Here is a 57,671-nt window from a genome sequence, read left to right on the forward strand (position 1 = left end):
GTCGGGCTGCTGCGGGCGCGTGCACTCGTACCGACACAGAACAACCTCGCACACGAGATCTGCCGGTTTTGTGCGAATGCTTCGGTCTGCTGCGGGCGCTTGCACGTGTACCGGCGTGGGACACGCCGCAAGTACGTCCATGTAGGCTCTGGCGCGGCATCCATGCCGCTCAAGGTCCCACACCGGCACCCGCGCAAGCACCACCACTTGCTATCGGTTGCGGAAAGAAATGCAGAGGGCATGTTGAGCTGGAGGTCCTTGGAGCGTCCATCCTGGCGACGTGAGCAGATAGATGGCTTGCCGATCTCATCGGCTGGGAAGTCTGCAGGCATCAACACGTGCTTGAAGCATTGCTTGCCGATCAGCGATAGCAATGTTGGAAGCGTGGTGTCGCTTCCGGGGGCGGGACCGTGTGGCGGCATGGATGCCGCCACCGAGCCTCCACGGACGGATTCACGGCGTGTCCCGACACTGGATGCGGCGCCGCGCTGCCGACCAACTTCGCACCGATCAATCTTGCGCACAGCATCTAGAATTTCCATGCGAGTGCTTCGCTTGACTGATGTGATCACACATGGAGAGCCACCAAACGAAAGTGGCTATCGCCCGAAGAACGATAGCCACCAGCACAGCTACAACGCGTCGGAAGCCGGCGCTTTACAGCGCGGCCACCACTGCATCGCCCATCGCCACGGTGCCGACCTTGGTAGTGCCTTCCGACCAGATATCGGCGGTGCGCAGACCTTGGTCGAGTACCTTGCCGACCGCTTGCTCGATCGCATCAGCTGCTGCGGATTGCGCGAAGGTGTAGCGCAACATCATTGCCACCGACAGGATGGTTGCCAGCGGGTTGGCGATACCCTTGCCTGCGATGTCCGGCGCCGAGCCGTGGCAGGGCTCATACATGCCCTTGCTGTTGGCATCCAGTGAGGCCGACGGCAGCATGCCGATCGAGCCGGTGAGCATGGATGCCTGGTCGGACAGGATGTCGCCGAACATGTTATCGGTCACGATCACGTCGAACTGTTTGGGCGCACGCACCAATTGCATGGCCGCGTTGTCCACGTACATATGCGACAGCGCAATGTCCGGGTAGTCCTTGGCGACTTCTTCGACCACGGCACGCCACAGCTGGCTCGATGCCAGCACGTTGGCCTTGTCGACCGAGCACAGCTTCTTGCCACGCAAGCGCGCCATCTCGAAGCCGGCCTTGGCGATGCGGCGGATCTCGCTTTCGCTGTACGGCAAGGTGTCGTAGGCCTGACGCTCGCCGTTATCCATCGTGCGCGTGCCGCGCGGCTGACCGAAATAGATGCCGCCGGTGAGCTCGCGCAGGATCAACAGATCCAGCCCGGACACCACCTCCGGCTTGAGCGTGGACGCATCGGCCAATTGCGGATACAGCAACGCCGGGCGCAGGTTGGCGAACAGGCCCAGCTGCGAGCGGATCTTGAGCAGGCCGCGCTCCGGCCGCAGCGACGGGTCGATGGTGTCCCACTGCGGGCCACCGACGGCGCCCAGCAGCACCGCATCGGCAGCGCGCGCACGCTCCAGCGTTTCATCGGCCAGCGGGCTGCCGTACTTGTCGTAGGCCGCGCCACCCAGTTCGTCGTACACCAGGGTGAAGCCCAAGCCGTGTTGCGCATCGATGCGCGTCAGCACCTTGACCGCTTCGGCCATGATTTCCGGGCCGATGCCGTCGCCGGGAAGAATCAGAATCTGCTTGCTCATGCAATCCTCGTGGAAGGGCGCTACCGCACCCGTTTTTCATTGTGCTGCGGCGTTCACGACGCAAGCATTACTGCAACGCGCCGAACAACCACGGTTGGCGTGCGCGATGCCCTTGCTCGAAACGACCGATTGCATCGGCGTCTTGCAGGGTCAGGCCGATGTCGTCCAGCCCGTTGAGCAGGCAGTGCTTGCGGAAGGCGTCGATGTCGAAACTGTATTCCACGCCATCGGGACGGCGCACACGTTGTGCGGCCAGATCCACGGTGAGCTGATAGCCCTCGGTGGCCAGGCATTGCTCGAACAAGGCATCCACTTCCGCTTCCGCCAGCACGATCGGCAGCAGGCCGTTCTTGAAGCTGTTGTTGAAGAAGATGTCGGCGAAGCTGGGCGCGATCACGGCGCGAAAACCGTACTCGTCCAGTGCCCACGGCGCATGCTCGCGCGAGGAGCCGCAGCCGAAGTTCTCGCGTGCCAGCAGCACGCTGGCGCCCTGATAGCGCGGGAAATTGAGCACGAACTCCGGATTGAGCGGGCGCTGGCTGTTGTCGCGGCCGGGCTCGCCGATATCCAGATACCGCCATTCGTCGAACAGGTTCGGCCCGAAGCCGGTGCGCTTGATCGACTTGAGGAACTGCTTGGGAATGATCTGGTCGGTGTCGACGTTGGCGCGATCCAGCGGCGCGACCAGTCCGGTGTGTTGGGTGAAAGGAGTCATTGGGAGGGGCCGGGATTTGGGATTGGGGGATTGGGGATTCGAAAAGGCAGAGGATGGCGAAGCGCTTTTTTACGAATCCCGAATCCCCAATGCCGAATCCCCGAGTTCACGCACATCGACAAAGTGTCCGCTCACCGCCGCGGCAGCGGCCATCGCCGGGCTGACCAGATGCGTGCGTCCACCGGCGCCCTGGCGGCCTTCGAAGTTGCGGTTGGAGGTGGAGGCGCAATGTTCGCCGCTGCCGAGCTTGTCCGGGTTCATGGCCAGGCACATCGAGCAGCCTGGCTCGCGCCATTCGAAACCGGCCTCCAGAAATACCTTGTCCAGGCCTTCTGCTTCGGCCTGTGCCTTGACCAGGCCCGAGCCCGGCACCACCAACGCCTGCTTGATCGTGGAAGCGACCTTGCGGCCCTTGGCCACTGCGGCGGCGGCGCGCAGGTCTTCGATGCGCGAGTTGGTGCACGAGCCGATGAACACGCGATCCAGGCGGATCTCGGTGATCGGTTGATTGGCCTTCAGGCCCATGTATTTCAGCGCACGCTCGATCGAGTCGCGCCTGGTCGGGTCCTGCTCGGCGGCCGGGTCCGGCACCTGCTGATCCACCGCCAGCACCATTTCCGGCGAGGTGCCCCAGCTGACCTGCGGCTTGATGTCGTCGGCGCGCAGTTCCACCACGGTGTCGAAGTGCGCGTCCGGATCGGAGACCAGCGTGCTCCATAACGCGACAGCCCCATCCCAATCGGCGCCCTTGGGCGCGAACGGGCGGCCCTTGACGTAGGCAATGGTTTTTTCGTCCACCGCCACCATGCCCACGCGCGCGCCGGCTTCGATGGACATGTTGCAGATGGTCATGCGCCCTTCCATCGACAGGTCGCGGATCGCGCTGCCGGCAAATTCCAGCGCGTGGCCGTTACCGCCGGCGGTACCGATCTTGCCGATCACCGCCAGCACGATGTCCTTGGCGGTCACGCCGAACGGCAGCGTGCCTTCCACGCGCACCTGCATGTTCTTCATCTTCTTGGCGATCAGGCACTGCGTGGCCAGCACATGCTCGACCTCGGAGGTGCCGATACCGTGCGCCAGCGCGCCGAATGCGCCATGCGTGGAGGTGTGCGAATCGCCGCAGACCACGGTCATGCCCGGCAGCGTGGCGCCCTGCTCCGGGCCGACCACGTGCACGATGCCCTGGCGCGCATCGTTCATCTTGAACTCGAGGATGCCGAAGTCGTCGCAGTTCTCGTCCAGCGTCTGCACCTGCAGGCGCGAGACTTCATCGGAAATCGACTCCAGCCCGCCCTGGCGCTCGGCACGTGTGGTCGGCACGTTGTGGTCGGGCGTGGCGATGTTGGCGTCGATGCGCCATGGCGTGCGCCCGGCCAGACGCAGGCCTTCGAAGGCCTGCGGCGAGGTCACCTCGTGCAGGATGTGGCGGTCGATGTAGATCAGCGAGGAGCCGTCGTCACGACGGGCGACCTCATGCAGTTCCCACAGCTTGTCGTACAGCGTCTTGGCAGTCATCGCGGCAATCCGGGTGGCGAATGGTGGGTGCGCCCACCTGGCTGAGATCGATGCTAGGAGCTTGTTTTGGATAACGCAAATTCATATTGTTTATTCAACAAATGAATTTCAGGAATGCCAGTGGATCTCGCAAGCCTCAACGCATTCGTGGCCATTGCCCAGAGCGGCAGCTTCTCGGCGGCCGGCGAGGCGCTGCACCTCACCCAACCGGCGGTGAGCAAGCGCATCGCCTTGCTGGAGGGCCAGTTGTCGGCGCGGTTGTTCGATCGCCTGGGCCGCCAGGTGGTGCTGACCGAGGCCGGGCAGGCCCTGTTGCCGCGCGCGCAACGCATACTTGCCGAACTGGAGGACACCCGCCGCGTGCTCGAACACCTCGGGGCCTCGGTTGGCGGGCGCCTGAGCCTGGCCACCAGCCACCACGTGGGCCTGCACCGCCTGCCGGCGTTGCTGCGTCGCTTCGCTGCGCAGCACCCGCAGGCCGCGCTGGACATCCAGTTTCTGGATTCGGAACTGGCATATGCGGCGGTGCTACGCGGCGAGGTCGAACTGGCTGTGACCACCCTGGCACCGGACACGCGGGCGCCGCTGCGCGCGCGGCCGGTCTGGCACGACCGTCTGCAGTTCGTAGTGGCGCCCGACCATCCATTGGCCGCCCTGCGGGAGGTGACGCTGGAACACGTGGTCGCGCATCCGGCAGTGCTACCGGACCCCGGCACATTCACCCATCGCATCGTCGCCGGGCTGTTTGCCGAGCGGGGCCTGGCGCCACACCTGCGCATGACCACCAATTATCTGGAGACGATCAAGATGCTGGTGTCGGTCGGGCTGGCCTGGAGCGTGTTGCCCGAACGCATGATCGACCATCAGATCGTCGCGCTGCCGCTGGCCGATGTGACGCTGTCGCGCGAGCTGGGCTGCGTGACGCACGGCGGGCGTACCTTGTCACGTGCGGCGCAGGCGTTTGTGGCGTTGTTGAACGCACAGGCAGACCAGACGTGATGCGGTCCCTGGAGTGCATGGTGCACGACATGCTCCGCACGCATCCGCACCCACATGCCAGCACTGCTGCGCCGCTGGTCCGCACAGTGTCACAAGGATAAAGACATTAGCTGAGCGCTCACGCATCGCACGCAAAACAGGCGCACCCAGCCACCGCTGTTCTGCGCTGCTACACCCGGCAGACAACGTAATACGCCAGCACGAGGTCAGTGGTCGACCAGCCGATCGCGCCCCTGCCGCTTGGCCTGGTACAGGCGACGGTCTGCCAATGCCAGCAGTTCGCGCCGGGTCGGCGCTTCGTGGCTCATCGCCATGCCCATGCTCGCGGTGCACTGCACGCTGGTGCCGTGCGCATCCACTTCGATCGCCGCCAGGCGTTGCCGCATGCGCTCGAACAGCGCGCGTGCCTGCACCGCGTCCAGCCCGGTGGCGGCCAGAAGGAACTCTTCGCCGCCATGGCGCGCGGCGAAACACTGCGCCTGATCCTGGGCGCTCAAGGCATCGCCCAGCGCGCTCAACACCGCGTCACCGACGTCATGGCCGTACGCGTCGTTGATGTGCTTGAAGTGGTCGATGTCCATCAGCGCCAGCGCCAGTGCCGGGCCACCGCTGCGTGCAGCGTCGAACCACTGCTGCAGCACACGCTCGGCTTCGCGCCGGTTGGGCAATGCAGTGAGCACGTCATGGCTGGCGCGATATTCCAGTTGCTGCATCAGGGCTTCACGCTCCGCGCTGGCCTGCTGCAGCGCCAGATTCTTCTCGCGCAGTTCGCGTGTGCGCCGGTCGATCACGGTATTGAGCTGGCGCTGGCTTCGCCGGTAGCTGGCCGTACGCCACAGGTAAAACCCGTAAATCAGGCTGGCCAGCGCAAGGACGCCCAGCGCGATCACCTCGCCACGGCGCCACCACGGCGGGGCCAGTGCGATGACCAGACTGGATTCGCCAAGGAGCGCGGTCTGTCGCCAGTCCACCGGCAGCGACATCGCCTGCACACGGAAACGGAAGCGGCCCGGCGGCAGGTTGGTGTACACCGCCTCGGTGGCCGTGTCGGCGTCCACCCATTCCGGGTCGAAGCCTTCCAGGCGATAGCGGTAACGCACCTTGTCGGGCCCGCGGAAATTCAGCCCGGCATAGCCGATAGCGATGCGCCGCGTCTCGGCGCCAAAGCGATGCGGGCCGCTCACCGGCTGCACCATGCCATCGACCAGCAAGCGCTCGAACACGATGGGCACGCGGTGACCTTGCAAGGTGCCGACGCGTGCCGGATCGATCACGCCCAGGCCGGCGGCGGTGGGAAACAGCAATTGCCCGGACAAGGTCAGCCAACCGGCCGGTGCACTGCTGCCGTTGCCCTGGTTCCCGGGCATGCCGTCGCTGCGGTCCACCACCTCCACACTCAACTGCTCGCGGGTACCCGCATCGATCTGGTCAAAGTCGCTGCGCGCGATGCGGAACACGCCGTGATTGCTGGACAGCCACAGGTAGCCGCGGCCATCGTCGATTACGCGGAACACCTTGTCGCGCGGCAGGCCTACGCGGTGGTCGTAGACGCGGAACTGCTCGCCATGCAAGCGCAGCAGGCCGCGGTCACTGGCGATCCACAGATCGCCGCCAGCGTCACGCAGGAAGTCGAAGGCGTTCTGCCCAGGGAAATCCTGCTCGCCCAGCCACGCACGCGTGCTGCCACCCGGCGACAGACCGGTCATGCCGCGATCGGTCCCGATCCAGATGATGCCCTGCGCATCGCCGTACAGCGCCTGCACCGAACCGTCAGGCACCCCGTCGGCCGCGGTGTAACGACGCGCCTTGCCATGCCGCCAGCGCACCAGTCCGCCGGTGGTGCCGATCCACAGATCCTCGCCATCGGGCAATACCGCCCGCACCGACAGCGAGGGCAACCCATCGTCCGCACCGATGCGCACCAAGACCCTGCCCTGCGCGTCCAGCCGCAGCACGCCCTGGCTGTAGGTGCCGGCCCAGACCCCACCGTCGCCGGCATCGGCCAGCGACAGCACCGATTGCTCCAGGATCCGGCCACCTTCAGACGGCAACAGCGACACCCGGCTGATCTGATCGTTGCGCCAGCGATCCAGGCCGACCGCACTGCCGACCCACACGGTGCCATCGCGGGTCTGCAACACCGTGCGCACGTAGTCCGAGGCCAGCCCGTCGTCCTGGGTGACGCCGTGCGCGGCGCCTTCGGCAATCCGGAACAGGCCATGGGTGCTGCCGACCCAGATCAGGCCCTCGGCATCTTCCAGCAATGCCGGGCTGGCGACACCGGAGATCTGCACCTGCTCGTCGGGCACCCCGGCGCTACGATGCACCAGTAGCGTGCCGCTGGGCATGCTCATCCACAGATGCCCGCGCCGATCCAGCAACAGCGCATCCACCCGCTGGCCCTGGCGAAACCGTTGCAGCCCGCCGGCGCGGCCCCACCACCACACGCCATCGTCGCCGGCGACCAGCAGGCCACCCTGGCGATCGCTGGCCAGCCGTCGGACCGGTACGGCCTGCATGCCATGCGCCTTGCCCCAGGCTTCTGCTGCACCGCCGGTGCGCGGCAGCCGGTACAAGCCGACTTCGGTACCCACCCACAGCTCGCCGGTGTCGTCGGCCGACAGCGCGGTGATGCGCGCATGTGGCAACCCGGCCTGGCGGCCGACATCGACCAGGCGCCCATCCGGCTCGATCCGGTACAGGGTCTGCGGCGTGCCCACCCATAACGCGCCATCGGCACGACGCAGCAACGCGCTGACCGCCAGATGGCGCGCCGAGGCATCGCCCAATTGCTGCCACTTGCCATCCTGGTACCGGTAGACCCCGTCGAAGGCGGTCCCGAACAACATGCCGCCGGTGCTGTCGCGCAACACCACGAACACGCCCCCCAGTTCCACGCCCGGGGTGTTCTGGCGGTCGTAGACGGTGAAGTCGCGACCGTTGAACCGCGCCACGCCTTCCCAGGTGCCGAGCCAGATCAGTCCGTCCTCGCCCTGGGCTACCGCATGCACCAGGTTGTGCGGCAGGCCGTCGTCCATGTTCCAGCGCGTGACGGTGTGATAGGCGGTGTGGTCGAGCTCCTGCGCGCCAGCCAGCGGCAACCCGAGCGTCGCGCAGCACAGCACGATCCACAGCCACAGCAGCGCCGCCCGCAGCACACCTGTGCTGCGAACGCAGCCTGCATGCGTCTGCGCCCCGACCCTGTCCACGCTTCCGTCCCCTCGTCCGTGCCTGCTGGCCCCGCCTGCCGGTATGCACTGACAGGCCTGCGGCAAATCTATCACCGGGGTTTTCGGCCCGCCCTAGGTGGATTCCCCACAGCTGCCGGGACCACCATGACACCGGGAGGCATTCAGCCGAGACGGTAATGGCCCATCACTATTTCAGCGGCAACGGGCGCGCGGGGTGTGGGCATCTGCCGCCCGCTCCCACGCGGTGCAGACCTGTGGTTTGCGACGCGCGCGCTGATGCATTCAGGCCGCCGAGTATAAATATAGAACCCGATGGTCTAGTATTGGCGGCATGTCCAGCTCGCCCCCCCTCAAGTCCAAGGCCAAGAGCAACGGCCCTGGGCGTCCCAAGGATCTTGGGAAACGCGCCGCCATCCTGGGCGCTGCGCGCACCATGTTCATGGAGCAAGGCTATGCCGGGGTCAGCATGGATGGGATCGCCGCACAGGCCGGCGTCTCCAAGCTGACCGTCTACAGCCATTTTGGCGACAAGGAGAGCCTGTTTTCCGAGGCGATCCGCGCGCAATGCCAGCACATGATGCCGGACGACCTGTTCGACCATGCCCCCGAGGGTGCATTGCGCGACCAGTTGATCGAGATCGCGCATGCGTTCTTCGCCATGGTCAGTACCGACTCGGCCATTTCCACCCACCGCATGATGATGGCGCCCGGCACCGGCGACGTGCATGTGCGCGAGATGTTCTGGGACGCCGGCCCCAAGCGGACCCAGCAGGCGCTGGCGGATTTCCTGTCCGCACGGGTGGCCGATGGCCAGCTGGAGATCACTGACCTGGCCCGCGCGGCGTCGCAGTTCTTCTGCCTGCTCAAGGGCGAGTTGTACGCGTTGATGATGTGCGGCCTGCACGGCCAGCCCACCCGTGCGCAGGTGGACGAGCACATCGAATCCAGCGTGGACTTCTTTTTGAGGGCGTATGCACCCCGCTGACCGCCCCCGGCCTTTGGTGGCGATGACTTCCGGCACTGCGCCGGTGGTCCATGCGCGGCGATGCTAGATGCGCCAGTTGCCCCGCGCACCGGTAAAATGTCCGCCCCACCGCGTTGGATAACCGCACCATGACGATCGATTTCACCCAGGCCCGCGAAAAGATGGTCGAGCAGCAGATCCGGCCGTGGGACGTGCTGGACCTGCGCGTGCTCGACGTGCTGGCGCGCATGCCGCGCGAGGCCTTCGTGCCGGAGGCTTACAAGACCCTGGCCTATGTCGATGTGGAGATTCCGCTGTCGGCCGGCCACAAGATGATGAAGCCGGTGGTCGAAGGCCGCATGTTGCAGGCGCTGGATCTGCAGCCGGGCGAAGACGTGCTGGAAGTGGGCACCGGTAGCGGCTTTGCCACCGCCTGCCTGGCTGCGCTCGCGCGCGAAGTCGTCAGCCTGGAAATCGACCCCGCGCTGGCCAGCGCCGCGCGCGCCAATCTGGACGCAACCGGCCTGGGCAGCAATGTCCGGATCGACACCGCCGATGTGTTCGGCTGGCAGAGCGAGCGCCGTTTCGATGCCATCTGCGTGACCGGCGCAGTCGACACGCTCCCCGTGCAGTGGCTGCAGTGGTTGCGCCCGAATGGCCGGCTGTTTGTCGTGCGCGGTCACGAACCGGTGATGGAAGCGGTCCTGGTCCGTGGCGATGTCAACGCCCCGCGCATCGAATCGTTGTTCGAAACCGACCTCGCCTATCTCCAGGGCGCCGCACCCACGCCCCGATTCCAATTCTGATTCCCAAGGAAGCTTCCCCGATGATTCGCCGATCCCTCGTTCTGGCCCTGGCCGCCGCCCTGTCTCCCATGGCTGCGCACGCCACCGACCTGCTGCAGGTCTACGAAATGGCCCGCAACGGCGATCCGCAGCTGGCCGTGGCCGAGTCCACGCGCCTGGTCAATCGGGAAGGCCAGGTGCAGGCGCGCGCGGCGTTGTTGCCGCAGCTGGATGGCACTGCCGGATTCACCCAGGCGCATCGCGAATTGGAAGGGGTTGACGGTCGTTCGACGACCAAGCAGCGGCAGTACGCGATCCAGGGCAGCCAGACCATCTTCAACTGGGCCCAGTTCGCCAACCTGCGCGCCCAGCGCGAAATCGCCAAGGCAGCCGATTTCACGCTGGCGTCGGCGAACAACGATTTGATCACCCGTACGTCGGCAGCGTACTTCCAGGTGCTGGTGGGCATCGAATCGCTCGCGGCAGCAGAGACCAACGAGGCAGCCGCCAAGAAGCAGTTCGATTACGCGGACAAGCGTCTGGAGGTTGGCCTGGCGCCGATCACCGACGTGCACGAAGCCCGTGCCCAGTACGACCAGGCGCGCGCGGACACCATCAACGCACGCAATACGCTGAAGGATTACTACCAGGCGCTGACCGAACTCACCGGCCAGCCGGTGGTGGGCTTGCGTGCGCTGCCGGAAGACTTCCGCCCGGAAGTCCCGGCGGCCTACAGCAATGTCGATCAACTGGTATCCACCGCCATTGCCGATAACCCTGCATTGAAGGCACAGCAGCTGCAGGTCAGCGCGGCCGAAGCGCAGGTCAACGCCGCGCGTGCCGGGCATTACCCGACCCTGAATCTCGGCGCCAATATCGGCCGCAGCAACAGTTGGGGTGGCCAAGGAACGGTGGATCAGGCAGCTGGCAACTTCACCACCAACGGCCGCGACATTGATACCGATTCGATCGGCGTGACCTTGTCGATCCCGATCTTCGCTGGCGGCGCAACCCAGTCGGCCGTACGCCAGGCGCTGTCACGTCGTGACATCCAGCAGGACACCTACGAGCAGCAGAAGCGCGCGCTGGACCGCAATACGCGCAACGCCTATCAAACCGTGGTTGCCGGTATCAGCGAAGTGGAAGCGCGCCGCCTGGCCGTGGTCTCCGCACAGGCGGCCTATGACGCCTCGCAGGTCGGTCTGGAAGTCGGCACCCGTACAGTGCTGGACGTGGTGCAGAACCAGCGCACGCTGTTCCAGGCACAGCTGAACTACGCGCAGTCGCGCTACACCTTCCTGCAGAACCGGCTGTTGCTGGGCCAGGCCATCGGCAAGCTCGATATCACCGATCTGCAGGACGTCAACCGTCTGTTGTCGCAGGATGCCGAGTCCAGGCTGCAGGGCAGTGGCTCGCTGCAGTAAGACGAACCACAGGTAACGCGAAAGGCGGGCCCAGGCCCGCCTTTTTTGTACGCGCCAGGCAATTGCATGTGCGCTTTTCGTGGCGGCTGCTGCAAGTACGATTAGTGCGGTAAAGCGGTCGTTACGACGCTCGATGCGATGCGTTGGATAAAACCAGGCCCGCGTCAGTCACCGTTGCACGCTCTCACTGGTGAACGCAACGACCGCTGCAATCTGGCAGCTGGCGTCGGCAGGACCGCGGCACGTGGTGCACGCAGGCACATGCGGATCAACAAGCCTCACGCAGCAGCGCCGTCGTTCACCACCGGCGGCAGATCCGGCGCAATGTGCAGCAGCGTGCGCGCGACGGCGCCCTTGCCATTGGCGACCAAGGCCAGGCCAGCGGCGGCCATTGCGTCACGCTGTGCAGGATCGCCCAACAAGCGGGCAAGGTCGTTGTACACGCACTCGGCGTCCTCGCAGATGGCCACCGCATCGGCTTCGCGCATGCGCCGCGAGATTTCGGAAAAATTATGCAGATGCGGGCCGGTGACCGCGGGCGTGCCAACTGCCGCCGGCTCCAGCAGGTTGTGCCCGCCGATCGGCTGCAGGCTGCCGCCGACGAAGGCCACCTGCGCGCAGGCATAAAAACTCATCAACTCGCCCAGGGTATCGATGACAAACACCTTGTCGCGCGCGTGTGGCCATTGCTGGGTCTTGCGCGTGGACACGGCCCAGCCCCGCTCGCGCGCCAGCGCCTCGACCTTGGGAAACCGTTCCGGATGGCGCGGCGCCCACAGCAGCAACAGGTCGGGCCATTGCAGCAGCAGCCGCGCATGGATATCGGCCACCGCTGCCTCTTCGCCTTCGTGGGTACTGGCGGCAATCCACACCGGGCGGGTGGCCGGCACATGCGCGCGAAACTGCGCGACCAGCGGCTGCAACTGCGCCGGCGCAGCGATATCGAACTTGAGATTGCCCAATGCCACCACCTGGTCCGGACGCGCGCCAAGGGTGATGAAACGCTCCGCATCGTCCTGCGACTGTGCCGCCACGCAGGTCACCGTGCGCAGCGCGCGGCTGATCAACGGGGCCAGCACGCGATAACCGCGCAACGACCGCGCCGAGAGCCGCGCATTGAGGATGTACAACGGAATCTTGCGGTCGCGACAGCCGAACAGCATGTTCGGCCACAACTCGGTTTCCAGGATCAGCGCCAGCCGTGGCCGGAAATGCTCCAGAAACCGGCCCACGCTACCGGGCACGTCGTAAGGCAGATACACATGATCGACCGCATCGCCCCACACGGCACGCACGCGCTCGGAGCCGGTGGGCGTGATGGTGGTGATGACCCAGCGGATGTCCGGCCGCTGCGCACGCAAGGCATTGACCAGTGGCGCAGCGGCGTTGACCTCGCCCACCGACACCGCATGCACCCAGACCCGTGGACGGCCACAGGCATGCGTGTACGAGGCATAGCGCTCGTTCCAGCGGTTGAAATACTCGCGCACGCGAAAGCCGCGCCACACCAGGTGGTACACCGTGACCGGCAACAACAGGTAGAGCAGCGCCGAGTACAGCCCGCGCAACAGCCATTCGATCGGGTCTTTCCGCATGCGTGCAGGATACGGGAGCGTCCGCAGGTGCGCATGTGCACGATCCCTTAGAATTGCCGCATGTCAGAACCCGCCAACGTCGCCGTCCGCCCGTCCCTGCGCAATCCCAGGCACTGGCCCATGTATCTGGGCCTGGCCCTCATGGTGCTGGCCGGGCGCCTGCCCTGGACGCTGCAACGCGCGTTGGGCCGCGGCGTGGGCTGGATCGCGATGCGCGCGGCGGGCACGCGGCGACGCGCTGCCGAGGTGAACCTCAAGCTGTGTTTCCCCGAGCAGGACGATGCCTGGCGGGCACGACTGCTGCGCGATAGCTTCGATGCGCTGGGCGTGGGCCTGTTCGAGTTCGCGCGCGCCTGGTGGGGCAGCATCGACGCCATCCGCCCGGGAGTGCAGATCGACGGCCTGGAACATCTGCAGCGGCTGCAGGAGCAGAAGCGTGGCGTACTGCTGGTGTCCGGGCATTTCATGACGCTGGAGATGTGCGGGCGTCTGTTGTGCGACCACGTGCCGCTGGCCGGCATGTACCGCAGGCACCGCAATCCGGTGTTCGAGTGGGCGGTCAAGCGCGGGCGGTTGCGCTATGCCACGCACATGTTCGCCAACGAGGACCTGCGCGCCACCATCAAGCATCTCAAGCGCGGCGGTTTTCTGTGGTACGCGCCGGACCAGGACATGCGCGGCAAGGACACCGTGTTCGTGCCGTTTTTCGGGCACCCGGCCTCCACCATCACCGCCACCCATCAGCTGGCGCGGCTGACCGGTTGCGCAGTGGTGCCCTACTTCCATCGCCGCGAAGGCGGCCGCTACATCCTCAAGATCGCACCGCCGCTGGCAGGCATCCCGTCCGAGGACGTGATCGCCGATACCACGCAGGTCAATGCGGCGATCGAGGACATGGTGCGCGAGGCGCCGGACCAATACCTGTGGATCCATCGCCGCTTCAAGCGCCAACCGGGCGGCCGCAGCGCGTTCTACCAGTGACGCCCGCGGCCCTGTAGCGTGCTGCAGGTGCAGGTGATCGATCGGCCGGCGTCGCTAGCGCGGCGGTGCCAGCTCCGCGTCGTCGTTGAGCAGCGCACCCGCATACAGGCCCGCCAGCATCAGGCTCAGCCCGCCCCAGAAGCTGGAATAGAACGCCAGGTGGGTATTGAGCGGGAACACGGTGGCCACCAGCGCAATCATCGCCGGCCGGGCCTGCTCACGCGCGCCCACGCTCGAATAGCGCCACGCACGCCACGCCTGCGCCGCCCCGGCCAGCCACAGCAGCAGCCCGATCACCCCGGTTTCGGCCAGGATTTCCAGCACGATCTGGTGCGCATGGAAGGCCGGGCCATCGCCCCAGGCCGGTGGCTGCGACGGCGCCGGATTACAGGCCGGATACGCCTGCCGGAACCCGCGCGCGCCGACGCCGTTGAAGGGATGCTCGCGAATCATGCACAGCGCGGCGCCCCAGATCTGGCCACGCCCGGACAACGCGTGGTCCACGCCCTGCTCGCCGTTGCCGAATGCCAGTGCCGTGCGCTGCAGCCGCTCGCGTGCCTGCGGCGCCACCGCCACCACGGCCCCGCCCAGCAGCACACCGGCCACGGCCACCACCACCAGACGGCGGCCGCCCAGCAATTGCCAGCCCGAGAGCAGGACGATCACGCCGTAGGTGATCCACGACGCGCGCGAACCCGCCAGCACCAGCACCACGCCGACGGCTGCCGCCGCGCCCGCCCAGGCCCAGCGATTGCCCCGCCCCAGCGCCAGCAACAGGAACGGCGACAGGCTGGCCAGGGTCTGCCCGAACTTGAGATTGCACGGCCCCAGCACGCCGCTGAGGCGGTCCACCAGCGCCAGCTCCTGCGGCGTGCACAGCCCGTGACCGCTGATCAGCTGCTTGAGTTCATCCAGCGCGAAGAACAACGGGCTGCTGCCGAAGGCGGCCTGCAACAACGCATCCAGCGTCCATACCGCGCCGATCACCGCCAGGCCGGTGAAGGTCCGGCGGCGGCGCTGTGCATTGGCCACCGCAATCGCGCACAGCCACATGAAAGGCAGATAGCGCAGGTCGGTGGCCGACTTGCGCAGCGCCCGCCCGGCATCCACCGCATCCAGCGCCGACAGCATCTGCGGCAGCCAGTAGGCAAAGAAGAGCACGCTGGTCAGCGCCCAGGCGGCGCCGCTGAGCAGGCCGGTGCCGCCACGGAAGCGGGCATGCGCCAGGCGGTAGGCCGCGAACAACGCGCCCAGCGACAGCACCGTTTCGGCCAGCCCGGGCGTGGGCCACAGGGCGACGAACAGGATCACCCACAGCGGCGCCCAGCGCCCGACGTCGGGCGTCAAGACAGGCGCTTGCGCGATGGGCTCAGCGGCGGAGTTCGTCATAGACCTTCAAGGTGGCCGATTGCATGGCCTGCAACGTATAGGGAAGCACCGCCGGCGGCGCGGGCGGGCGCTGCAGGAGCCCGAGCGCCCGCGCGTGCAGCGCGGCGGTATCAAAGGCCGGCACCGCGCCGGCAGGCTGCAGCTCGGTGAGCAATTCGCCAACGCCGCCATGCGCCCACCCCAGGACCGGGCGGCCCACTGACAACGCTTCGACCACGGTGCGGCCGAAGGCCTCGGGCTTGCGCGAGAGCTGCAACACCAGATCGCTGGCGGCGTAGGCCTCGGCAATGCGCGCGGTGGGCTCGGTGAAGGCGACCGCCGCGGCCACACCCAGGCGCGCGGCCTCGGCTTCCAGTTCGCGTACATAGGCTTCGCGCCCGGGGTCGCGCGCGCCCGGCAGCCATAGCCAGGCCGGCACGCCGGACGCGCGCAGCGCGGCCAGCAGTTGCAGGCCGTCGGCATGGCCCTTCAGACGGGTGCCGCGCCCGGGCAGCAGCAGCAACGATGCGTCGGCCGGCAGGCCGGGCAGCAGTGTCTGCGCCCAGGCGCGCGCGCGCCGGTCGGCCCCGAGGCGGCGCGGAAACTGCGCGATATCCACACCGCGCGGGATGATGCGCACGCGCGCCGGGTCGGTCTGCGGGTAATGCGCGCGGACGTAGTCATTCACGGTCTGCGAGACGCAGATGACCCGCTCGCCATAGGTCATGACCGCGCTGTAGCGGCTGGGCGAATTGAGCCCGTGCACGGTGGTGACAAAGCGTGGCCGGGTCGCGGCCGGCATTCCGCGCAACGCGTACCAGCCCAGCCAGGCCGGCAGGCGCGACCGTGCATGGACGATGTCGGCACCGAGCTCGGCAAACAACCGGCGCAGGCCGACCACATGCCGCAGGGTCAGCAACGACTTGCGGCCGATATCCAGGGTGAGATGCTCGCCACCGGCATCCAGCAACGGCTGCACCAGGCGCCCGCCGGCCGATACCACCACCGCACGATGCCCGGCGCGCACCAGCGCCGCTGCAATTTCCAGGGTGGAGCGCTCGACGCCGCCGGACTGCAGCGCCGGCAGCAATTGCACCACGGTCAGGCGGTGCATCCGGCCAGGATCAGTCGGCGAGCACGAACAACGCGCCGCAGTACGGGCACTTGGCTTCGCCGTTGGGTTCGTCTTCGATCGGCAGGTACACGCGCGGATGCGAGTTCCACAGCGCCATCTGCGGCGTCGGGCAGCTCAGCGGCAGGTCTGCCCGCTGCACGGTGTAGCGCGTTTCGGCATTGGCGGGCGCGGTGGCGGTCTGGCTCATGGCGGTGCAGTCGGGAAACGAAGACAGAGCGCGGATTCTAGCAGCCTGCCCGCACCCGCAGGGTGGCGCGGTGGCCGACGCTGTGCCCTACCGGCATGCGGTGTGCTCGACGGCCCGCGGCAGGCCTGGGGTGGAGACGGCGTGTTGCCGCGGGCAGACGCGGTGCCCGGGGGCCTGAAGCGCCGCACCATGTCACCTGAGCGGCATGGGCCATGCATGGAATGATGTCGATTGACGCGCATCGATGATCTGCAGCACGACGTCGCTTGATGTGCGTACTGCCTTCTGCAGTGACGCAACGCCATGGCTGGTGACTACGCGGCCTTGCCTGCCATGCGCATCATGCGCTTCGCCTTGCGCTGCGAGATGGTCAGCCGAGTCGATCAGCGGCGTGGCAGCTTCCGCTTCGCAAGCCACTGAGTGCCAGACGCCGGTCAAGACACACGGTGACACCTGCGCAGCCCCGGTCGGATCTGCCCGCGGTGCCTCCTCCACACGCGCGCCGCGCGCCGGACGAGGCAGTGCACAGCTCGCTTGCGTGCCTTGCGTGTTTTGTCCACGATCGGTCAGCACCGGCGCTGCGGCGACCACGCCGGCAGGACCTGGTTGGATCGCCACGCGCGGGTCCGAGCGCTGCAACTCGGCGCTGCGGCTCCGCGCAACACTGCGCGCCCTCGGACGCCCCCCAGGAGAAACCAGCACGTGAGTCTGTCTGTCGTTGTGCGGCACTTGCCGTTGGTTGCGGCGCTGGCCGTCGCCTCGCTGCCTGCAGGGGCCGCCACCGGCTTTGCAAGCTCGTTCGAGCAGGGTCAGCCCGTGCCCGCCGCGGCAAGTGCTGGCGGAGTGCAGATTGCGCTCGGCAATGGTCCTGCCGCGCCCTCTGCGGCCAGGCCAGGTGCCGGGTACAGCGGCGCACGCGCGTTGCGCTACGACAGCAGCGGTGCCGGTGGCCGACGTGTGTTGTTTGCCACCGATCTTGCAATCGATGCGCAGACCACGCTGTCGTGGATGGTGCTGCCGGAAAGCGTCGGCAGCGATCATGTGGCATCGACGTATGTGTCGCTGGATCTGGTGTTGGACGACGGCACGCGGTTGTCCGACACCCTGGCGCGTGACCAGCATGGCGTGGCCGTGGGTGCGCGTGCGCAGGGGCTGTCGAAGACGCTGTACCCCCAGCAGTGGGCCCGCAAGCAGGTGCGGCTCGGCGAGGTGGCTGGTTTGCGCGGGCGCCGCGTGCGTGCGATCGAGCTGGATCTGGCACCACCTGCTGGCGCAACCGCTGCCGGCTGGATCGACGATGTGGCCATTGCCGATGTGCCCGTGATCGCGCCCGTTCGTCCATCGGATCGGGTGCTGACCACACGTGGCACGCAGTCCAACGGCACGTTTTCGCGTGGCAACAACTTCCCTGCGACGGCAGTGCCGCATGGCTTCAACTTCTGGACACCGGTGACCGATGCGGGGACGCTGACCTGGCTGTACCGGTGGAACGAGCACAACGATGCGGACAACCGGCCGCGCCTGCAGGCGCTGTCGCTCAGCCATCAGCCCAGCCCCTGGATGGGCGACCGGCAGACCTTTCAGGTCATGCCTTCGCTCACTGCCGGGGTGCCGGAGGCCGATCGCGGCAAACGCGCGCTGGCGTTCTCGCATGCCAACGAGGTAGCGCGCCCGTACCGCTATGCGGTGCAGTTCGATAACGGCCTGCATGCCGAGATCGCGCCGACCGATCACGCGGCGCTGTTCCGCTTTCGCTTCCCGGCGCGGGGCGATGCCAATCTGCTGTTCGACAACGTGGATGCGCGCGGCGGGTTGCGCCTGGATGCGGCAACCCAGACGCTGGCTGGTTACACCGATGTGCGCAGCGGGCTGTCCACCGGGGCGACGCGCATGTATGTGTATGCCACCTTCGATCGCCCGTGGAAGGACAGCGGCCGCATCGACACCGGCCGGTCCACCGGTTGGATCAAGTTCGATGCCGGCAGCGCGCGGCAGGTGCAGATGCGCATCGCCACCTCGCTGATATCGCTCGACCAGGCCAGGCACAACCTGGCGCTGGAAATCGCTCCGCAGGCCAGTATCGAGCAGGTCGCCGCGCATGCGCGCGATGCCTGGGATGCGTTGCTCGGCCGTTTCGAGGTTGCCGATGCGACGGACGATCAGGCCACCACGCTGTATTCCAACCTGTATCGGCTGCACCTGTACCCGAACTCGGCACACGAAAACGTCGGCAGCGCCGACGCGCCCGATTGGCGCTACGCCAGCCAGAACAGTTGGTCGAACGACAACATCGATGGCAGCGCGGTGCGCAGCTTTGCGCCGATCCGCGATGGCCGGGTCTACGTCAACAACGGGCTGTGGGATACCTTTCGCACCGCATGGCCGGCGTATGCGCTGTTTGCACCCGACCAGGCCGGAACATTGGTACAGGGGTTCATCGAGCAGGCGCGCGCCGGGGGATGGATTGCGCGCTGGTCTTCGCCCGGCTACGCCGACCTGATGGTGGGCACAAGCTCGGACGTGGCGTTTGCCGATGCCTGGCTCAAGGGCGTGCGCGGCTTCGACCCGGCCGAGGCGTACGCTGCGGCGCTGAAGAACGCCACCGTGGTGCCGCCGGATCGGCATGTGGGCCGCAAGGGCATGGCGCGCTCGACCTTCCGCGGCTATGCCGACACCGACACGCACGAAGGCATGTCGTGGTCGATGGAAGGCGCGCTCAACGACTTCGGTATCGCCAACATGGCCGATGCCTTGTCCAGGCAGGCAACCACCGCACACGAGCGTGAGCGCTATGCAACCGAAGCGGTGTACTTCCGTCATCGCGCGGCCGGCTATGCGGCCCTGTTCGACCCCTCCGTGGGTTTCTTCCAGGGCCGCAAGGCAGATGGTGAGTGGCGGGTGGATGCCGCGCATTACGACCCCCGCGTGTGGGGCCACGATTACACCGAATCCAGCGGCTGGACCTTTGCGTTCACCGCACCGCACGATGGCCAGGGACTGGCCGCGCTCTACGGTGGCCGTGATGCCCTGGCGGCAAAGCTGGACCGCTTCTTTGCCACGCCCGAAACCGGCGAAGCCGCATTTTCCGGGTCCTACGGTGGCGTGATCCACGAAATGACCGAGGCACGCGACGTGCGCATGGGCATGTATGCGCACAGCAACCAGCCGGCGCACCACATCCCGTGGATGTACCTGTATGCCGGGCAACCGTGGAAAACACAGCAGCTGACGCGTGAGATCCTGGCGCGCCTGTACCTGGGCAGCGAGATCGGCCAGGGCTATGCCGGCGACGAAGACAACGGCGAAATGTCGGCGTGGTACCTGTTCGCATCGCTGGGGCTGTATCCGCTACGCATGGGCGCGCCGGAGTACGTGATCGGCTCGCCGCTGTTCAAGCATGCCAGCGTGCGGTTGCCCAATGGCGGGACGCTGGTAGTCAATGCACCGCAGAATTCGCCGCAGAATGTGTATGTGCAATCGCTCACGCTCAACGGTAAGCCGTGGCGCAAGACGTGGGTGACACATGCGGACATTGCCAACGGTGCGAGGCTGGACTTCGAGATGGGGCCGTCACCGTCGCGCTGGGGCAGCGAGCCGGAGGCTGCGCCACCGTCGCTGACGCCAGCCGGGCACCGCCCTACTCCGTTGCATGACCTGCTGGGCGCCAACGCACGCGTGACGTCGGCCGATGGCCGCGCGCTGGCGGCATTGCATGACGATGATGCCGGCAGCGCGAGCGCGGTGTCGCCGGCCACGGTGCTGACGTTGAGCGATCTTGATCGCGGTGAAGCCACGCTTTACACCTTGACCAGCGGCAACGCCGCGATTGCGTCGGCCGGCTGGACGCTGGAAGCACGCACTGCAGAAGGCACGTGGCGCGTCGTCGATGCGCGCCGCGAGGAGCGTTTTCAATGGCCGCTGCAAACGCGTCCGTTCCGGATCGCGACGCCCGGTTCGTATGCGGAGTATCGGCTGCGTTGGACGGCGCCCGCGCGTGCGCAGGTGGCGGAAATCGAGTTACTGGGTGCGGTGCCGGATGGGCGCTGAGGCCTGAGGTCTTGAACGTGATCGGTTGGGATGACGACGACGCACGACGCCTGGCGCCTGTGTCGCTCTCCATCGTTTTGGGTGGTCGACGCTGAGTCGATACCAAGGGTAGGCGGTACCCTCACCCCAACCCCTCTCCCGCGGGGAGAGGGGCTTTTGAGTCGTTGCTGCGGGCTGGGCGCTGAGTTGTGGGCGCCCTGCAACACCATGTCGTGCGCGAGACTTCTTGGCCGTTGTCTTGCCGACCGAGCGCTTACCACTTCAACTCAAGCAACGCTCGGTCAACCAAGTCTTTGACTCAGTCGTTGCCTTTCTCGGTTGCCGCCTTTTCCGCGTCGCGCTGCCTGCGGATCTGTGCATCCACTGCGGCGATCGCGGTCATGTTCATCACCCGGCGCGAGGTGGCGCTGGTGGTGAGGATGTGCACGGGCTTGGAGATACCCATCAGGATCGGGCCGATCGCCACGCCGTCGGTGAACACGCGCACCAGGTTGTAGGCGATGTTGGCCGCTTCCAGATTCGGCAGCACGAACAGGTTGGCGCGGCCCTTGAGCGTGCTGTTGGGCATGATCTGCTTGCGCAGCGCTTCGTCCCAGGCGGTGTCGCCCTGCATTTCGCCGTCGATGTTGAGCTCGGGCTTGCGCTTGAGCAGCGCTTCGCGCACCTGGCGCATCTTCAGTGCGTCGCGCGAGTCGTGGCTACCGAAGTTGGAATGCGACAGCAGCGCGATATTGGGCTCGATACCGAACAATTTGAGGCGATACGCCGCCTGCAGCGTCGCTTCAACCACTTGCTCCACGGTCGGGTCTTCCTGCACATGCGTGTCCAGGAAGAAGAACACGCCCAGCTGGTTGATCACGCCGGTCATCGCCGAGGTGGAGCTCACGCGCGGTTCCAGCGGGATCACGCTGCGTGCATAGCCCAGCTTCTTGTGGAAGCGGCCAACCACGCCGGACAGCATCGCGTCGGCTTCGCCGCGTGCCACCATCACCGCGGCGATCAGGGTCGGACGCGAGCGCATCAACTCCTTGGCGGCCGTGACGGTCACGCCGCGACGCTCGGTGAGCGCGTGGTAGTACTGCCAGTATTCGTTGAAGCGGGGGTCGTCGAGAATGTTGGTGATCTCGAAGTCCACACCGGCGGTCAGGCGCAGGCCCATGCGTTGGATACGCGCTTCGATGACGTCCGGGCGGCCGATCAGGATCGGGAACGCCAGGCCTTCGTCGACCACGTTCTGCACCGCGCGCAGCACCACTTCTTCTTCGCCTTCGGCATACACCACGCGCTGCTTGTCGGCGCGGGCGCGGTCGTAGACCGGCTTCATCATCAGGCTGGTGCGGTAGACGAACTGGCCCAGCTTGTCGCGATAGGCTTCCATGTCGGTGATCGGGCGCGTGGCCACACCCGAGTCCATCGCCGCCTGCGCCACGGCAGACGACAGCTCCACCAGCAGGCGCGGGTCCAGCGGACGCGGAATCAGGTATTCCGGACCGAAGCTCGGCGTTTCACCGCCATAGGCTGCGCCCAGGTCGGAGGCCTCGCGCCGCGCCATCGCCGCGATCGCCTTGACGCAGGCGATCTTCATTTCCTCGTTGATGCCGGTGGCGCCCACGTCCAGCGCGCCGCGGAACAGGTACGGGAAACACAGTACGTTGTTGATCTGGTTCGGGTAGTCCGAGCGGCCGGTGCCGATGATGCAGTCCGGGCGCACCGCCTTGGCCGCCTCCGGGGTGATCTCCGGGTTGGGGTTGGCCAGCGCGAAGATCACCGGCTGGCGGGCCATGCTGGCGACCATCTCCGGCTTGAGGATGCCGGCCGCCGACAGGCCCAGGAAGATGTCCGCGCCTTCGACGATCTCGGCCAGGGTGCGCTTGTCGGTGTCGCGCGCGTAGCGCTGCTTGTCCGGGTCCAGGTCGGTGCGTCCGGTGTGGATCACGCCGTCGCGGTCCAGCGCCAGGATGTTCTCCGGCTTCAGGCCCAGCGACACCAGCATGTTCACGCAGGAAATGCCGGCCGCGCCCATGCCGGTGGTGGCCAGCTTGACCTCTTCGATCTTCTTGCCGGTGACCACCAGCGCATTGAGCACGGCGGCGCCGACGATGATCGCGGTGCCGTGCTGGTCGTCATGGAACACCGGGATGTTCATGCGTTCGCGCAGCTTGCGCTCGACGATGAAGCACTCCGGGGCCTTGATGTCTTCCAGGTTGATGCCGCCGAAGGTCGGCTCCAGGCTGGCGATGATGTCCACCAGCTTGTCCGGGTCGTTCTCGTTGATCTCGATATCGAACACGTCGATGCCGGCGAACTTCTGGAACAGCACGCCCTTGCCTTCCATCACCGGCTTGGAGGCCAGCGGGCCGATATTGCCCAGGCCCAGCACCGCGGTGCCGTTGGTGATGACCGCCACCAGATTGCCGCGCGCGGTGAGCTCGCTGGCCTGGGTGGGTTCTTCGACGATCGCCTCGCAGGCGAAGGCCACGCCCGGCGAATACGCCAGCGACAGATCGCGCTGGGTCAGCATCGGCTTGGTCGCGGTGACCTTGATCTTGCCGGCCGGCTGCTGGCGGTGATAGTCGAGGGCGGCCTGTTTGAAGTCGTCGGTGGACATCGGCTGTGTGGGTCTCGAAGGCGCAGGAGGGCTGAATTCTACCCCCCTGCCTGAACAAGGGCCTGTCGCGCAGCTGTCAGCGCGGCAGGAAGATTCATGCTGCAGCGCGGCGTGCGGCGTAGCCGGGGTGCAGCGCAGAGCGGCTAACTCAATGTAAAACGGCCCTGTACCCCGCCGGACATGCCGACGGAGAACAGGGCCGTAGGAAGCATCAGCGCGCGCTGATCGGGGCGACGACGTCGGTCGAGCCCACCGGGGCCTGCAGCGGCGGCGAGCCGCCGTCCAGCACCAGCTTGAGCTGGTCGCGGTTCAGCGCATTTTCCCAGCGCGACACCACCACGGTGGCCACTGCGTTGCCGATGAAATTGGTCAGCGAGCGGCACTCGCTCATGAAGCGGTCCACGCCCAGGATCAGTGCCATGCCGGCCACCGGCACGTCCGGCACCACCGACAGCGTGGCGGCCAGGGTGATGAAGCCGGCGCCGGTCACGCCGGCCGCGCCCTTGGAGCTGAGCATCGCCACCGCCAGCAGGGTGATCTGCTGCCCCAGGGTCAGGTCCACGTTGGTGGCCTGGGCGATGAACAGCGCCGCCAGGGTCATGTAGATGTTGGTGCCATCCAGATTGAACGAGTAGCCGGTCGGTACCACCAGGCCCACCACCGACTTCTCGCAGCCGGCCTTTTCCATCTTTTCCATCAGCGAGGGCAGCGCCGACTCCGACGAGGAGGTCCCCAGCACCAGCAGCAGTTCGGCCTTGAGGTAGCGGATCAGCTTGAGCACCGAAAAGCCGCACAGACGGCAGACAACGCCCAGGATCACCAGCACGAAGAACAGCGAGGTCAGGTAAAACGAACCCACCAGCCAGGCCAGGTTGACCAGCGATTCCACGCCGTACTTGCCGATGGTGAAGGCGATCGCCCCGAACGCGCCGATGGGGGCGGCCTTCATCAGGATGTGCACCAGGCGGAACACCGGGGCGGTCAGCGCTTCCAGGAAGCTCAGCACCGGACGGCCGCGCTCGCCCACCAGGGCCAGCGCAATGCCGAACAACACCGCCACGAACAGCACCTGCAGGATGTTGCCATCGACGAAGGCGCTGATCAGTGTCGCCGGGATGATGTCCATCAAAAAGCCGACCAGGCTCAGCTCGTGCGACTTCTGCACGTAGGTGTTGACCGCGCTCTGATCCAGCTCGGCCGGGTTGATGTTCATGCCGGCGCCGGGCTGCACCACGTGCGCCACGATCATGCCCACGATCAACGCCAGCGTGGAGAAGAACAGGAAGTAGGTCATCGCCTTGGCGAACACCCGGCCCACCGTCTTGAGGTGGGTCATGCCGGCGATGCCGGTGACGATGGTCAGGAAGATCACCGGGGCGATGATCATCTTCACCAGCTTGATGAAGGCGTCGCCCAGCGGCTTGAGGCTTTCGGCGAAGGCCGGTTCGAAATGGCCGAGCAGGGCGCCGAGGACGATGGCCACCACGACCTGGAAGTACAGCTGGCGGTAGAAGGGCACGGACGCCGGCAACGGGCCGGCAGGCTTGCTGATGTGCATGGCACCACTCCGAGGGAACTGGAGGGTGCCTGAGCAGGCACCCGGTGCGGGCATTCTGGCCGCACGTCACAGCCCGGGCCGATAACCCATTGGTACTACGGATGCGCCGCAGCGCCGCGGGCGCCTGCCCGGTACCGCGCGGCATGCGTTGCAACCCCGCGCCAGACAAGGACTTTCTGCACGACCTACCGCGCCGGCGGGGCGCGCGTGCACACCGCGGGCACCCATCTGCAGCACTGTCCGTCGGGCGACCCTGGTCTTACACTTCAGCCGCGCCGCCGCAGGCCGTTAATTGCGTTTAACGCAGACACCGATGTTTCTGTGCAGTCGCCGTCCGGAGCCTGCGCGCTTGCTGAAGCTGTTCACCGCGATCGCCATGGCAGGACGCCCGGCCCCTTTCCTAGCCGAAGACCATTCCTATGCGCCTCAACCTGCTTGTCCTGGCGTTGGCTCTCGCCATCGTCCCCGCCGCTGCCACTGCAGCCACCTCGATCGAAAACTGGCCGACCAAATACACCTTCGGTGATGGCACCGAGCTGGGTCTGACCGGCAACTACGCCTACGACGACAACAACTTCTCCGGCGACGACCGCCTGGAAGACCGCACCGACTTCCGTCGCAAGGAATTCGGCGCCACCATCAAGAAGAAGGGCGTCTACGACGCCATGGTGTACTTCGACTTCGAGGCCAAGCTGTGGCTGGACGTGTTCTACCGCTTCGAGACCAAGGCGCTGCTGGGCCAGGACTATGGCCGCGTGCGCCTGGGCTACATGAAGGTGCCGGTGGGCCTGGAAGCGGTGCAGAGCTCGCGTGCGGGTAGCTTCATGGAACTGGGCCTGCCGGTACAGGCGGTGTTCCAGGGCCGCCGGACCGGCGTGGAATGGACGCTGGAGCGTCAGCAGTACCTGCTGCAGGCCGGCGCTTACGGCGGCAAGGACCTGCAGGGCGACAACCCGGGCACCACCCAGGCCGTGCATGCGGCATGGACCCCGGTCAAGGCCGAAGGCGACGTGCTGCACCTGGGCATCGCCGGCTCGATCGAGAACCCGCGTGGCTTCAGCGACGGCCGCGGCGTGTCGTTCAGCCCGCGCGTGCGTCTGCGCGCGCGCCCGGAAGCCGGCCTGACCGACGTGCGCCTGATCGACACCGGCACCATCCTCGATGTGGACCACGTGATCCGCAGCGGCGTGGAAGCGGTGTGGATCCATGGCCCGTTCTCGCTGCAGAGCGAAGCGCTGCGTGCCGAAGTGGCGCGTAATGCCGGCCAGCCGCACTTCATCGCCCAGGGCCAGTACGTGTACGGCACCTGGTCGCTGACCGGCGAGTCGCGCAGCTATGCCGGCGGCGTGCCGGGCAACCTCAAGCCGGCGCACGACTACGGCGCGGTGGAGCTGACCGCCCGCTACAGCCGCCTGAACCTGGAAGACAACAACGTGCACGGCGGCCGCCAGCACGACACCACCATCGGCGCCAACTGGTACCTCACCAGCCACTTCAAGTTCCAGGCCAACTACAGCTGGGTGGATTCCTCGCGCAACGGCGTGCATGAGACCCCGCACGTGATGGAACTGCGCGCGCAGGTGCAGTTCTAAGCAGCGCCGGGGCGCTGCGAGGCGCCGGCCATTCGCTCCGGCGCCAACTGCAGCGGAGTCATTGCCGGGCAGCGGTTCGCCGGTGCTTCGCAGGCATCGCGTAGCGCACTCGGTGTTCGACACGGCCGCATCCGCTCACGGGTGCGGCCGTTGTCGTTTGGGCGCCTGTGCATCGCGCGCTGAGGCGATGGCTGCGCGATCCGGCGGCAGCCCCCCATACTTGCCGGCATGTATGCCTCGCAACGCCGCCGCCTGTTGCTCACCCTGGTCATCGTGCTGGGCGGCATGGTCGTGGCCATGCTGGCGGCCGGGCACTTCGTCGAACAGAGCGCACTGCGCGAGGAAAGCGCCACCGTGCGCCGGCAACTGGGCCTGTATGCGCAGGCGCTGCAGCAGCGCATCGACCGCTATCGCACCCTGCCGCAGATCCTGGCGCTGGACCCGGAGCTGCGCGCGGCCGTCTCCGGCCCGCTGTCGGCCGCGCAAGTGGATCAGCTCAACCGCAAGCTCGAACGCGCCAACAACGTCACCCGCTCGTCCACGCTGACGCTGATCGACCGCGGCGGCATTGCGCTGGCGGCCAGCAACTGGCGTGCGGCGCGCAGCAATGTCGGCGTGGATTACGCCTTCCGCCCGTATTACCAGCAGGCGCTGGCGACCGGCAGCGGCAGCTTTTACGGCATCGGCATGACCACCAGCGAGCCGGGCTATTTCCTGTCGCAGGCCATCGTCGATTCGGCTGGCCAGGTGCAGGGCGTGGTGGTGATCAAGATCGCGCTGGCCGCACTGGAGCGCGAATGGCTGCAGACGCCGGATATCGTGCTGGCCTCCGATGCCCACGGCGTGGTGTTTCTGGCCAGCCGCGCGCGCTGGCGCTACCGCATGCTGGCACCGCTGACCCCACGCGACCGCAACGAATTGCAGAGCACCCGCCAGTACGCCAACCAGGGCCTGCTGCCGCTGCGGCGCCGGCTGATCGAGCAGACCGGCAATGGCGGCGTGCTGGCCGATGTGCTCGACCCGCCGCTGGGCGCGCTGGTGTTGTGGCAGACGCAGCAGGTACCGGAAAGCGGCTGGCGCCTGCATCTGCTGCACGACACCCGCGCCAGCGCCGCCGCCGGGCGCGCCGCCGCCATTGCGGCCGCAGGCGCCTGGCTGGCGCTGGCGTTGCTGTGGTTGTTCGTGCAGCAGCGCCGCCGCCTGTCGGCACTGCGCCAGCGCAGCCGGCACGAGCTGGAAACCCTGTTGCAACAACATGCCGAAGAACTGCGCACCGCGCAGGACGGCGTGGTCGCCGCCGCGCAGCAGTCCAATGCCGGCCTGAGCCGCAGCCTGGAACATCTGCCGCAAGGCGTGGTGGTCATCGACGAGGCGCTCAATCTGGTGGCGTGGAATTCGCGCTATGTGGAGCTGTTCCGGTTCCCGCCGGAGCTACTCAAGATCGGCCGGCCGATCGAAGACCTGTTCCGCTTCAATGCGCGTCGCGGGCTGTTGGGGCCCGGGCCGATCGAAGCGGCGATCGAGCGGCGGCTCAATCACCTGCGCAGCGGCAAGCCGCATATGCGCGAAAGCGAGAAGGAAGACGGCACGGTGCTGGAGATCCGCGGCAACCCCTTGCCCGATGGCGGATTTGTCACCAGCTACGCCGACATCACCAGCTACAAGAACGCCGCACGCGAACTGCGCTCGCTGGCCGATGCGCTGGAGCACCGCGTGGAAGAGCGCACCCGCGACCTGGCCGCCGCCAAGCGCGAGGCCGAAAGCGCCAACCGCTACAAGACGCGGTTTGTGGCCTCGGCCGTGCACGACCTGCTGCAGCCACTCAATGCCGCGCGCATGTTCGTGTCGGTGCTGCGCGGGCAGGTGCGCGAGCCCGGCAGTGCGCGCGTGGTGGACAACATCGACGGCGCCCTTGCCGCGCAGGACGCCATCCTCAACAGCCTGCTGGACATCTCGCGCCTGGAGGCCGGCAGCCTGAACACGCAGGTACGCGACTTCGCCCTCGCGCCCCTGCTGGAAACCCTGGCACGCGAGTTCGGCATCCTGGCCGAAGACCGTGGCCTGGTGCTGGACTGGGTGCCCACTTCGGCGGTGGTGCTGAGCGACGAGAACCTGCTGCGCCGCATCCTGCAGAACTTTCTGTCAAACGCGATCCGCTACACGCCGCGTGGACGCGTGCTGATCGGCTGCCGTCGCCGTGGCGGCTGGTTGCGCATCGAAGTGCACGACCAGGGCCCGGGCATTGCCGAGGCGTTGCAGCAGGAAATCTTCGAGGAATTCCGCCGCCTGGACGACGGGGTTGCCAACGACCGCGGCGCCGGCCTGGGCCTGGCCATCGTCGAGCGCATCGGCCGCCTGCTCGGCCACCGGATCGGGCTGCGCTCCACCCTCGGCAGCGGCAGCGTGTTTTCGGTCAGCGTGCCGCTGGGCGACCGCGCCGCCATCGCCGCCCGGCTGCCGCCGCCCTCACCCACGGCCGAACACGGCAACGACCCCATCCTGCACGGCTGCCGCGTGTGGTGCGTGGACGATGACCCCCGCGTGTGCGAGGCCACCCGTGCCCTGCTGGAGCGCTGGGAATGCCGCGTGGATTTTGCCGGCGGCCCGGATGACGCGCTTGCCACTGCCAGCGCCGACGACGCGCCTGAGCTGGTGTTGCTGGACGTACGCATGGGCGGGCATTACGGCCCCATGCTGTTGCCGCAACTGGTGGAGCGCTGGCAACGCGAGCCACGCATCATCCTGATCACCGCAGAGCCGGACCCTGCATTGCGCGAGCATGCGCAGGAATTGGGATGGGGGTTTCTTTCCAAGCCGGTGCGCCCGCCCGCGCTACGCGCGCTGATGACGCAGATGCTGTTGCGCCGCGGGTGAAGCCGCGTGCCACGTCCCGACCGATGTCGCGTCGCGCGCCTGCGTTGATTCCGTGTGCAAATGTCGGCTTCTTTACTGTGTAAATCGCGACATTATCTCGGTGTTTCTCATAATTGCTATGCGGGGTTTCCTGTCGCCTGTTGCGCTACAGTGGCAACCGAGCAGGCGCTTTCTCAGCGAATAAACACGCAGACGATTGCGACACCGTGCAACGCCTTTGCAGTGTTGCTGGTTTAGATTCCACGCTTGCGCGTTGGTCGATTTCCTCCCCCCGGACGATGGAGTCACCATGTTCAGACACACGTCACTGCTAGCGGCCTCGTTGCTGTCTGCAGGCTGCGCGGCGAGCCTGCCCGCACAGGCGGCCACGCCTGCGGCGACCGTGCAGCCCGTCGGGCCGATCCGTGCGGACTTGAACCCTTACACGGTGCAGCGCTTGAATACGGTGCTGGATCAGGTTTCCCGGCATCGCGGCCTGAGCGCGGGGCATCTGATCAAGCGCATTTCGGCCCTCTTTCTCGACACGCCTTACCAGGCCAACATGCTGCAGGGCTCGGCGACGACGCCGGAAAAGCTGATCATCGATTTCACCGGTCTGGATTGCTTCACCTATCTGGATTACGTCGAAGCCGCGCGCAGGGCGTCTTCGCAGCAGGATTTCGTCGATCGGCTGGTGCTCACCCGCTATGTCGATGGCATCGTCGGCTTTCCCTATCGCAAGCATTTCTTTTCCGACTGGGTCGCCCGCCCCTACGAGCTGGCCGACGACATCACCGCCACGCTCAGCCCTGCTGCAGTCAGCGTGGACAAGGCGCTGAATCTCAAGGCCGATGGCAGCAACTACCTGCCCGGGTTGCCGATCGTGCAGCGGACCATCACCTACATCCCGGCCGCTGCCGTGGACAGCAACGTCGTGCGCCAGCTGCGCACCGGCGACTACGTCGGCAGATACTCGCCCGCGGCCGGGCTGGATGTCAGCCATGTCGGCATCTTCCTGATGACCGACGCCGGCCCGGTGCTGCGCAATGCGTCCTCGCGCCCGGAAAACAACAAGGTGGTGGACTCACCATTCCTGGAGTACGTCGCCAGGACCGCCGGCATCGTGGTCTACCGGCCCAAGCCCTGACGTCGCTACGCGCGCAGAGCGCTGTCATACCCGTTGGCTTGCGCGGTTATTGCGACGGCCGTTGTAGGAGCGGACCTGGCCGCGAGGGCCTGCCCGTCACGGGGAAAGGCCCCTTGCGACCAGGGTCGCTCCTACAGGAGCAAGGACAGCTTGGGCTGGCGCGGCCCTTGTAGGAGCGGACCTGGCCGCGAGGGCTTGCCCGTCACGGGGAAGGCCCCTCGCGACCAGGGTCGCTCCTACAGGAACAAGGACAGCTTGGGCGTCTGTACTTGCGTCTGTACTTGCGTCTCTACTTGCACCCGTAGTTGCGTCCGCGCCTGCGTCCGCTTGAACCTCGCCTTCTGACCTCAACGCGCACCCAGCCACGTCGCCGGGTCACGCAATCACGCTGAGGCGCGGTCGGGGTCGTGGATCCGGACGATCAGGCAAGACTCCCGGATAACCGGGCTCACGCTGGTCGCCCCGCCGGCGGCAAAGTGCGTTGCATGACGCATAACGCCACTGCCGGGAGACACCCCATGACACAGACACATTCGCTGGATCGCTATCGCCTGCTCGGCCGCTCCGGGCTGCGGGTGTCGCCGCTCGCGCTGGGCACCATGACCTTTGGCGAGGCGTGGGGCTGGGGCGCGGATGCAGGCGAAGCCAGGCGCATCTTCGATGCCTACGCAGACCGCGGCGGCAACTTCATCGACACCGCGGTGAACTACACCAACGGCGGCTCCGAACGCATCCTCGGCGAGTTGATCAAGGGCCGCCGCGAACGCTTCGTGCTCGCCACCAAATTCACCATAGCGCGTGACGCGAGCAACATCAATTCCGGCGGCAATCATCGCCTGAATCTGATTCGCTCGGTCGAGACCAGCCTGCGTCAGCTCGACACCGATCGCATCGACCTGCTGTACCTGCACGCCTGGGACTTCACCACCTCGCCGGAGGAAGTCATGCGCGGGCTGGACCATCTGGTCCAGGCGGGCAAGGTGCTCTACATCGGCATCTGCAACACACCGGCCTGGCGGGTGGCGCAGCTGCAGACGCTGGCCGACCTGCGTGGCTGGTCGCCGCTGGTGGCGCTGCAGATCGAATACAGCCTGGTCGAGCGTAGCGTCGAACACGAACTGATGCCGATGGCGCGGGAGCTGGGCCTGGGCGTGCTGCCGTGGTCGCCGCTGGGCGGCGGCATCCTGACCGGCAAATACAGCCGCGCGGACCTGTCCGACGACAATTCGGCCGACGTGTCGAGCAGCCGCAAGGGCGTGATCGCATCGACCGGGCATCTCAATGCGCGCTCGCTGGACATCGCCAATGCGGTCGGTGCGGTCGCCGCTGAAGTGGGCGCTTCCCGCTCGCAGGTGGCGCTGGCCTGGACCTTGCGCCACCCGGCGGTGGTCTCGCCGGTGATGGGCGCACGTACCCTGCAGCAGGCCGAAGACAACTTCGGTGCGTTGGACATCGTGCTCAACGACGACCAGCTTGCGCGCCTGGAGAGCGTCAGCGCCTTGCCGCCGATCTTCCCCGAACGCTTCATCGGCAGGCCGATGGCGCAGCAGTTGATCTACGGCAACCATCCGCTGCAGCTGCGCAGCTGATTACCACGGAGCAGCCATGACCACACCCTCAGCCCTCGCGGCGGCAGCGCTGCTTGTCGCCGCAACGTTCGCAGGTAACGCCGGTGCCATGTCGAAGGACGCTGCATCCGCAGAGGTTTGCGCGGGGCAGCCGGTACACGTGTGCAACAAGCGCATCGTCGAAGCGGCGTTTGCGCAGTGGCAGGCCGGCGGCAGCGACCTCTTTCAAACGCTGCTGTCGCCGGAGGTGGTGTGGACCATCGAAGGCTCCGGCCCAAGCGCAGGCAGCTTGCGCGGCCGCGATGTGTTGATCGCCACCGCAGTCCGCCCGCTGGCCGAGCGCCTGGCCTCACCACTGCGCCCGGTGCAGCAACGCATCTGGGCCGATGGCGAGCATGTCATCGTGCAGTGGGAAGGTGTGGCCACGCTGCGCGACGGCAGCAGCTATCGCAACCGTTACGCATGGATCATGCAGATGCACGATGGCAAGGCTGTCGAGGTCAACGCGTTCCTGGACCTGCCCGCCTACGACGCCGTGCTGCAGCGCGGTCAACGCCCCATGCAACGCAGGGCCAGCCCATGAGCGACATGCCGATGAAAGCGGCCATTGCGGTGGCGCTTGGCGCCGGTTCTGCGCTCGCCTGCCCGTCGGTAGCGGCCGCGCAGCCGACCAAGGCCACCACCACATCGCCACAGCAACCAGGACACGCCATGCAAGCGCACCCGTTTATCGGCATGTGGGTCACCGGCGACGGACGGATCCGGCAGGAATTACTGCCAAACGGCCGCTACGACGAGGCCCGCGGCACACGCCAGAGCGCCTACCAGGGACGCTACAAAATCACCGGCACTCACATCGACTACTGGGACGACACCGGGTTCACCGCCGACGGCCAGTTCGTTACCGACGACGAGCTGCATCACGGCGGCATGGTGTTCTATCGGCAGCCGCCGGCGTAGAGCGACAAGCACAACGGCTGCGCAGTCGTCAGGCGGGCGCGGCCGGTGCTCGGTGCGGCGTGGACCACGCGTACATCGCGGCTCTGCGCGCGCCGTGCATGGCCAGCTGACGCTTGCTCGCTATGGTGTTGCAGCCGCACGTGATGGGCGGGCGCACTGGCTGCGTGCGCTGTGCGCCATGTGTGGTGTGGCTGCAGGCCGCAACCCGCAGCGCACGCGCAATCAACCCTCGCCTTCCGGCTCCAGCGCCTTGACCAGCACGGCCGCCTGCGTGCGGCTATAGCAGTCGAGCTTTTTCAGGATCGCGGTGACGTGCACCTTGACGGTGTTTTCGGCCAGACCCAGCTCGTGCGCAATCTGCTTGTTGAGCAGGCCATCGGCCAGGCTCAGCAGCACGCGAAATTGCTGCGGGGTGAGCTGGGCGAGTTTGGCGGCCAGCTGCGCGTCGGCTTCCGAGCGCTCGGCGGTCATCGGCGGAAACCAGGTGCCGCCGTCCAGCACGCTGGCCACCGCCGTGCCGATCGATTCGGCCGGGGTGGATTTGGGAATGAAGCCGGCCGCGCCGAACTGCTGGGCACGCCGGATCACCCGCGGATGATCGTTGGACGAGATCACCACCACCGGGATGTCCGGGTGCTCGCCACGCACATGCAGCAGCGCCGAAAAGCCGCGTGCGCCGGGCATGGCCAGGTCCAGCAGCACCAGCTCGGCCTGAGGGTGCGAGCGCAGCATCGCGCTCAACGTGGCGGCGCTGGACGCTTCCACGACCTGCGCCTGCGGCAGGGTCTGCTGCAACACATGGATCACCGCCGCACGGAACAGCGGGTGGTCGTCGGCGACGAGAATGGTGGGATCGGCCATGCGCCAAGTCTGGCACATGGCCGCCGCCGCTGCCTTGCCCCAGAGCGTGCCATGTACTTTGAGGTAAGTGCGAAGCGTCCTGTGGCGCGTCGAGACAAGGCGCAACGCGGTATCTGCGCGCTACAGGGCGCTTCCCGGAGGGTTGGCCGTCAGCGGCACGGAGCGCGCGCCACGCGACTTGCCTTGGCGCCAGCCAAGCCGGCGCCACACAGCACCGCTCCGCACCGCTGCCGGCCAACGCATCTCATCTCAAGGTGCATAACACGCTCTAACGCGGCGGATGCGTGCTCGCACGCCAGGCATCCAGAAACTGACGGCGCTTGAGCTTGTCCAGATAGACCAGCAGACCCGGGCCGAGCGGAATCGGCCGGAACGGTGGTTGCGCCGAGCCGCCGCGGCCGCCGGCGGCCGGCAAGATCGGCATCAGGCGCGCCTCGCGCGAGAGCACCTGCTGGCCGCGTGGCGACAGCAGATAGTCGAGGAACCTGCGTGCTTCCGGCGCATGCGGCGCAGTCTTGGGGATCACCGCGGTGCGCAGCGCCACCAGCGTGTAGTCCTGCGGCTGCACGATGCCCAGCGGGGCGCCGGCATCGATGCGGGTCTGCGCGTAGGAGCCGAGCACGTTGTAGGCCAGCAGCAGGTCGCCACGGCTGACGCGGTCGAGCAAGGTGCCGGTGCGTTCTTCCAGCCTGACCTGGTTGGCCCCCAACGCGGCCAGCAACGCCCCGGCAATGCTCCCCACCTGTCCGTCCTGGGTGGCGAACAGATACCCCACCCCGCTGCGTTCGACATCGTAGGTGCCCACCTTGCCGCGTAACGGCGCATCGGGTGCACGCAACAAGGCCAGCAACTGCCGCCGGGTCCGCGGCACCCGCGCCGCAGCGAGCTTGCGGGTGTTGTAGACGATGGCCACCGGCTCGTAACTGATCCCGAACACCTCGTGCCGCCACTGCGCCCAGGCAGGCAATGCCTCGGTCTGCGCCGAGCGGTGGGCGAGCGCATGGCCGTCGTTCACCAGCTTGGTCTGCAGGTCCATGCTGGCGCTGATCAGCATGTCGGCGGTCGAGGTGCCGGCGCCGGGCTGCAGATAGTGCGCGTAGATGTCCCAGGCGATCACGTCTTCGTAGATCACCTCGGTGCCGGGATGCAGGCGCTGGTAGTCCTGGATAACGGCGCCGAATACTTCCAGATCGGTGGAACCCTGTACGCGCAGCTGCGCATGCACCGGCCCCTGCGCGGGGAAGCGCCGCACATCGCCTGGCGCCGCGCACGCGACCCCCTGCATCAGCAACAAGACGATGACCCACAGCACACGCATCACGCCGTTCCTCCAGGAAAATGCAACGAAGCGATCAACCCGCCGCCGATGCGGTTGGCCAGATCGATACGCCCGCCATGCGCTTCCACCACGCGCTTGACGATGGCAAGCCCCAGCCCCGCGCCGCCGGCCGGCGCGTCGGGCCCACGCACGAAGCGCTCGAACACGCGCTCGGCCTCGGCGGCCGGAATACCCGGGCCGTGGTCGGCAATGGTGAGCACGTGATGGCTGCCGTCGCTGGTCAGCGCCACCTGCAGCGGCGCGCCGGCGCCATATTTGCAGGCGTTGTCGATCAGGTTCTTGAGCGCTTCGCGCAGCAGCAGCGCATCGCCGCGCAACAGCGCCGGTTGCGGGTCGATGGCCAGTTGCACGCGTGGTGCGCCCTCGCTGCGCGGCAGCGCTTCGTGCAGGGCCTGGTGCAGCACCTCGGCCAGATCCACGGTGGCAAAGCGCTGCAGGTTTGCACGGTGAATCACGCTGGCATCGCTGAGCAACTGATTGAGCAGCCGGCTCATGTGGCTGGCATTGCGCTCGATCGCCACCAGACTGCGTTGCATCTCGCGCGGGTCGTCGTCGTCCATGGCCAGCTGCGCCTGCGCGCGCAACGCGGCCAGCGGCGTGCGCATCTGGTGCGCAGCTTCGGCCATAAAGGCGCGCAGGGTTTCGTTGCTGGACGAGAGCCGTGCCATGAAGCGGTTGAGCGCGGCCACCATCAACTGCATTTCCTCTGGTGCCGGCACGGTGAGTGGCTTCAGCTCCGACGGTTCACGCCGGGAGAGGTCACGTTCGATCCGTTGCAGCGGCCGCAGTGCGCGATACACGCCCAGCCACACCAGCCCCAGCGCCAGCAGCGACAACACCCCGATCGCCACCAGGGCATTGAGCACCACATCGCGCGCCACCGCATCGCGTGCGCGCCGGGTCTGGCCCACCTGCACGCGCACTTCGCCCTGCCCGGAGGCCGAGGCCACGCGGTGCATCACCACCGCAAAGCGCACCGGCTCACCGCTGTAGAGGGCATCGAACAGCACCGGGCGCTCATCGCCGGGCGCACGTGCCGGCGACGGCAGGGTGTCTTCACCGGTGATGGTGCGGCCCTGCGCGTCGAACACGCGGTAGAACACACGGTCTTCCGGCGCCATGCCGAGCAGGTCGAGCGAGGCATACGGCAGGTCCACCTGCCAGTCGCCGCCGACCAGCGCCACGCTGTCGACGATGGACAGCGCCGAAGACACCAGCAGATGATCGTAGGACCGGTTGGCCGCACGCTCGCCGTAATCGCGCGCCGCAAAGAACAGCACCACTGCGCCCAGCAGCGACAGGCTGCCCAGGTACAGCAGCAAGGTGCGCCGGATCGACGGCGCCACCGGCAGCGGCTCAGCCATCGATGGCCGGCTCTGCGGGCGCATGCGGGTCGGCTTCCTCGAGCTTGTAACCGGCGCCGCGCACGGTGACGATGCGCAACGGCGCACCGGCCAGCTTGCGCCGCAGCCGGCCGACATACAGCTCGATCGCATTCGGCCCGGCGTCGTCGTCGAAGCCGAACAGGCCGTTGCCGATCTCGTCCTTGCCCACCACGTGGCCCAGCCGCCCGATCAATATCTCCAGCAGGCGGTATTCGCGGTTGGGCAGGTCGATCGGGGCACCGTCAAGTGCCACCGTGTGCGCCGCGTTGTCGAATACGAAGCCGCCGATCTGCACCACCTCGCTGGCCTGGCCACGATTGCGGCGCAGCAGCACGCGGCAGCGTGCTTCGAACTCGCGAAAATCGAACGGCTTGCCCAGGTAGTCGTCCGCTCCGACGTCCAGCGCCTGCACGCGGTCTTCGATGCCATCGCGCGCGGTCAGCATCAGCACCGGCGTGGTGTCGCCGCGCTCGCGCATCCCGGCCAGCACGCGCAATCCGTCCAGCTTCGGCAAGCCGATATCCAGCACCACCAGGTCGAAACTCTGATAGCGCAACACACTCGCCGCCGCCAACCCATCGGCCTGCCAATCCACCGCATGCCCGCTCCGGCGCATGCGCCGCACGATGGCATCGGCGAGATCGGCATTGTCTTCGACTAGCAGCAGGCGCATGCGGCAGGGATTCGTGAATAGGGATTGGGGATTCGTAACAGCGGTTGGCTGCGGCCGGAAGGTAACAGGCCGCGCGCACAAAAGCTTGCCGCTGTGTAGTTCTGCTCTTACGAATCCCCAATCCCGACTCCCCAATCCCCGCCCAGCAACGACAGGTCCATGACAGCTTCACCGGACTAGGCTGCTGCCAACGCGCCGCGGCGGTTGTGCGGTGCATCGCTGAACGTGATTCACACATGTACCTGGGAGGGTCTGTGAGCAACGACACCTTGCGCCTGCGTGCGTTCACCGCCTGTGCGGCGCTCTGCCTGGCACCGGCAGTACATGCGGCCGATGGCGAAGGCCCGGTCACTGCGGAAGTGGGCGGGCGTATCCACTGGGACTTCACGGTGTTCGACAACGATGATCGCGGCACGCCCGAGCGCAACGACACCCAGTTCCGCCGCGCGTGGCTGGACGTGGCGGGCAAGTTCTATGGCTTCAACTACAAGGCCGAGGCGGAATTTGCCGGCCTGCAGTACGAGCCGGGCAGCCGCGGCATCCTGGCGCGCGATGTCTATATCGCCAAGAAGTTTTCTGCCGGTACGCTGACCGTGGGCCAGTTCAAGCAGTACTTCTCGCTCGATGACCGCACCGGCTCCAATTACGGCCCGTTCCTGGAGCGCGGCTATGCCTCCACCACGCTGGCGCCGATCTACCGCAAGGCGATTTCCTGGCAGGCCAACCGCCCGGATGCCACCTGGTCCACGGCGTTGTACAGCCTGGAGAGCATCGATAATTCCGCCACCAAGGGCGGTGCGCTCGGCACCCGGCTGACCTTTGCGCCGGAGATGGGCGAAGCGCGCCTGCGCCACCTGGGCATCTCGCTGGCGCACGAGCGTTATTCGCACCCGGGCAGCGCCGGCGCAGCGCCGCTGCTGATCCGGCCGCGCCCTGAAAACGATCTGGCCAACAACAGCCGCATCACCCTGGCGCGTTTTGCCGACGGCCGCGATACCGACTTCGACAAATGGTCGCTGGAATATGCCGAAGTCATGGGCCCGTGGTCGTGGCAGAGCGAATTCAGCGGCGGCCTGCTCGACGATGGCAGCCAGCATGCCAAGGTGTTGGCGAGCTACGGGCTGGTCAGCTGGTTCGTCACCGGCGAATCGCGCGGCTACGACCGCAAGACCGGCCGCTTCAGCCGCATCGCCACGCCCAACCGCCCCAGCGGCGCATTCGAGCTGGCGCTGCGTTACGACTACATGCGCGGCGACCAGCACCTGGATGGGCAGCCCAACTTCATCGATGCCAGCACGCAGTCGTGGACGCTCGGCGGCAACTGGTACTTCAAGCCCAACCTGCGCGTGATGCTCAATGTCATCGACAGCCGCAACCGCGACCGCACCATGAATGCGGTGGTCGATCACACGCTGGCGGTCACCGGCCGCTTCCAGTACGACTTCTGATGCGGTGCCCGCCCGCACCTTGCAGTGAAGTGAGCGCCTTGCGTGCCATCGCTACGCGTGCGCAGCGCGGTCCGCGCAAGACGCTGCATCGTCGCAATGCGCGTGTGCTTGTAACACCGGCCATTCCCACACCACCGCATCACCAGCACTGCGCGTCCTGTGCAGCGCTGCGCTCCGCCCTCCCCCTGCTGTACGCCTCAAAGGATTTGCCCGCATGCTGACCGCGCTCGGTTTCGGAATGGTGATCACCTTCATGTACCTGATCATGAGCAAGCGGCTGTCGCCGCTGGTGGCTCTGATCACGGTGCCGATCGTGTTCGCGTTGCTGGGCGGCTTCGGCACCGGCATCAACGACATGATGCTCGAAGGCATCAAGAAGATCGCGCCCACCGGCGTGATGCTGATGTTTGCCATCCTCTACTTCGGGGTGATGATCGATGCCGGGTTGTTCGACCCGCTGGTCGGCCGCATCCTGCGCCTGGTCAAGGGCGACCCGCTGAAGATCGTGATGGGTACGGCGATCCTGGCGATGCTGATCTCGCTCGATGGCGATGGCTCCACCACTTACATGATCACCGTCTCGGCGATGTTGCCGCTGTATCAGCGCCTGGGCATGAACGCGCTCAACCTCACCTGCGTGACCATCCTGGCCAGCGGCGTGATGAACCTGACCCCATGGGGCGGCCCCACCGCGCGCGCCGCCACTGCCTTGCATGTGGACCCGGCCGATGTGTTCGTGCCGCTGGTACCGGCCATGCTGCTGGCGATTGCCGGCATCCTGACGCTGGCGTGGTACCTGGGCATGCGCGAGCGCCGCCGCCTGGGCGTGGTGCGGCTGCCGGCCGACGGCAACTGGCTGGACACGAGCATCCCCGAAGACAACGACGCATTGCCGCGCGTGGAAGATACCGAAGACATGAAGCGGCCCAAGCTGCTGTGGGTGAACCTGATCCTGACCCTGGCGCTGATGGGCGCGCTGGTGGTGGGCGTGCTGCCGATGCCGGTGTTGTTCATGATCGGCTTTGCGCTGGCGCTGATGATCAACTACCCGAACCTGGCCGAACAGCGCCGCCGCCTGGTCAACCATGCCGGCAACGTGCTGTCGGTGGTGTCGCTGATTTTCGCCGCGGGCATCTTCACCGGCATCCTGTCCAACACCGGCATGGTGGAGGCGATGTCGCGCAGTTTCCTGGCGGTGATCCCCGATAGCTGGGGCCCGTACCTGGCAGTGATCACCGCGATCGTCAGCATGCCGTTTACGTTCTTCATGTCCAACGACGCGTTCTATTTCGGCGTGCTGCCGATCCTGTCCGAAGCGGCCGGCCACTACGGCATCACCCCGGTGGAAATGGCCCGCGCCTCGCTCGCCGGCCAGCCGGTGCATCTGCTCAGCCCCCTGGTGCCATCGACCTATCTGCTGGTCGGCCTGGCCAAGGTCGACTTTGCCGACCACCAACGCTTCACGCTGAAGTGGGCGGTGCTGATTTCCCTGCTGATGCTGGCGGGCGGGCTGGCGTTTGGCCTGTTTCCGTTGGCGCGCTAGCCGCGCGCCGGGATTCGGCATTCGGGATTGGGGATTCGCAAAAGCCAGAGCGAATCACTGCCCGCTGTTACGAATCCCGTTATCCCCAATCCCGAATCCCAACTCCGAAGGAGTTACTCAATGACTCTCCGCATCGCATACGTCACCAGCGGCATGGGCAGTGTGGGCACCGCTATCTGCCAGAAGCTGGCGCGCAGCGGGCACACCGTGGTTGCCGGTTGCGGGCCCAATTCGCCGCGCAAGTCGGCCTGGTTGCGCGAGCAGCGCGAACAGGGTTTCGACTTCGTGGCCTCCGAAGGCAATGCCGCCGACTGGGAGTCCACCGTGGCTGCCTTCGCCAAGGTCAAGGCCGAAGTCGGCGAGATCGATGTGCTGGTCAACAACGCCGGCGGCAGCCGCGACACCTTGTTCCGACAGATGACCCGCGACGACTGGAACGCGGTGATCGCCAGCAACCTGCATTCGTTGTTCAACATCACCAAGCAGGTGGTCGATGGCATGACGTCGCGCGGCTGGGGGCGCATCGTCAACATCGGTTCGGTCAGCGCGCACAAGGGCCAGATCGGACAGATCAATTTCGCCACCGCCAAGGCGGCGATGCATGGTTTCAGCCGCGCCCTGGCGCAAGAAGTCGCCTCGCGCGGGGTGACCGTCAACACCATCTCGCCCGGCTACATCGCCAGCGCATCCATCAGCAGCTTTCCGCCTGACGTACTCGACCGCCTGGCCACCTCGGTGCCGGTGCGCCGGTTGGGCAAGCCGGCCGAAGTGGCGGGGCTATGCGCGTGGCTGGCCTCCGACGAGGCTGCCTACGTGACCGGCGCCGACTACGCGGTCAATGGCGGCCTCTACATGGGCTGATGGCCGCCGCCGCATGCCACTGCCGGCATCTCTTCGGTACCTCGGGCACAGGCCACGGCGACGCAGCCGTCGTGTCCGCCTGCCGCGCGCGGCGACTGATCGAGTGCAAACGCTAGGACATGGGTGCGCGATGACGTAGCGCATCCGCGCACAAGCGGCCGCCACTACGCGAACAACCCGCCTCTAGTGCGAACTGATTACACTCTGGCTTTTCCGCAGTGCGCTGCCATGGCCAAACCTTCAGAACGCACCACGCACAATGCCCGCCCGCAGATGGCCGACATCGCCCGCATGGCCGGCGTCTCCGAGTCCACCGTGTCGCGTGCATTGGCCGGCAGCCCGGTGGTGGCCGAGCGCACCCGCGCCTACATCAAGCAGATTGCCGCCGATGCCGGCTATCAGGTCGACCCGGTCGCGCGCAGCCTGCGCGCCAAACGCTCCAACACGGTGAGCGTGGCGGTGCCGATGATGCATGCGCTGGATCAGCCGCTGTCTGACCCGTTCCTGATGACCATGCTGGCGCTGCTGGCCGAAGAACTCACCGGCCGTGGTTACAGCATGCTGCTGTCCAAGCTGGACCGGCACCAGGACGGCTGGGTGGAGCAGCTGGCGCGCGGCAACCGCTCCGATGGCGTGATCGTGCTGGGGCAAAGCTCCGAGCATGCCGCACTGGACGAGGCCGCACGCGACGGCCTGCCGATGGCGGTCTGGGGCAGCCGCATCGACGGGCAGGCCTACATCAGCGTAGGCAGCGACAATTTCCAGGGCGGCGCATTGGCCACCGAACATCTGATCGCCAGCGGCCGCCAGCGCATCGCCTTTCTCGGCGACGACCAGCTGCCGGAAGTGGCACCGCGCTTTGCCGGCTACCGCCACGCGCTGGAGCAGCACGGGCTGGAATTCGACACCCGCCTGCATGCGCGCAGCCATTTCGTGAGCGAAGACGCCTACCGGCTGACCCGCGCCATGCTCAAGAAGACCGACCCGCCGGACGGCCTGTTTGCCGCCTCCGACGTGATTGCCGTGGGCGCCATCCGCGCCCTGGTCGAAGCCGGCCACCGCGTGCCGCAGGACATTTCGCTGGTGGGCTTCGACGACATCCCGCTGGCGGCCTACAGCCAGCCACCGTTGACCACGGTGCGGCAGGACCTGGCCCTGGCCGCACGATTGCTGGTGGACCGGCTGCTGGCGCTGATTGCCGGCGAAGCCGTGCAATCGGTTGAAATGCCGGTGAAGCTGGTGGTGCGCGAGTCGGCGTGAAGCGGGGATTAGGGATTAGGGATTAGGGATTTGGGATTTGGGATTTGGGATTTGGGATTTGGGATTTGGGATTTGGGATTTGGGATTTGGGATTTGGGATTTGGGATTCGGAATTAGGGATTAGGGATTCGAAATTAGGGATTCGAAATTAGGGATTCGAAATTAGGGATTCGAAATTGCGGATTCGGATTGCGGATTCGGAGATACCAGCCGGCAGCCCGCTTCCTTCTCCCGCCTGCGGGAGAAGGTGCCCGAAGGGCGGATGAGGGGGGCAGGCAGCCGGCGATGTCAGCTAGGTAGTCCTAAGAATCTGTCAGGATCACTTTCGGCTTGCGGACGCGCACGCACAGCATCGCTACCGCGGCGGCCAGCATCAGTGCGCCGGCAAGCTTGATCACGTTGCGCGGGTCGCCGTGCAGCAGGCGCTCGTAATACAGCGGCAAGGTGACGATCTGGATCAGCATCGGCAGCACGATGAACAGGTTGAACAAGCCCATGTACACGCCGGTACGCTCGGGCGGAATGCTGTCGGCCAGCATCAGGTACGGGTTGCCCATCATGCTGGCCCAGGCAAGACCAATGCCGATCATCGGCAGCAGCAACAGCCAGCGGTTTTCGATGCCCGGCAACATCCACATGCCGGCGCCCGCCGCCAGCAGGCACGCGGCATGCGTGTACTTCGGGCCGAAGCGGCGTACCACCGGCACCATCGCAAATGCAGCCAGAAACGCGATGAAATTGTAGAAGCCGCCGATCTGCCCGTTGACCAGCCCCGCCTCGCGGAACCCGTGCGAGGTGGCGTCGGTGGTGCCGAACAACGTGGTCGACAACGACAGCACGATGTATTGCCAGTAGCAGAAGATCGCGTACCACTGGAACAGCATCACCGGGGCCAGCTGGCGCATGGTCGGCGGCATGTCGCGCAACGCACCGCCGATCTCGCGTATCACCGCGCCCAGACCGGCGCCGCGCTGGCGCATGCGCGCGATCTCTGCCGGCGCAATCGCCGGCTCGCGCACGCTGCGAGCGGTGAGCAGGATGGAGGCGGCCGAAAATCCCGCACCGATCACGAACGCAGCGATAGTGACGTACGGAATATGGTGTGCGTTGGCGGCATCCTGGTTCATGCCCATCCACACCAGCAGCGGCGGCGTCAGGTAGGCCAGGGTTTGCGCCAGACCGGTGAACGCGCTTTGGGTCAGATAACCCAGCGGCCGCTGCGGTGGCGCCAGCACGTCGCTGACCAGTGCACGGTACGGCTCCATCGCCACGTTGTTGGCCGCATCCAGGATCCACAGCAGGCACACCGCCATCCACAGCGCGGTACTGAACGGCATCGCCAGCAGGCACAGGCTGCACACCAGCGCGCCCAGGACCATGTACGGCATGCGCCGGCCCCAGCGGGTGACCGAGCGGTCGCTCCATGCCCCCACGAACGGCTGCAGCACCAGCCCGGTGATCGGCCCGGCCAGCCACAGGTACGGCAGGCTGGCGTGGTCGGCGCCCAGGTAGTTGTAGATCGGGCTCATGTTGCTCTGCTGCAACCCGAAGCTGTATTGCACGCCGAAGAAGCCGGCGTTGAGCGCCAGGATGCGCGCAAAGGAAAGCGGAGGAACGGTCGACGACATGCAGGGCCCTGGGCATCGGTGCGGCTCCCAGCGGCCGCAGCGCACTTTACCCTGCCGCCTTTGCAATCGATTGTAACGCTGCGCCGCAGCACGTTGGTGCCTTGCCTTATGGGTGGCCAGGTAGCCATCCGAATGCTGCAATGCACGATTGCAATCGATTGTATTGACGCGTATTACTGCGCTCGCACTGCAGGCCGCACGGCCATTCCCTGGGAGGGGACGATGCAGGCGTCGGCACACCACCACCTGTGAGAGAGAGAATCGCGATGTCCACCTTGCACACCCTGCGCCTGCATGCCCTGGCCTGCGCGGTCGTTTCCTGCCTGTGCGCGCCCGCCGCGCTGGCCCAGGACGCCGCTGCCGCACCCGCCACTCCGCCGGCCGCCGACAGCGCCGCAGTCAATCTGGATTCGGTGTTCGTGACCGGCACCTCCACCGCCACCACCAAGCTGAAATCCAGCGTCTCGGTCAGCACCGTCGGTGCCGAGGCCATCGAACAATCGGCGCCGCGCAGCACCGCCGAAATCTTCCGCAACATCCCCGGCATCCGCTCCGAGTCCAGCGGTGGCGAAGGCAATGCCAACATCGCCGTGCGCGGCCTGCCGGTGGCCTCTGGTGGCGCCAAGTTCCTGCAATTGCAGGAAGACGGCCTGCCCGTGATGGAGTTCGGCGATATCGCCTTCGGCAATGCCGACATCTTCCTGCGCTCGGATTTCACCCTGGACCGCATCGAGGCGATCCGCGGCGGCTCGGCGTCCACGTTCACCAGCAACGCGCCCGGCGGCATCATCAACTTCATCAGCAAGACCGGTGATACCGAAGGCGGCAGCGTCGGCGTCAGCCGCGGCCTGGACTACGACAACACCCGCATCGACTTCAATTACGGCGCGCCGTTTGCCGAGCAATGGCAGTTCAACATCGGCGGCTTCTTCCGCCAGGGCGACGGCGTGCGCGATGCCGGCTACACCACCGACAAGGGCGGCCAGATCAAGGCCAACCTCACCCGCCTGTTCGACAACGGCTATGTGCGCCTGTACGGCAAATACCTCAACGACCGCGCCGCCGGCTATCTGCCGGTGCCCACCTCCGTGCGTGGCCGCGACGGCTCGCCGGACCTGGGCGGCTTCCCCGGCTTCGACCCCGGCAACGACACCTTGTACAGCCGCAATTTCCGCAGCGATGTCGGCCTGGACGGCAACAACCGGCCGCGCCGCACCGACCTGGGCGACGGCATGCACCCGATCTCGCGCACCATCGGTGCCGAAGCCTGGTTCGACCTGGGCAACGGCTGGAACCTGAGCGAGAAATTCCGTATCGCCGACAACAGCGGCCGCTTCGTCAGCCCGTTCCCGGCCGAAGTCACCGATGCGGCCACGCTGGCAGCGTCCATCGGCGGCGCCGGTGCGCAGTTGGTACAAGCCGGCGGTGCCGATGCCGGCCAGGCCTATACCGGCAACGCCATCCGCACGCATCTGTTCAATGTCGCCATCAATGACCTGGGCAATGTCACCAACGATCTGAGCGTCTCGCGCGAGTTCGGCGGCGACGGCCGCACGCTCAACCTGCGCATGGGCTATTACAGCTCGCGCCAGACCATCGACATGGACTGGACCTGGAACTCGTACGTGCAGAGCCTGGGCCGCGATTCGCGCCTGCTCAACGTAGTCGACGCTACCGGCGTGTCGCGCTCGCAGAACGGCATGTACGCCTACGGCACCCCGTTCTGGGGCGACTGCTGCATCACCCGCAGCTACGACGTGCGTTACGACGTCAACGCACCGTATGTGGCGCTTACCTTCGACAGCGGCAAGTTCAGTGTCGACGGCAGCCTGCGCTACGACATGGGCGACGCGCGCGGCAGCTACAACGGCACCGCCATCGCGCAGAACCTGGACGTCAACGGCGACGGCGTGATCCAGCCGGTAGAGCAGCGCGTGGCCACGGTCGACACCGCCAACTCCCGCCCGGTGGACTATGACTGGAATTACCTGTCGTACTCGCTGGGTGGCAACTACCTGATCACCGACGATTTGGGCGCCTTCGCGCGCATCAGCCGCGGCGCACGCGCCAACGCAGACCGGTTGTTGTTCGGCGTGGTGCGCGACGACGGCTCGGTGTCGTCCGATGAAGGCGTCAACGTGGTGCGCCAGGCCGAAGCAGGCCTGAAGTGGCGGCGCGATGGATTGAGCCTGTTCGCCACTGCGTTCTCCGCGCGTACCCAGGAACAGAACTTCGAAGTCACCAGCCAGCGCTTCTTCAACCGCAGCTACGAAGCGCACGGCGTGGAGCTGGAAGCCAGCTACCGCTACGAAGGCTTCACCGTCAACGGCGGCCTGACCTGGACCGATGCAGAAATCTCCCGCGACCAGATCACCCCGGAAAACACCGGCAATGTGCCGCGCCGGCAGGCCGATGTGGTGTGGCAGTTGACGCCCAGCTACCGCGGCGACGGCTACCAGTTCGGCGTGAACCTGATCGGCACCACCGATGCCTACACCCAGGATTCCAACCAGTTGAAGATGCCCGGCTATACGCAGGTGAACCTGTTCGGCGACTACCGCGTGACCGATGCGCTCACCGTCGCACTCAACGTCAACAACCTGTTCAACACCTTCGGCCTGACCGAAGCCGAGGAGGCCAGCATTCCGGCCAACGGCATCATCCGCGCGCGCTCGATTGCCGGCCGCACCACCAGCATCAGCCTGCGTTACGACTTTTAAGGACCCCACGCCGGGCCCAGGCCCGGCGTCTGCCGATGAGCACCTCCCCCATCCGTTTGACCACCGCGCGCGCAGCGTTCGCTGCGCCGTTGGATGCATCGCGTGCCGACACACTGTTGGCGCGCTTCGATGCGCATGCACCCCGCCTGCTGGATGCACTGCAGACGCTGTACGGCGAACGCGGCGATTTCTCGACCTGGTTGACGTCCTGGCTGGGCGCGCTCGGCAACAGCGCGCAACAGCGGCCGGCAGCATTGCAACAGCTCGATGCCACACGCCAGCCGGGCTGGTTCGGCGAACAGCACATGTTGGGCTACAGCGCCTACGCGGACCGCTTCGCCGGCACGCTGCAGGGCGTGGCAGAACGCGTGCCGTACCTGCAGGAACTGGGCGTGCGTTACCTGCACCTGCTGCCGTTCCTGCGTGCACGCGCCGGCGACAACGACGGCGGCTTTGCGGTCAGCGATTACGGCCAGGTGGAACCGCGCCTGGGCAACAACGATGACCTGGTCGCACTCACCACCCGCCTGCGCGAAGCCGACATCAGCCTGTGCGCCGACTTCGTGCTCAACCACACCGCCGACGATCACGCCTGGGCCCAGGCCGCACGCGCGGGCGATGCACGCTATCTCGACTACTACCATCACTTCGCCGACCGCTCCCTGCCCGACCAGTACGAACGCACGCTGGGGCAAGTGTTCCCGCATACCGCGCCGGGCAACTTCACCTGGGTGGACGACACCGCGCAATGGATGTGGACCACGTTCTACCCCTACCAATGGGATTTGAACTGGAGCAACCCGGCCGTGTTCGGCGACATGGCGCTGGCCATGCTGCAGCTGGCCAATCTGGGCGTGGAAGCGTTCCGCCTGGATTCCACTGCGTACCTGTGGAAGCGCACCGGCACCGACTGCATGAACCAGCCCGAGGCGCACACCTTGCTGGTGGCGTTGCGCGCGGTGACCGACATCGTGGCGCCGGCGGTCGCAATGAAGGCCGAGGCGATCGTGCCGATGACGCAACTGCCGCCGTACTTCGGCAGCGGCACGGACCAGGGCCACGAATGTCATCTGGCTTACCACAGCACGCTGATGGCAGCCGGGTGGTCGGCACTGGCATTGCAACGCGGCGACATCCTGCACAACGTCATCGCGCACAGCCCGCCATTGCCGGCCAATTGTGCATGGCTGAGCTATGTGCGCTGCCACGACGACATCGGCTGGAACGTGCTGCAGCACGAAGCGGCCGGCAACGCGACGCAGCCGCCGTTTTCGCTGCGCGATGTCGCGCGCTTTTATGCCAATCAAGTACCGGGCAGCTACGCACGCGGCGAAAGCTTTCAAAGCAGCGGGGATGGCGTGCACGGCACCAACGGCATGGCCGCTGCGTTGGCTGGCATCCAGGCGGCGCACGATGCAGACGATGCGGCGGCGTTGACGATTGCGGTGAACCGGCTGGTACTGCTGTACGCGGTTGCGCTTGCGATGCCGGGCGTGCCGCTGATCTACATGGGCGACGAATTGGCACTGGTCAACGACATCGGTTACCGCACGGATGCCGAGCGCCAGCACGAAGGCCGCTGGCTGCATCGGCCGGCGATGGATTGGCAGGCCGCCGCACAACGCCACGATGCAGATAGCTTGAGTGGTGCGGTCTATCGCCGTCTGCGTGGGTTGATCCAGCAGCGTGCCGCACTTCCCGCATTGGCTGCCGATCAGACGCTTGGCAGCGTTGCGCTGGGCAATCCGCAACTGTTTGCGTTGACGCGTGGCGACAGCTTTGTGGCCGTGCATAATTTCGGCGAGCAGCCGATTGCGGTTGAGCTTGCGGCGATCGACGGTGGCGGCTGGACGCTGCTGGAGACCGGCGGCGATGTGGACGTTGCAACGCAGAGCGATAACGTGTCGCTTTTGCTCCCGGCGTATGGAGTGCGTTGGTTGCAGCGTGGGGCCTGAGCGAGCGGGCGGTGGTGCGTAGCGGCTTGCCGCGTTACAAGCGAACCGTACCTTCCTCCGCTCCGCGCCCCGGCCTGCGCTCGCGGCGCAGGCGCTCCAAGGCACGCGCGCCTGTGGCGCGCAAGCTGTGCCTTTTCGCTCCGACGGAGAGGGGCTTTCGCAAGATCAGCGCTTGGCCAGCGTAAGCAAGGTCTCTGCGGTCTTCTCTGACGAAGCCGGGTTCTGCCCCGTGACCAAGGTGCCGTCGGTGACCACGTGCACGCCCCAGTCCGCGCCCTTTTCGTACTTGCCACCAAGTTCGGTCAGCACGTCTTCCACCAGGAACGGCACGATCTTGGTCAGGCCCACGCCTTCTTCTTCGCCATTGGTGAAGCCGGTGACGCGGCGGCCGTTGACCAGCGGCTTGCCATCGCTGCCCTTGACGCGGCGCAGCGCACCCGGTGCATGGCAAACCAGCCCATGCGGCTTGTCGGCCTTGGCGAATGCCTCGATCAGTGCGATGGAATGCGCATCTTCGGCCAGGTCCCACAGCGGGCCGTGTCCGCCCGGGTAGAACAGCACATCGAAGTCGTCGGCCTTGACGTCGGCCAGGCGGTGCGTGCTTGCCAACGCCTTCTGCGCACCCGGGTCCTGCTTGAAACGCTTGGTGGCGTCGGTTTGGGCGTCTGGCTCGTCGCTCTTGGGGTCCAGCGGCGGCTGGCCGCCCTTGGGCGAGACCAGGGTGATGTCTGCACCCGCGTCCTTGAACACGTAATACGGCGCGGCGAATTCTTCCAGCCAGAAGCCGGTCTTCTTGCCGGTATCGCCGAGCTGGTCGTGGGAAGTGAGCACCATCAGGATTTTCATCGCATTGCCTCGCGTCGTTGCCCGTCTCGGGCGAGGCAGGCAGTGTGCAGTCCAGCTCGTTGCAGCCTCGTGTAGAGCGCGTGGGTGTGCGATGCAATGTTCACCTATGTCATCGCAGCGTTCTTGTCACTGCGGCGCGGCGCCTCACACATTGATCGCCGGCGGCTGCAGCTGGTCCATGCGGATGCGATTGGCAAACAACGAGAATGCCAGCATGCCGGCCAGCCCGCTGGCCCGGCTCACCCACGGCGGCAGCCAGCGTGGGGCCACCAGCACGCCGCTGTCGAACAACGGCGCAAACCGCGCCACATCGCCGAGCGCCATCTTGCCGGCGAACAGGTAACGGCATAGCTGCAGCTGGTCGCGCTGCAAGGCATGCCGGAAAAAGGTGTGCACGGCCACCAGGCCGCGCAGGTAGACGGTGTCCTTGGTGAATGCACCGCCGCCGCCGGTGGGCACGCCACGGAACACGCGCTGGGCGGATGAAAAACTCTCCGCCGCGCTCTGGCCACCATTGGTGAAATAACCAAACACCTCGATGAAATCGGCACCCGCACGCGCCATCGCAATCGCCTCGATGCGCAGGCTGATGCGTTTCATGCGTTCGATATCGATGCTGCCGGTGATCTGCTCGGCAAACGTCGCCAGACCTTCCTGTGTGGCGGTAGTGCGCGGCGAGGAAATGCCCAGGCTCGGCAGGTGCACCTGCGCGCGGCCATTGAGCGCGGTGAGCGAATGCACCAGCGCTTCGTGATGGAACAACTGCGCGCGGTCGTAATCGCTGAAGGTGGCGCCGGTACGCAAGCGGATGCGGTGCGCACCGGCGGCCGCCTTGGCCAGCAGATCCGGGTCGAGCGTGACGGTGATGACGCGTCCGTCGAAGAATGCATCCAGGTCGTTCTGCAGCTGCATGCGCAAGGCGGTGGCCGAGACCGGCACCTGCTCTTCCGGCGCCAGCAGCTCGCGGTCCAGTTCCTGTGCGATCTGGATGAAATGGCGCGCCGCCTCACGCGTGGTCGGGCCGTTGCCCGGCATCGGGTCGTCGGGCACGCCGAACAGCTGCGCCGAGTAATCGCTGACCGCGGCGGTACCCAGCGACTCCAGGAGGCCGGCCGCCAGGTCCCAGCTATGGGCCGAATCGATCAGATACGCACCGATGGGATGATGCGGGTCGGCGGCTTTGGCGATGGCGGACAGTTCGCGTCGGGTGTCGCCGAAATCGAGCGAGGGGTACTCCACCTGGGGCAATTCCGGCTGGCCACGCGCCACGCTGTGCAGAAACGGTTCCTGCAGCGAGCGCGGCCAGCTGGCCAACGCCAGCAGGCGCACGCCGCGCACCGCCTTGACCAAACGCGCGTCCAGCGCCGCGTGATGGACGATGTCCGGCGGGCCATTGCGCGAGGGCATGCTCAGCGCCGCCCGGGGCGATCGACGCTGGCCGGTCGCTTGCCCGATCCCTTGCCGCGCGTGTTCTGCGCAACCCGGGTGGCAAGCTTTTCGGCGGCGGCGGCCACTTCCACGCGCAGCTTCATGTAGTTGGCCACCCGCTCCGGATCCAGTGTATCGGCCTCGATCGCCGCACGCACCGCGCAACCGGGCTCGGCGATGTGTGCGCAGTCATTGAAGCGGCACTGCGCCGCCAGCGCCTCCACATCGGAAAAGCCGCCTTCGGCCAGATCCTCTTCACCGGTGGGCTTGAGCTCGCGCATGCCCGGCGTATCGATCAGACATGCACCGGTGGGCAGCGGGATCAGCGCACGATGCGTGGTGGTATGCCGGCCACGCGAATCGTTTTCGCGCACCGCATTGGTCTTCATCTTCTGCGTGCCGAGCAGCGTATTGGTCAGCGTCGATTTGCCAGCACCGGACGAGCCCACCAGCACCGCCGTGCGCCCATCGCCCAGCCACGGCCGCAGTGCGGCCACGCTGTCCGGGTCCTTCGCGTTGACCGCGCGCAACGGAATGTTCTGCGCCTCCAGCTCCTCCAGCACCGCCAATGCATCCTCGGCGTATTCGGTCTGGTCGGCCTTGGTCAGCACCACCACCGGTTCCGCACCGCCACCGCCGACCAGCAGCAGATAGCGTTCGATGCGGCGCGGATTGAAGTCCGCATCCAGCCCGCACACGATGAACACCGTATCGATATTGGCCGCGATCACCTGCTGGTGATAATGCTCGCCGGCCGCACCGCGCTTGATCGAGGTACGCCGCGGCAGCAGCGCCACGATGCGCTTGCCCTCCATCAGCACCCAATCGCCCACCGCCGCCCGCTCATGGCTGGGAAAGCGCGGCCGCTGCCATTCCGGCAACGACTCCGCCTTCAGGCTGGCCTCCGGCGCATCGGCCACCACATAGCCGGTGCGATGCTGCTCCACCACCCGCGCCGGCAACGCCTGCGGATGCGCGGCAAAGACCGCCTGCCAGGCGGAGTCTTCCGGGGGGCCAGGCCAGGGCCAGCCGATGGATTGGAGGGTGGGGTAATCGGGAAATGTGTCGCTCATGGGGCGATTCTAGCTGGCTGGCCACTGCGGCCTGTGCAATCGGTTCGCGCGGGCCTGAAGCCCCCTTGACATCGTTGCCGATGCAAGCATGTCCGCCTGGCGCATTTCCGCTACCATGCCAAGCCTCACGCCTACAACCGGCCCGTCGTATGTCCACTGCCCCGCAAAAGCCGCTCGCCATCCGCGAGCGTCTGTCCGAAGTCCGCTACGAAATCCGGGGCGAGCTGGCGCGACGAGCGCGGGAGTTGGAGGCGCAGGGCCGCAAGCTGATCAAGCTCAATATCGGTAACCCCGGAGCGTTCGGGTTCCGCGCGCCGGAGCATCTGCAGCGCGCGATCGCCGACGACATGGGCCGCACCGATCCCTACACCCATCAGCAAGGCCTGCCGGAGGCGCGCGAGGCCATCGCCACCGCGTACTCGCGCCGCCAGCACCCGGATGCGCACCCGGACCGTATTTTTGTCGGCAACGGCGTCAGCGAGTTGATCGACCTGTCGCTGCGGGCGCTGCTCAATCCCGGCGACGAGGTGCTGGTGCCCTCGCCCGACTATCCGCTGTGGTCGGCGGCCACCATCCTCAACGACGGTCGCCCGGTGTATTACCGCTGCGCGCCGGAGAACGGCTTCCAGCCGGATCCGGTGGAGATCGAGACGCTGGTGTCCTCGCGCACCCGCGCCATCGTGCTGATCAACCCGAACAACCCCAGCGGCGCCAGTTATTCGCGCGAGCTGCTGGAGCGCATCGTGGCCATCGCCACCAAGCACAATCTGCTGCTGATGGTCGATGAGATCTACGACCAGGTGCTCTACGACGGCGCGGCCTTCGTGCCGGTGGCGCCGCTGGCCGGCGCGCACCCGTGCATCACCTTCAGCGGCTTGAGCAAGGTGCACCGCGCCTGCGGCTGGCGGGTGGGCTGGGCGCTGCTGTCCGGCGAGCAGGCGCGCATCAACGACCTGCGCAACGCGATGGACCTGCTCGGCGCTCTGCGCCTGTGTGCCAACGTACCGGGGCAGTACGCCATCGATGCGGCGGTGAACGGGCCGGATACCATTTCGGCGCTGTGCGCGCCGGGTGGCCGCCTGTACGAAACCCGCCGCGCGGTGATCGAGGCCTGTGCGGCTAGCGAGCACCTGCAGCTGGTGGTACCGGCCGGGGCGCTGTACGCATTCCCGGCGGTAGTGGGCACGGCGGCACGCAACTTCGACGATCACGAGTTCGCACTCGATCTGATGAACGAGGAAGGCGTGCTGGTGGTGCCCGGCTCCAGCTTCAACGTGCCGTACCGTCACCATTTCCGCGTGACCCTGATGCCCGAGGCCAGCGTGATGCGTGATGTGTTCGCACGCATCGACCGCGCCCTGGCACGCCGCGCTGAGGCGGTGACCAAGGTGGTGCCGCTCAAGTCGCGCAGCGTGGCGTGATGGCCGCGTCCGGCACGCCGCAGCGCTATCTGGCGCTGGGCGATTCGTACACGATTGGCGAAGGCGTCGACCCCGCGCAGTGCTGGCCGGTGCAGCTGGTCGAGGGCCTGCGCGCGCACGGCTGGTCGGTGCAGGCGCCGCAGATCATCGCCACCACCGGCTGGACCACCGACGAACTGCAGGCCGGCATCGACGCTGCGGCGCCGCAGGGCCCGTACGACCTTGTGAGCCTGTTGATCGGCGTCAACAATCAATACCGCGGGCTGGCGCTGGACGACTACCGCAGCCAGTTCGACGCATTATTGCAGCAGGCCATTGCGTTGGCCGGCGGCCACGCGGCACGCGTGCTGGTGCTGTCGATTCCCGACTGGGGGCTGACGCCCTTTGCGCGCGCGCAAGGCCGCGATGCCGGGCTGATCGCCGCGCAGATCGATGCCTTCAACGGTGTGGCGGCCGAGCGCTGCGGCGAGCGCGCCGCCCGCTTCATCGATATCACCGCCACCAGCCGCGACGGCGGCGATGCGATCGCGATGCTGGTCGACGACGGCCTGCATCCTTCGGCTGCGATGTATGCGCGCTGGGCCGCCGTGGCGCTGCCTGCGGCGCGCGATGCGCTGGGCGCATTGGGATCTGTCGACACGATTGCCTGAGCCAATGGCCTGCCCTTGCGCTTGGGCAATGCAGGCGCGCGTACTGGTCTGGCGCTGCGTGGTCATCGGCCTGAGGCACGGGCAGCAGTTGCCGCCGTCTCGCGACCGCCCAGCTGGTCGGCGCTGCCGCACATCACCAACGGCGCGCCGCGCCGCAAGGGCGCAACAAGCGCGCTATCGACGCCGGGCAGGGCTGCGCGTGACCAGGCACTGGGAAAACGCCAATCGGGCCTACCGCAATCACGCCGGCAGGCCCTAAGCTACCCGCGCAGCACGCCTGATTGCCAAGGAACGACATTGCACAGCACCGCCACCCAGCCGATGAGCCGCGCACAAGCGCTGGCGATCGCACGCGCGTTTTTGCCCAAGCACCCGCTGGGCAACCGCTACGACTACTACTACACGCACGCCAAGTTGCGCACCGATCCGCTCTACCCGGGCGTACTGGCGCAGCTGCGCACCACCACCGCGCCGGTGCTGGATCTGGGCTGCGGGCTGGGCCTGCTGGCGCATGCCTTGCGCGCCGACGGGCAGGCGCTGGCGTATTACGGAGTGGATGTGGATGCATCCAAGATCCGCCGCGCGCAACATATCGCGCAGCGCTCGGCGCTGGGCAATACCAGGTTCGAGGTGGTCGACCTGAGCCTGGCCTGGCCGCAGCATCAGGGCAGCGTCACCATCCTGGACGTGCTGCAGTATCTGCAAGCGGACATGCAGGCCGGCCTGCTCCGCAGCGTGGCGCAGATGCTCACGCCCGGCGCCAAACTGGTGATCCGCAGCGCGTTGGGCGATGCCAGCAGCCGCGGCCGCACCAGCCGCGTCACCGACGTGCTGGCGCACCTGAGCGGCTGGATGCAGCGCATGCCGCGTAGCTACCCCACCCGCGACAGCCTGCAGGCGCAGCTGGACGCGGCCGGCCTGCGCGCCACGTTTGCACCGCTGTACGGCAATACGCCGTTCAACAACTGGTTGATCGTGGCCGAGCCGCGCTGAGCCGTGCACAACGAGGCTTGCTCGATTCAGAACGGCTGACAGACATAACGCGCGGTCGCCGGACGGATGTGGACGGCACGCAGAGACCGAGATGTACGCGTGTGCATGACGCGGCATGCCTGGCAGTCGCGTAGTCGTTGTAACAGCCGCTCCTGGCGTTATCTGGACGATCCCGGGCGGCATGCGGTGTGAGATGAGGCGCTTGGCTTGAGATCGCCATTGCCGATCCACTCGAGCAGATGCGGCTGGGTTGTCGAGGGCGCGGTGCCCTCACCGCTCGCGGGACACGCATGAATCCATCCATGGCAATTGGTTTGCGGCATATGCCGTAAGCGGCCCCGCAAGTGATAAGGACATCGCACCAGGCAGCCTGCTGATGACGTTATTGAAGGACGAAATCACCGCGTCAGACAGTTGGCTGGTAGTTTTTGCTGAAAACGAAATGCCGCGTCGCTGGTGTGCTTTTTGAAAACCCTGCACATCGACCAACCTCACGGGTCCTTGCCCGCCCACCGTCGCGGGACCCTTGGCGGCATGGATGCCGCCACGGAGCTACATGGATGTACTCGCAGCGTGTCCTGCGATGGTGGGCGGGCAAGGGCCCTGCAGTAAAGGCGTAGATGATCCGCTCTGCGCCTGACCTGTCCGTAGCGAGCAATCAGATAGCGACGCCTGCATCGTGCCTATCGCGAGCGCTTGGCTGTCTTCGAGTCTGGCCGAGGGCGCGGTGCCCTCACCGCTCGCGGGACACGCCGTGAATCCGTCCGTGGAGGCTCGGTGGCGGCATCCATGCCGCCACACGGTCCCGCAATCGGCGAGGACACCAGCCAGACAGTTGACTGGTGGTTTTGTTGAAGAGCAAAGACACCGCGGCACCAGCTTGCTAGTCGCTGGTTGAGATCCATGCACACCGACCATCTCGACTGGTCCTTGCCCGCCCACCGTCGCGGGACCCTTGGCGGCATGGATGCCGCCACGGAGCTTACAAGGACGTACTTGCAGCGTGTCCCGCGATGGTGGGCGGGCAAGGGCCCTGCAGCAACGGCGCAGACCATCCGCTCTGCGCCTGATCTTCCAGTAGTGAGCAATCAGGTAACGACGCCTGCACTGCGCGTCTTTCGATCACTTGGCTGTCTTCAAGTCTGATCCAGGGCGCGGCTCCCTCATCGTCGCGGGACACGCGGTTAACTCGTCCATAAGGCTCGATGGCGGCATCCACGCCGCAACGCGTGTCGCCCGGAGCAAGGTCAGAACTTCCAGGACACCGTGAGCTCCACATCGCGCGGGTCGCCGTAGATCAGCTGGCTCTGGTAGACGATGTTGGCGTAGTAGCGGCGGTCGAACAGGTTGCGCACGTTGAGTTGTGCCGACCAGGCCTGGTTGAAGTCGTAGCGCGCCATGGCATTGGCCAGCACCACGCTGCCTTGCGTCAGCCGTTGCGTGTTGCCCTGCGGCGCGGCCATCAGCTCGTGGATGGCCGACTGCCAGCTCAGCCCCCCACCCAGCCGCCACGGCCCGGTCTGCCAGCTGGTGAACAGCGTGGCCTCACGGCGCGGGCTGGCAGGGTTCACGTCCGCGCCGCTGGCGTCGTTGGCATCGAACTGCGCGAAGCCGAATGCAAGACGCCACTGCTCCGACAGCTGGCCATCCAGCTGGAACTCCACGCCCTGGCTGACAGTGCCTCTGGCAGCGAGATAGGCCTGATTGGTGGTGCCTGGCACCAGCTGCCCGGGGTCGTTGACGGCCAGATTGTCCTGCTCGATGCGGAACAGCGCCAACGCGGCATTGAGCTGGCCTCCGAAATATTCGCCCTTGGCACCCACCTCGTAGCTATCGCCTTCCAGCGGATCGAGATAGCGCCCGCCGCGGTCGCGGTTGTTCTGCGGTTTGAAGATGCCGGTGTAGCTGGCGTAGAGCGCATGGCGGTCGTCCACATCGAAGATCAGGCCGGCGTACGGCGTGGTGCGGCCCCGGCGCTCGTACGAATTTTCCGGCACCAGCTGGTCGGTGCTTTTCCAGTCGGTGACGCGTGCACCCACGATGGCCTTCAGCGTGTCGGTCAGCTGGAATCGTCCGGCGGCATAGGCGGCCACCTGGCGCACATCGCGGTCTTCGCCCTTGCTCAGCGGCGTCCACTGCGGTTGCGCGATGGTGCCGGTCCAGGCGAAGACGCTTTGTGCGATCAACGGTTGCAGCGGCAGGTTGGACCAGTTGCGCACATTGCGATTCAGCCAGGTGGCGCCGGCCACGATTTCGTGTTCGCGGCCCCACAGCGTCAACGGCAGGGTGAGGTAGGCATCCAGACTGTTTTGCGCGCTGAGCGCGGGATAGCGCCCGCCAAAGGTGCTGGCAAGTCCCAGGCCGGTCTGTGCGTCCGGATAATCCAGGTAGCCGAACAACACCGATTTCCAGTCGGTTTCGAAGCGCTGGTGCGCGTACTCCACCTGCAGCTGGGCGCCATTGTCGAAACGATGGGTGAGCCCGGCGAAGGCGTTGGTGGTATCGGCCACGCCCCGCGCCCAGCGTGGCGTGAACGCGTCCGAGCGCGCGAAATCGGTGCGGCTGCCGTCGCTGAAATATGCCGGGACGCCGCCCCAGGTGGTGCCGCGCCCATCGTTGCGCTGCTTGTTGATGCCGATGTAGCCGCGGGTGGCCTCGCTG

Annotated in this window: 40 protein-coding genes and 1 other RNA gene (1 of these 41 running past the window's edge); 22 read left to right on the forward strand and 19 right to left on the reverse strand. The window is 66.5% G+C overall.

Going from position 1 to position 57,671, the window contains the following annotated elements; translation table 11 throughout:
- Window positions 1-657: 657 nt before the first annotated feature.
- The 3 genes from leuB to leuC all read right to left on the reverse strand — a co-directional run bounded on the left by leuB (window position 658) and on the right by leuC (window position 3,964).
- Complete coding sequence (gene leuB, locus RZV17_RS16260) at window positions 658-1,731, reverse strand: 3-isopropylmalate dehydrogenase (RefSeq protein WP_355604977.1); 1,074 nt, start codon at window positions 1,729-1,731, stop codon at window positions 658-660.
- Window positions 1,732-1,798: 67 nt separating this feature from the next.
- On the reverse strand, window positions 1,799-2,446 hold the full coding sequence (gene leuD / locus RZV17_RS16265; RefSeq protein WP_166744308.1) for a 3-isopropylmalate dehydratase small subunit: 648 nt from the start codon (window positions 2,444-2,446) through the stop codon (window positions 1,799-1,801).
- 69 nt (window positions 2,447-2,515) lie between these two features.
- Window positions 2,516-3,964 carry a 3-isopropylmalate dehydratase large subunit gene (leuC, locus tag RZV17_RS16270; protein WP_184385937.1) on the reverse strand — a complete coding sequence of 483 codons (1,449 nt, stop codon included), beginning with the start codon at window positions 3,962-3,964 and terminating at the stop codon, window positions 2,516-2,518.
- Window positions 3,965-4,084: 120 nt separating this feature from the next.
- On the opposite strand from leuC, the gene RZV17_RS16275 reads away from it, so the two are divergent.
- Entirely contained in the window at window positions 4,085-4,963 is an 879-nt protein-coding gene (locus RZV17_RS16275) for a LysR family transcriptional regulator (RefSeq protein ID WP_184374752.1), read from the forward strand.
- Window positions 4,964-5,169: 206 nt separating this feature from the next.
- Here the strand turns inward: RZV17_RS16275 and RZV17_RS16280 are convergent, their stop codons facing one another.
- On the reverse strand, window positions 5,170-8,172 hold the full coding sequence (locus RZV17_RS16280; RefSeq protein ID WP_355604982.1) for a two-component regulator propeller domain-containing protein: 3,003 nt from the start codon (window positions 8,170-8,172) through the stop codon (window positions 5,170-5,172).
- 313 nt (window positions 8,173-8,485) lie between these two features.
- Here RZV17_RS16280 and RZV17_RS16285 point away from each other — a divergent pair, with 313 nt between their 5' ends.
- The 3 genes from RZV17_RS16285 to RZV17_RS16295 all read left to right on the forward strand — a co-directional run bounded on the left by RZV17_RS16285 (window position 8,486) and on the right by RZV17_RS16295 (window position 11,327).
- Entirely contained in the window at window positions 8,486-9,139 is a 654-nt protein-coding gene (locus RZV17_RS16285; RefSeq protein WP_047696950.1) for a TetR/AcrR family transcriptional regulator, read from the forward strand.
- Window positions 9,140-9,267: 128 nt separating this feature from the next.
- Window positions 9,268-9,924 (forward strand): protein-L-isoaspartate O-methyltransferase, encoded by a 657-nt coding sequence (locus RZV17_RS16290; protein WP_047696996.1) that lies wholly within the window; start codon window positions 9,268-9,270, stop codon window positions 9,922-9,924.
- 20 nt (window positions 9,925-9,944) lie between these two features.
- The gene (locus RZV17_RS16295) at window positions 9,945-11,327 is read left to right on the forward strand and encodes a TolC family outer membrane protein (RefSeq protein WP_039406284.1); all 1,383 of its coding nucleotides are present in this window, start codon (window positions 9,945-9,947) and stop codon (window positions 11,325-11,327) included.
- 278 nt (window positions 11,328-11,605) lie between these two features.
- Here RZV17_RS16295 and waaA read toward each other — a convergent pair whose 3' ends face one another.
- Window positions 11,606-12,922, reverse strand: a complete 1,317-nt coding sequence (gene waaA, locus RZV17_RS16300) for a lipid IV(A) 3-deoxy-D-manno-octulosonic acid transferase (RefSeq protein ID WP_184374750.1) — start codon at window positions 12,920-12,922, stop codon at window positions 11,606-11,608.
- A 60-nt stretch (window positions 12,923-12,982) separates the two neighbouring features.
- Here waaA and RZV17_RS16305 point away from each other — a divergent pair, with 60 nt between their 5' ends.
- The gene (locus RZV17_RS16305; RefSeq protein WP_179455453.1) at window positions 12,983-13,903 is read left to right on the forward strand and encodes an LpxL/LpxP family Kdo(2)-lipid IV(A) lauroyl/palmitoleoyl acyltransferase; all 921 of its coding nucleotides are present in this window, start codon (window positions 12,983-12,985) and stop codon (window positions 13,901-13,903) included.
- A gap of 54 nt (window positions 13,904-13,957) precedes the next feature.
- On the opposite strand, the gene RZV17_RS16310 is transcribed toward RZV17_RS16305, so the two are convergent.
- The 3 genes from RZV17_RS16310 to RZV17_RS16320 are packed head-to-tail and all read right to left on the reverse strand — an operon-like array spanning window position 13,958 to window position 16,593.
- Window positions 13,958-15,292 (reverse strand): O-antigen ligase, encoded by a 1,335-nt coding sequence (locus RZV17_RS16310; protein WP_184385931.1) that lies wholly within the window; start codon window positions 15,290-15,292, stop codon window positions 13,958-13,960.
- Window positions 15,273-16,385, reverse strand: a complete 1,113-nt coding sequence (locus RZV17_RS16315; protein ID WP_166744302.1) for a glycosyltransferase — start codon at window positions 16,383-16,385, stop codon at window positions 15,273-15,275. The genes RZV17_RS16310 and RZV17_RS16315 overlap by 20 nt, the downstream gene beginning before the upstream one ends.
- Before the next feature lie 10 nt (window positions 16,386-16,395).
- Window positions 16,396-16,593 (reverse strand): zinc-finger domain-containing protein, encoded by a 198-nt coding sequence (locus RZV17_RS16320; RefSeq protein WP_039406274.1) that lies wholly within the window; start codon window positions 16,591-16,593, stop codon window positions 16,396-16,398.
- Between the two features lie 702 nt (window positions 16,594-17,295).
- On the opposite strand from RZV17_RS16320, the gene RZV17_RS16325 reads away from it, so the two are divergent.
- A complete protein-coding gene (locus RZV17_RS16325; RefSeq protein ID WP_355604989.1) occupies window positions 17,296-20,640 on the forward strand; it encodes a GH92 family glycosyl hydrolase in 3,345 nt (1,114 codons plus the stop codon).
- 298 nt (window positions 20,641-20,938) lie between these two features.
- Here the strand turns inward: RZV17_RS16325 and RZV17_RS16330 are convergent, their stop codons facing one another.
- Complete coding sequence (locus tag RZV17_RS16330; protein ID WP_355604992.1) at window positions 20,939-23,248, reverse strand: NADP-dependent malic enzyme; 2,310 nt, start codon at window positions 23,246-23,248, stop codon at window positions 20,939-20,941.
- A gap of 211 nt (window positions 23,249-23,459) precedes the next feature.
- Window positions 23,460-24,806, reverse strand: a complete 1,347-nt coding sequence (locus RZV17_RS16335) for a dicarboxylate/amino acid:cation symporter (protein WP_047696964.1) — start codon at window positions 24,804-24,806, stop codon at window positions 23,460-23,462.
- 419 nt (window positions 24,807-25,225) lie between these two features.
- Here RZV17_RS16335 and RZV17_RS16340 point away from each other — a divergent pair, with 419 nt between their 5' ends.
- From RZV17_RS16340 to RZV17_RS16370, 7 genes are all read left to right on the forward strand, one after another.
- Complete coding sequence (locus RZV17_RS16340; protein ID WP_047696965.1) at window positions 25,226-26,398, forward strand: OprO/OprP family phosphate-selective porin; 1,173 nt, start codon at window positions 25,226-25,228, stop codon at window positions 26,396-26,398.
- Between the two features lie 228 nt (window positions 26,399-26,626).
- A complete protein-coding gene (locus tag RZV17_RS16345) occupies window positions 26,627-29,272 on the forward strand; it encodes a PAS-domain containing protein (RefSeq protein WP_355604996.1) in 2,646 nt (881 codons plus the stop codon).
- 289 nt (window positions 29,273-29,561) lie between these two features.
- Window positions 29,562-30,398 carry a DUF1460 domain-containing protein gene (locus RZV17_RS16350; protein ID WP_355604999.1) on the forward strand — a complete coding sequence of 279 codons (837 nt, stop codon included), beginning with the start codon at window positions 29,562-29,564 and terminating at the stop codon, window positions 30,396-30,398.
- A 518-nt stretch (window positions 30,399-30,916) separates the two neighbouring features.
- On the forward strand, window positions 30,917-31,987 hold the full coding sequence (locus RZV17_RS16355; protein WP_355605002.1) for an aldo/keto reductase: 1,071 nt from the start codon (window positions 30,917-30,919) through the stop codon (window positions 31,985-31,987).
- 16 nt (window positions 31,988-32,003) lie between these two features.
- Window positions 32,004-32,549, forward strand: a complete 546-nt coding sequence (locus RZV17_RS16360) for a nuclear transport factor 2 family protein (RefSeq protein WP_355605005.1) — start codon at window positions 32,004-32,006, stop codon at window positions 32,547-32,549.
- A gap of 11 nt (window positions 32,550-32,560) precedes the next feature.
- Window positions 32,561-32,926, forward strand: a complete 366-nt coding sequence (locus tag RZV17_RS16365; RefSeq protein WP_355609442.1) for an Atu4866 domain-containing protein — start codon at window positions 32,561-32,563, stop codon at window positions 32,924-32,926.
- Window positions 32,927-32,985: 59 nt separating this feature from the next.
- A non-coding RNA gene (locus RZV17_RS16370) (sX9 sRNA) lies at window positions 32,986-33,062 on the forward strand.
- Window positions 33,063-33,148: 86 nt separating this feature from the next.
- Here the strand turns inward: RZV17_RS16370 and RZV17_RS16375 are convergent.
- The 4 genes from RZV17_RS16375 to RZV17_RS16390 form a co-directional block, all read right to left on the reverse strand.
- Complete coding sequence (locus RZV17_RS16375) at window positions 33,149-33,787, reverse strand: response regulator transcription factor (RefSeq protein ID WP_355605008.1); 639 nt, start codon at window positions 33,785-33,787, stop codon at window positions 33,149-33,151.
- Window positions 33,788-34,055: 268 nt separating this feature from the next.
- Window positions 34,056-35,105, reverse strand: coding sequence for an ABC transporter substrate-binding protein (locus tag RZV17_RS16380; RefSeq protein WP_228314547.1), 1,050 nt, complete (start codon window positions 35,103-35,105; stop codon window positions 34,056-34,058).
- Window positions 35,105-36,490 (reverse strand): sensor histidine kinase, encoded by a 1,386-nt coding sequence (locus tag RZV17_RS16385; RefSeq protein ID WP_184556119.1) that lies wholly within the window; start codon window positions 36,488-36,490, stop codon window positions 35,105-35,107. Before RZV17_RS16385 ends, RZV17_RS16380 begins: the two co-directional genes overlap by 1 nt.
- Window positions 36,483-37,184: a response regulator transcription factor gene (locus RZV17_RS16390; RefSeq protein WP_104581388.1), complete on the reverse strand. Its 702-nt coding sequence runs from the start codon at window positions 37,182-37,184 to the stop codon at window positions 36,483-36,485. Before RZV17_RS16390 ends, RZV17_RS16385 begins: the two co-directional genes overlap by 8 nt.
- A gap of 254 nt (window positions 37,185-37,438) precedes the next feature.
- Between RZV17_RS16390 and RZV17_RS16395 the strand changes: the two genes are divergently transcribed.
- From RZV17_RS16395 to RZV17_RS16410, 4 genes are all read left to right on the forward strand, one after another.
- Entirely contained in the window at window positions 37,439-38,632 is a 1,194-nt protein-coding gene (locus RZV17_RS16395) for an OprO/OprP family phosphate-selective porin (protein ID WP_039406244.1), read from the forward strand.
- Between the two features lie 214 nt (window positions 38,633-38,846).
- Window positions 38,847-40,175 carry a CitMHS family transporter gene (locus RZV17_RS16400; protein WP_039564397.1) on the forward strand — a complete coding sequence of 443 codons (1,329 nt, stop codon included), beginning with the start codon at window positions 38,847-38,849 and terminating at the stop codon, window positions 40,173-40,175.
- A gap of 120 nt (window positions 40,176-40,295) precedes the next feature.
- Window positions 40,296-41,036: an acetoacetyl-CoA reductase gene (phbB, locus tag RZV17_RS16405; RefSeq protein WP_039406241.1), complete on the forward strand. Its 741-nt coding sequence runs from the start codon at window positions 40,296-40,298 to the stop codon at window positions 41,034-41,036.
- 228 nt (window positions 41,037-41,264) lie between these two features.
- Complete coding sequence (locus tag RZV17_RS16410) at window positions 41,265-42,296, forward strand: LacI family DNA-binding transcriptional regulator (protein WP_355605016.1); 1,032 nt, start codon at window positions 41,265-41,267, stop codon at window positions 42,294-42,296.
- A gap of 302 nt (window positions 42,297-42,598) precedes the next feature.
- On the opposite strand, the gene RZV17_RS16415 is transcribed toward RZV17_RS16410, so the two are convergent.
- Entirely contained in the window at window positions 42,599-43,924 is a 1,326-nt protein-coding gene (locus RZV17_RS16415) for an MFS transporter (RefSeq protein WP_355605019.1), read from the reverse strand.
- Window positions 43,925-44,190: 266 nt separating this feature from the next.
- Between RZV17_RS16415 and RZV17_RS16420 the strand changes: the two genes are divergently transcribed.
- Window positions 44,191-46,644 (forward strand): TonB-dependent receptor domain-containing protein, encoded by a 2,454-nt coding sequence (locus RZV17_RS16420; RefSeq protein ID WP_355605022.1) that lies wholly within the window; start codon window positions 44,191-44,193, stop codon window positions 46,642-46,644.
- A 35-nt stretch (window positions 46,645-46,679) separates the two neighbouring features.
- Window positions 46,680-48,599 carry an alpha-amylase family protein gene (locus RZV17_RS16425; protein WP_355605024.1) on the forward strand — a complete coding sequence of 640 codons (1,920 nt, stop codon included), beginning with the start codon at window positions 46,680-46,682 and terminating at the stop codon, window positions 48,597-48,599.
- A 165-nt stretch (window positions 48,600-48,764) separates the two neighbouring features.
- Here the strand turns inward: RZV17_RS16425 and RZV17_RS16430 are convergent, their stop codons facing one another.
- The 3 genes from RZV17_RS16430 to rsgA all read right to left on the reverse strand — a co-directional run bounded on the left by RZV17_RS16430 (window position 48,765) and on the right by rsgA (window position 51,946).
- The gene (locus tag RZV17_RS16430; protein WP_355605027.1) at window positions 48,765-49,445 is read right to left on the reverse strand and encodes a type 1 glutamine amidotransferase domain-containing protein; all 681 of its coding nucleotides are present in this window, start codon (window positions 49,443-49,445) and stop codon (window positions 48,765-48,767) included.
- 144 nt (window positions 49,446-49,589) lie between these two features.
- Window positions 49,590-50,852 carry a flavohemoglobin expression-modulating QEGLA motif protein gene (locus tag RZV17_RS16435; protein ID WP_355605030.1) on the reverse strand — a complete coding sequence of 421 codons (1,263 nt, stop codon included), beginning with the start codon at window positions 50,850-50,852 and terminating at the stop codon, window positions 49,590-49,592.
- Between the two features lie 2 nt (window positions 50,853-50,854).
- Entirely contained in the window at window positions 50,855-51,946 is a 1,092-nt protein-coding gene (gene rsgA / locus RZV17_RS16440; RefSeq protein ID WP_355605033.1) for a ribosome small subunit-dependent GTPase A, read from the reverse strand.
- 149 nt (window positions 51,947-52,095) lie between these two features.
- On the opposite strand from rsgA, the gene RZV17_RS16445 reads away from it, so the two are divergent.
- From RZV17_RS16445 to RZV17_RS16455, 3 genes are all read left to right on the forward strand, one after another.
- The gene (locus RZV17_RS16445) at window positions 52,096-53,367 is read left to right on the forward strand and encodes a pyridoxal phosphate-dependent aminotransferase (RefSeq protein WP_355605036.1); all 1,272 of its coding nucleotides are present in this window, start codon (window positions 52,096-52,098) and stop codon (window positions 53,365-53,367) included.
- Complete coding sequence (locus RZV17_RS16450) at window positions 53,367-54,017, forward strand: SGNH/GDSL hydrolase family protein (RefSeq protein WP_355609445.1); 651 nt, start codon at window positions 53,367-53,369, stop codon at window positions 54,015-54,017. The genes RZV17_RS16445 and RZV17_RS16450 overlap by 1 nt, the downstream gene beginning before the upstream one ends.
- A gap of 321 nt (window positions 54,018-54,338) precedes the next feature.
- Window positions 54,339-55,010: a class I SAM-dependent methyltransferase gene (locus RZV17_RS16455; RefSeq protein WP_039406302.1), complete on the forward strand. Its 672-nt coding sequence runs from the start codon at window positions 54,339-54,341 to the stop codon at window positions 55,008-55,010.
- 1,247 nt (window positions 55,011-56,257) lie between these two features.
- On the opposite strand, the gene RZV17_RS16460 is transcribed toward RZV17_RS16455, so the two are convergent.
- Window positions 56,258-57,671 carry the 3' portion of a TonB-dependent siderophore receptor gene (locus RZV17_RS16460; protein ID WP_355605039.1) on the reverse strand. The gene runs 770 nt beyond the window's last position, so the window shows 1,414 of its 2,184 coding nt (coding positions 771-2,184); its start codon lies off the right edge, out of view — the gene reads right to left on this strand; its stop codon occupies window positions 56,258-56,260.

Source organism: Xanthomonas cannabis, from assembly GCF_040616535.1.
GTDB lineage: Bacteria > Pseudomonadota > Gammaproteobacteria > Xanthomonadales > Xanthomonadaceae > Xanthomonas > Xanthomonas cannabis.

Coding starts and splice junctions, on each gene's coding strand:
- leuB (WP_355604977.1), bottom strand. CDS start 1,731: ATGAGCAAGCAGATTCTGATTCTTCCCGGCGACGGCATCGGCCCGGAA.
- leuD (WP_166744308.1), bottom strand. CDS start 2,446: ATGACTCCTTTCACCCAACACACCGGACTGGTCGCGCCGCTGGATCGC.
- leuC (WP_184385937.1), bottom strand. CDS start 3,964: ATGACTGCCAAGACGCTGTACGACAAGCTGTGGGAACTGCATGAGGTC.
- RZV17_RS16285 (WP_047696950.1), top strand. CDS start 8,486: ATGTCCAGCTCGCCCCCCCTCAAGTCCAAGGCCAAGAGCAACGGCCCT.
- RZV17_RS16290 (WP_047696996.1), top strand. CDS start 9,268: ATGACGATCGATTTCACCCAGGCCCGCGAAAAGATGGTCGAGCAGCAG.
- RZV17_RS16295 (WP_039406284.1), top strand. CDS start 9,945: ATGATTCGCCGATCCCTCGTTCTGGCCCTGGCCGCCGCCCTGTCTCCC.
- waaA (WP_184374750.1), bottom strand. CDS start 12,922: ATGCGGAAAGACCCGATCGAATGGCTGTTGCGCGGGCTGTACTCGGCG.
- RZV17_RS16305 (WP_179455453.1), top strand. CDS start 12,983: ATGTCAGAACCCGCCAACGTCGCCGTCCGCCCGTCCCTGCGCAATCCC.
- RZV17_RS16310 (WP_184385931.1), bottom strand. CDS start 15,292: ATGACGAACTCCGCCGCTGAGCCCATCGCGCAAGCGCCTGTCTTGACG.
- RZV17_RS16315 (WP_166744302.1), bottom strand. CDS start 16,385: ATGCACCGCCTGACCGTGGTGCAATTGCTGCCGGCGCTGCAGTCCGGC.
- RZV17_RS16320 (WP_039406274.1), bottom strand. CDS start 16,593: ATGAGCCAGACCGCCACCGCGCCCGCCAATGCCGAAACGCGCTACACC.
- RZV17_RS16330 (WP_355604992.1), bottom strand. CDS start 23,248: ATGTCCACCGACGACTTCAAACAGGCCGCCCTCGACTATCACCGCCAG.
- RZV17_RS16335 (WP_047696964.1), bottom strand. CDS start 24,806: ATGCACATCAGCAAGCCTGCCGGCCCGTTGCCGGCGTCCGTGCCCTTC.
- RZV17_RS16340 (WP_047696965.1), top strand. CDS start 25,226: ATGCGCCTCAACCTGCTTGTCCTGGCGTTGGCTCTCGCCATCGTCCCC.
- RZV17_RS16345 (WP_355604996.1), top strand. CDS start 26,627: ATGTATGCCTCGCAACGCCGCCGCCTGTTGCTCACCCTGGTCATCGTG.
- RZV17_RS16350 (WP_355604999.1), top strand. CDS start 29,562: ATGTTCAGACACACGTCACTGCTAGCGGCCTCGTTGCTGTCTGCAGGC.
- RZV17_RS16355 (WP_355605002.1), top strand. CDS start 30,917: ATGACACAGACACATTCGCTGGATCGCTATCGCCTGCTCGGCCGCTCC.
- RZV17_RS16360 (WP_355605005.1), top strand. CDS start 32,004: ATGACCACACCCTCAGCCCTCGCGGCGGCAGCGCTGCTTGTCGCCGCA.
- RZV17_RS16365 (WP_355609442.1), top strand. CDS start 32,561: ATGAAAGCGGCCATTGCGGTGGCGCTTGGCGCCGGTTCTGCGCTCGCC.
- RZV17_RS16375 (WP_355605008.1), bottom strand. CDS start 33,787: ATGGCCGATCCCACCATTCTCGTCGCCGACGACCACCCGCTGTTCCGT.
- RZV17_RS16380 (WP_228314547.1), bottom strand. CDS start 35,105: ATGCGTGTGCTGTGGGTCATCGTCTTGTTGCTGATGCAGGGGGTCGCG.
- RZV17_RS16385 (WP_184556119.1), bottom strand. CDS start 36,490: ATGGCTGAGCCGCTGCCGGTGGCGCCGTCGATCCGGCGCACCTTGCTG.
- RZV17_RS16390 (WP_104581388.1), bottom strand. CDS start 37,184: ATGCGCCTGCTGCTAGTCGAAGACAATGCCGATCTCGCCGATGCCATC.
- RZV17_RS16400 (WP_039564397.1), top strand. CDS start 38,847: ATGCTGACCGCGCTCGGTTTCGGAATGGTGATCACCTTCATGTACCTG.
- phbB (WP_039406241.1), top strand. CDS start 40,296: ATGACTCTCCGCATCGCATACGTCACCAGCGGCATGGGCAGTGTGGGC.
- RZV17_RS16410 (WP_355605016.1), top strand. CDS start 41,265: ATGGCCAAACCTTCAGAACGCACCACGCACAATGCCCGCCCGCAGATG.
- RZV17_RS16415 (WP_355605019.1), bottom strand. CDS start 43,924: ATGTCGTCGACCGTTCCTCCGCTTTCCTTTGCGCGCATCCTGGCGCTC.
- RZV17_RS16420 (WP_355605022.1), top strand. CDS start 44,191: ATGTCCACCTTGCACACCCTGCGCCTGCATGCCCTGGCCTGCGCGGTC.
- RZV17_RS16425 (WP_355605024.1), top strand. CDS start 46,680: ATGAGCACCTCCCCCATCCGTTTGACCACCGCGCGCGCAGCGTTCGCT.
- RZV17_RS16430 (WP_355605027.1), bottom strand. CDS start 49,445: ATGAAAATCCTGATGGTGCTCACTTCCCACGACCAGCTCGGCGATACC.
- RZV17_RS16435 (WP_355605030.1), bottom strand. CDS start 50,852: ATGCCCTCGCGCAATGGCCCGCCGGACATCGTCCATCACGCGGCGCTG.
- rsgA (WP_355605033.1), bottom strand. CDS start 51,946: ATGAGCGACACATTTCCCGATTACCCCACCCTCCAATCCATCGGCTGG.
- RZV17_RS16445 (WP_355605036.1), top strand. CDS start 52,096: ATGTCCACTGCCCCGCAAAAGCCGCTCGCCATCCGCGAGCGTCTGTCC.
- RZV17_RS16450 (WP_355609445.1), top strand. CDS start 53,367: ATGGCCGCGTCCGGCACGCCGCAGCGCTATCTGGCGCTGGGCGATTCG.
- RZV17_RS16455 (WP_039406302.1), top strand. CDS start 54,339: ATGAGCCGCGCACAAGCGCTGGCGATCGCACGCGCGTTTTTGCCCAAG.